Source organism: Halopseudomonas phragmitis (assembly GCF_002056295.1).
Lineage (GTDB): Bacteria > Pseudomonadota > Gammaproteobacteria > Pseudomonadales > Pseudomonadaceae > Halopseudomonas > Halopseudomonas phragmitis.
In genome coordinates, this window is record NZ_CP020100.1 from 825172 (window position 1) to 882842 (window position 57671).

The 57671-nt window shown below is 62.4% G+C and carries 53 protein-coding genes (2 of these 53 only partly in view); 20 read left to right on the forward strand and 33 right to left on the reverse strand.

From position 1 onward, the window contains the following. Both typA and thiI read right to left on the reverse strand, forming a co-directional pair. Nucleotides 1–41 carry the 5' end (the start) of a translational GTPase TypA gene (gene typA / locus BVH74_RS03820; protein ID WP_080048786.1) on the reverse strand. The gene continues 1771 nt to the left of window position 1, outside the view, so only the first 41 of its 1812 coding nucleotides appear in the window; its start codon is at nt 39–41; its stop codon lies beyond the left edge, outside the window. A gap of 193 nt (nt 42–234) precedes the next feature. Continuing rightward, entirely contained in the window at nt 235–1692 is a 1458-nt protein-coding gene (gene thiI, locus BVH74_RS03825; protein WP_080048787.1) for a tRNA uracil 4-sulfurtransferase ThiI, read from the reverse strand. 313 nt (nt 1693–2005) lie between these two features. Between thiI and glnA the strand changes: the two genes are divergently transcribed. The 4 genes from glnA (at nt 2006) to ntrC (ending at nt 7028) form a co-directional block, all read left to right on the forward strand. Further along, nucleotides 2006–3409 carry a glutamate--ammonia ligase gene (gene glnA, locus BVH74_RS03830; protein WP_080051609.1) on the forward strand — a complete coding sequence of 468 codons (1404 nt, stop codon included), beginning with the start codon at nt 2006–2008 and terminating at the stop codon, nt 3407–3409. A 140-nt stretch (nt 3410–3549) separates the two neighbouring features. Further along, nucleotides 3550–4179 (forward strand): DUF4124 domain-containing protein, encoded by a 630-nt coding sequence (locus tag BVH74_RS03835; protein WP_080048788.1) that lies wholly within the window; start codon nt 3550–3552, stop codon nt 4177–4179. A 334-nt stretch (nt 4180–4513) separates the two neighbouring features. Next, complete coding sequence (gene glnL / locus BVH74_RS03840) at nt 4514–5611, forward strand: nitrogen regulation protein NR(II) (protein ID WP_080048789.1); 1098 nt, start codon at nt 4514–4516, stop codon at nt 5609–5611. Further along, nucleotides 5598–7028, forward strand: a complete 1431-nt coding sequence (gene ntrC, locus BVH74_RS03845; RefSeq protein ID WP_080048790.1) for a nitrogen regulation protein NR(I) — start codon at nt 5598–5600, stop codon at nt 7026–7028. Before glnL ends, ntrC begins: the two co-directional genes overlap by 14 nt. 113 nt (nt 7029–7141) lie before the next feature. Here the strand turns inward: ntrC and BVH74_RS03850 are convergent, their stop codons facing one another. After that, on the reverse strand, nt 7142–7609 hold the full coding sequence (locus BVH74_RS03850) for a MarR family winged helix-turn-helix transcriptional regulator (protein WP_080048791.1): 468 nt from the start codon (nt 7607–7609) through the stop codon (nt 7142–7144). A 268-nt stretch (nt 7610–7877) separates the two neighbouring features. Here BVH74_RS03850 and BVH74_RS03855 point away from each other — a divergent pair, with 268 nt between their 5' ends. After that, nucleotides 7878–9941 carry a TonB-dependent receptor family protein gene (locus BVH74_RS03855; protein ID WP_080048792.1) on the forward strand — a complete coding sequence of 688 codons (2064 nt, stop codon included), beginning with the start codon at nt 7878–7880 and terminating at the stop codon, nt 9939–9941. Here the strand turns inward: BVH74_RS03855 and fhuF are convergent. From fhuF to BVH74_RS03895, 8 genes are all read right to left on the reverse strand, one after another. Continuing rightward, nucleotides 9938–10699 (reverse strand): siderophore-iron reductase FhuF, encoded by a 762-nt coding sequence (gene fhuF / locus BVH74_RS03860; RefSeq protein WP_177344510.1) that lies wholly within the window; start codon nt 10697–10699, stop codon nt 9938–9940. The genes BVH74_RS03855 and fhuF overlap by 4 nt on opposite strands. Nucleotides 10700–10704: 5 nt before the next feature. Then, nucleotides 10705–12882 carry a TonB-dependent siderophore receptor gene (locus BVH74_RS03865; protein ID WP_080048794.1) on the reverse strand — a complete coding sequence of 726 codons (2178 nt, stop codon included), beginning with the start codon at nt 12880–12882 and terminating at the stop codon, nt 10705–10707. Nucleotides 12883–13049: 167 nt separating this feature from the next. Continuing rightward, a complete protein-coding gene (locus BVH74_RS03870) occupies nt 13050–14180 on the reverse strand; it encodes a response regulator (protein ID WP_165443823.1) in 1131 nt (376 codons plus the stop codon). Further along, nucleotides 14177–15823: a diguanylate cyclase gene (locus BVH74_RS03875; RefSeq protein ID WP_080048796.1), complete on the reverse strand. Its 1647-nt coding sequence runs from the start codon at nt 15821–15823 to the stop codon at nt 14177–14179. Before BVH74_RS03875 ends, BVH74_RS03870 begins: the two co-directional genes overlap by 4 nt. Then, nucleotides 15810–16202, reverse strand: a complete 393-nt coding sequence (locus BVH74_RS03880; protein WP_080048797.1) for a response regulator — start codon at nt 16200–16202, stop codon at nt 15810–15812. The genes BVH74_RS03875 and BVH74_RS03880 overlap by 14 nt, the downstream gene beginning before the upstream one ends. Nucleotides 16203–16235: 33 nt before the next feature. Further along, nucleotides 16236–17840 (reverse strand): sensor histidine kinase, encoded by a 1605-nt coding sequence (locus BVH74_RS03885; RefSeq protein WP_080048798.1) that lies wholly within the window; start codon nt 17838–17840, stop codon nt 16236–16238. Further along, entirely contained in the window at nt 17837–20956 is a 3120-nt protein-coding gene (locus BVH74_RS03890; protein WP_080048799.1) for a PAS domain-containing protein, read from the reverse strand. The genes BVH74_RS03885 and BVH74_RS03890 overlap by 4 nt, the downstream gene beginning before the upstream one ends. Nucleotides 20957–21051: 95 nt before the next feature. Then, complete coding sequence (locus tag BVH74_RS03895) at nt 21052–21825, reverse strand: SDR family NAD(P)-dependent oxidoreductase (protein WP_080048800.1); 774 nt, start codon at nt 21823–21825, stop codon at nt 21052–21054. A gap of 155 nt (nt 21826–21980) precedes the next feature. On the opposite strand from BVH74_RS03895, the gene gltS reads away from it, so the two are divergent. Next, nucleotides 21981–23195 (forward strand): sodium/glutamate symporter, encoded by a 1215-nt coding sequence (gene gltS, locus BVH74_RS03900; RefSeq protein WP_080048801.1) that lies wholly within the window; start codon nt 21981–21983, stop codon nt 23193–23195. Here the strand turns inward: gltS and BVH74_RS03905 are convergent. Next, nucleotides 23185–23634 (reverse strand): OsmC family protein, encoded by a 450-nt coding sequence (locus BVH74_RS03905; RefSeq protein ID WP_080048802.1) that lies wholly within the window; start codon nt 23632–23634, stop codon nt 23185–23187. The genes gltS and BVH74_RS03905 overlap by 11 nt on opposite strands. Nucleotides 23635–23723: 89 nt before the next feature. Here BVH74_RS03905 and BVH74_RS03910 point away from each other — a divergent pair, with 89 nt between their 5' ends. Genes BVH74_RS03910 through BVH74_RS03935 form a run of 6 tightly spaced genes read left to right on the forward strand, consistent with a single transcriptional unit; the run spans nt 23724 to nt 27333 of the window. Continuing rightward, nucleotides 23724–24053, forward strand: a complete 330-nt coding sequence (locus BVH74_RS03910; protein ID WP_080048803.1) for an ArsR/SmtB family transcription factor — start codon at nt 23724–23726, stop codon at nt 24051–24053. After that, complete coding sequence (locus BVH74_RS03915; RefSeq protein WP_080048804.1) at nt 24043–24477, forward strand: YeeE/YedE family protein; 435 nt, start codon at nt 24043–24045, stop codon at nt 24475–24477. The genes BVH74_RS03910 and BVH74_RS03915 overlap by 11 nt, the downstream gene beginning before the upstream one ends. 3 nt (nt 24478–24480) lie before the next feature. Continuing rightward, nucleotides 24481–24903, forward strand: a complete 423-nt coding sequence (locus tag BVH74_RS03920; protein ID WP_080048805.1) for a YeeE/YedE family protein — start codon at nt 24481–24483, stop codon at nt 24901–24903. Continuing rightward, nucleotides 24900–26645, forward strand: coding sequence for a SulP family inorganic anion transporter (locus tag BVH74_RS03925; protein ID WP_205890214.1), 1746 nt, complete (start codon nt 24900–24902; stop codon nt 26643–26645). The genes BVH74_RS03920 and BVH74_RS03925 overlap by 4 nt, the downstream gene beginning before the upstream one ends. 2 nt (nt 26646–26647) lie before the next feature. After that, entirely contained in the window at nt 26648–26836 is a 189-nt protein-coding gene (locus BVH74_RS03930) for a YgaP family membrane protein (RefSeq protein ID WP_080048806.1), read from the forward strand. Nucleotides 26837–26865: 29 nt separating this feature from the next. After that, nucleotides 26866–27333 carry a c-type cytochrome gene (locus BVH74_RS03935; protein ID WP_080048807.1) on the forward strand — a complete coding sequence of 156 codons (468 nt, stop codon included), beginning with the start codon at nt 26866–26868 and terminating at the stop codon, nt 27331–27333. 78 nt (nt 27334–27411) lie between these two features. Here BVH74_RS03935 and BVH74_RS03940 read toward each other — a convergent pair whose 3' ends face one another. The 7 genes from BVH74_RS03940 to BVH74_RS03970 form a co-directional block, all read right to left on the reverse strand. Continuing rightward, a complete protein-coding gene (locus BVH74_RS03940; RefSeq protein ID WP_080048808.1) occupies nt 27412–28089 on the reverse strand; it encodes a cytochrome b/b6 domain-containing protein in 678 nt (225 codons plus the stop codon). Between the two features lie 235 nt (nt 28090–28324). Further along, nucleotides 28325–29104 carry an SDR family oxidoreductase gene (locus tag BVH74_RS03945; protein ID WP_080048809.1) on the reverse strand — a complete coding sequence of 260 codons (780 nt, stop codon included), beginning with the start codon at nt 29102–29104 and terminating at the stop codon, nt 28325–28327. A 169-nt stretch (nt 29105–29273) separates the two neighbouring features. Then, nucleotides 29274–30014 (reverse strand): sulfite exporter TauE/SafE family protein, encoded by a 741-nt coding sequence (locus BVH74_RS03950; RefSeq protein WP_080048810.1) that lies wholly within the window; start codon nt 30012–30014, stop codon nt 29274–29276. A 49-nt stretch (nt 30015–30063) separates the two neighbouring features. Next, nucleotides 30064–30849, reverse strand: coding sequence for an SDR family oxidoreductase (locus BVH74_RS03955; RefSeq protein ID WP_080048811.1), 786 nt, complete (start codon nt 30847–30849; stop codon nt 30064–30066). 372 nt (nt 30850–31221) lie between these two features. Then, nucleotides 31222–32154 carry an SDR family oxidoreductase gene (locus BVH74_RS03960; protein ID WP_080048812.1) on the reverse strand — a complete coding sequence of 311 codons (933 nt, stop codon included), beginning with the start codon at nt 32152–32154 and terminating at the stop codon, nt 31222–31224. Continuing rightward, nucleotides 32151–33092, reverse strand: a complete 942-nt coding sequence (locus BVH74_RS03965; protein WP_080048813.1) for a bile acid:sodium symporter family protein — start codon at nt 33090–33092, stop codon at nt 32151–32153. Before BVH74_RS03965 ends, BVH74_RS03960 begins: the two co-directional genes overlap by 4 nt. Beyond that, on the reverse strand, nt 33089–34414 hold the full coding sequence (locus tag BVH74_RS03970; RefSeq protein ID WP_080048814.1) for a flavin-containing monooxygenase: 1326 nt from the start codon (nt 34412–34414) through the stop codon (nt 33089–33091). Before BVH74_RS03970 ends, BVH74_RS03965 begins: the two co-directional genes overlap by 4 nt. 241 nt (nt 34415–34655) lie before the next feature. Between BVH74_RS03970 and BVH74_RS03975 the strand changes: the two genes are divergently transcribed. Beyond that, a complete protein-coding gene (locus BVH74_RS03975; RefSeq protein ID WP_080048815.1) occupies nt 34656–35627 on the forward strand; it encodes an AraC family transcriptional regulator in 972 nt (323 codons plus the stop codon). Nucleotides 35628–35630: 3 nt separating this feature from the next. On the opposite strand, the gene BVH74_RS03980 is transcribed toward BVH74_RS03975, so the two are convergent. Continuing rightward, on the reverse strand, nt 35631–36674 hold the full coding sequence (locus BVH74_RS03980) for an MBL fold metallo-hydrolase (RefSeq protein WP_080048816.1): 1044 nt from the start codon (nt 36672–36674) through the stop codon (nt 35631–35633). 286 nt (nt 36675–36960) lie between these two features. On the opposite strand from BVH74_RS03980, the gene BVH74_RS03985 reads away from it, so the two are divergent. Beyond that, nucleotides 36961–38067, forward strand: a complete 1107-nt coding sequence (locus tag BVH74_RS03985; RefSeq protein WP_231705565.1) for an efflux RND transporter periplasmic adaptor subunit — start codon at nt 36961–36963, stop codon at nt 38065–38067. Continuing rightward, nucleotides 38067–41126, forward strand: coding sequence for an efflux RND transporter permease subunit (locus BVH74_RS03990; protein WP_080048817.1), 3060 nt, complete (start codon nt 38067–38069; stop codon nt 41124–41126). The genes BVH74_RS03985 and BVH74_RS03990 overlap by 1 nt, the downstream gene beginning before the upstream one ends. Nucleotides 41127–41138: 12 nt before the next feature. Here BVH74_RS03990 and BVH74_RS03995 read toward each other — a convergent pair whose 3' ends face one another. The 3 genes from BVH74_RS03995 to BVH74_RS04005 form a co-directional block, all read right to left on the reverse strand. Beyond that, nucleotides 41139–41471 (reverse strand): DUF190 domain-containing protein, encoded by a 333-nt coding sequence (locus BVH74_RS03995; RefSeq protein WP_080048818.1) that lies wholly within the window; start codon nt 41469–41471, stop codon nt 41139–41141. Further along, nucleotides 41471–41869 (reverse strand): fluoride efflux transporter CrcB, encoded by a 399-nt coding sequence (gene crcB, locus BVH74_RS04000; RefSeq protein WP_080048819.1) that lies wholly within the window; start codon nt 41867–41869, stop codon nt 41471–41473. The genes BVH74_RS03995 and crcB overlap by 1 nt, the downstream gene beginning before the upstream one ends. Nucleotides 41870–41932: 63 nt before the next feature. Then, a complete protein-coding gene (locus tag BVH74_RS04005) occupies nt 41933–42853 on the reverse strand; it encodes a LysR substrate-binding domain-containing protein (protein WP_080048820.1) in 921 nt (306 codons plus the stop codon). 132 nt (nt 42854–42985) lie between these two features. Between BVH74_RS04005 and ycaC the strand changes: the two genes are divergently transcribed. Next, nucleotides 42986–43606: an isochorismate family cysteine hydrolase YcaC gene (ycaC, locus tag BVH74_RS04010; RefSeq protein ID WP_080048821.1), complete on the forward strand. Its 621-nt coding sequence runs from the start codon at nt 42986–42988 to the stop codon at nt 43604–43606. Between the two features lie 56 nt (nt 43607–43662). Beyond that, nucleotides 43663–44616, forward strand: coding sequence for a pirin family protein (locus BVH74_RS04015; RefSeq protein WP_080048822.1), 954 nt, complete (start codon nt 43663–43665; stop codon nt 44614–44616). On the opposite strand, the gene BVH74_RS04020 is transcribed toward BVH74_RS04015, so the two are convergent. The 4 genes from BVH74_RS04020 to BVH74_RS04035 form a co-directional block, all read right to left on the reverse strand. Then, complete coding sequence (locus tag BVH74_RS04020) at nt 44617–45567, reverse strand: 5-oxoprolinase subunit C family protein (protein WP_080048823.1); 951 nt, start codon at nt 45565–45567, stop codon at nt 44617–44619. Next, a complete protein-coding gene (gene pxpB / locus BVH74_RS04025; RefSeq protein WP_080048824.1) occupies nt 45564–46268 on the reverse strand; it encodes a 5-oxoprolinase subunit PxpB in 705 nt (234 codons plus the stop codon). The genes BVH74_RS04020 and pxpB overlap by 4 nt, the downstream gene beginning before the upstream one ends. Beyond that, nucleotides 46265–47017 (reverse strand): 5-oxoprolinase subunit PxpA, encoded by a 753-nt coding sequence (locus tag BVH74_RS04030; RefSeq protein WP_080048825.1) that lies wholly within the window; start codon nt 47015–47017, stop codon nt 46265–46267. The genes pxpB and BVH74_RS04030 overlap by 4 nt, the downstream gene beginning before the upstream one ends. Nucleotides 47018–47105: 88 nt before the next feature. Next, nucleotides 47106–48005 carry a hypothetical protein gene (locus BVH74_RS04035; RefSeq protein WP_080048826.1) on the reverse strand — a complete coding sequence of 300 codons (900 nt, stop codon included), beginning with the start codon at nt 48003–48005 and terminating at the stop codon, nt 47106–47108. A 130-nt stretch (nt 48006–48135) separates the two neighbouring features. On the opposite strand from BVH74_RS04035, the gene BVH74_RS04040 reads away from it, so the two are divergent. The 3 genes from BVH74_RS04040 (at nt 48136) to BVH74_RS04050 (ending at nt 52292) form a co-directional block, all read left to right on the forward strand. After that, nucleotides 48136–48516, forward strand: coding sequence for a DUF2946 family protein (locus BVH74_RS04040; protein WP_080048827.1), 381 nt, complete (start codon nt 48136–48138; stop codon nt 48514–48516). A gap of 77 nt (nt 48517–48593) precedes the next feature. Next, a complete protein-coding gene (locus BVH74_RS04045; protein ID WP_080048828.1) occupies nt 48594–50756 on the forward strand; it encodes a TonB-dependent receptor in 2163 nt (720 codons plus the stop codon). A 63-nt stretch (nt 50757–50819) separates the two neighbouring features. Continuing rightward, nucleotides 50820–52292 carry a PepSY-associated transmembrane domain-containing protein gene (locus tag BVH74_RS04050; RefSeq protein ID WP_080048829.1) on the forward strand — a complete coding sequence of 491 codons (1473 nt, stop codon included), beginning with the start codon at nt 50820–50822 and terminating at the stop codon, nt 52290–52292. Between the two features lie 95 nt (nt 52293–52387). Here BVH74_RS04050 and BVH74_RS04055 read toward each other — a convergent pair whose 3' ends face one another. The 6 genes from BVH74_RS04055 to BVH74_RS04080 all read right to left on the reverse strand — a co-directional run. Continuing rightward, on the reverse strand, nt 52388–52759 hold the full coding sequence (locus BVH74_RS04055) for a carboxymuconolactone decarboxylase family protein (protein WP_080048830.1): 372 nt from the start codon (nt 52757–52759) through the stop codon (nt 52388–52390). Nucleotides 52760–52796: 37 nt separating this feature from the next. Further along, nucleotides 52797–53858, reverse strand: coding sequence for an AbrB family transcriptional regulator (locus BVH74_RS04060; protein ID WP_080048831.1), 1062 nt, complete (start codon nt 53856–53858; stop codon nt 52797–52799). Continuing rightward, nucleotides 53851–55371, reverse strand: coding sequence for a tripartite tricarboxylate transporter permease (locus BVH74_RS04065; protein ID WP_080048832.1), 1521 nt, complete (start codon nt 55369–55371; stop codon nt 53851–53853). The genes BVH74_RS04060 and BVH74_RS04065 overlap by 8 nt, the downstream gene beginning before the upstream one ends. Before the next feature lie 2 nt (nt 55372–55373). Next, complete coding sequence (locus BVH74_RS04070) at nt 55374–55829, reverse strand: tripartite tricarboxylate transporter TctB family protein (RefSeq protein ID WP_080048833.1); 456 nt, start codon at nt 55827–55829, stop codon at nt 55374–55376. Nucleotides 55830–55890: 61 nt separating this feature from the next. After that, on the reverse strand, nt 55891–56871 hold the full coding sequence (locus BVH74_RS04075) for a Bug family tripartite tricarboxylate transporter substrate binding protein (RefSeq protein WP_080048834.1): 981 nt from the start codon (nt 56869–56871) through the stop codon (nt 55891–55893). Nucleotides 56872–56898: 27 nt separating this feature from the next. Beyond that, nucleotides 56899–57671 carry the 3' portion of an OprD family porin gene (locus BVH74_RS04080; protein WP_080048835.1) on the reverse strand. It continues 487 nt past the right edge of the window, so the window shows 773 of its 1260 coding nt (coding positions 488–1260); its start codon lies beyond the right edge, outside the window; its stop codon occupies nt 56899–56901.

Below are 57671 nucleotides of genomic sequence, written 5' to 3' on the forward strand. Positions count from 1 at the left end.
ACGTGGGCGATGATGGCGATGTTGCGGAGATTCTCGATCACTGTGAACGTCCTGATGGCGCGGCCGATGGCCCGCGGAAAGAAAAAAGAGGCGGGCATTATACAGACCTGGACATGACAGTGTATGTTTTTTGTGCAGCGACCGGATGGATTGCCACGCCGCTATGCGGCTCGCAATGGCGAAGTGCAGTACAGCGGCGCTCCGCTGCGCGCTCGCAATGACGACTGGCGAGCCTCAGCTCTTGGCTGGCCGCAGCACCCGTACATGGCCGTGCCCGGAGTCGAGCAGATTCTGCGCGTGCATCTGGCTCATCACGCCCTTGTCGCAGTACAGCAGATAGATTCGCGCCGGGTCGAGCCTGGGGAACTGGCTGCTCAGTTCAAAGAACGGAATGGCCTTGACCTCGACATCGGGCAACACCAGCGGGCTGAGTTCCTGCTCGTCGGGGTGACGGATGTCGATCACCACCTGACCAGCCAGCGCCTGACTGACGACCTCGACATCGGCGATGCCTTCCATCGGCTCGCCAAGCTGGTCGCAATCGGTAGAGCGTGCCTGGGCAACCGCCGCATCGAGCACACTGAAGTCGAACTTGGCTTCGGCCTCTTCAACCCGGGCCCGGGTGGTATAGATGGCCGGGCTGACCGAGATCACCCCGCAGTACTCGGGAATGCTGCTGCTCAGCGCGTCAGTCCCGATTCGCCGGGCGGTGTTGATGATCTCGACCTTGCTGGTCGCGATCAGCGGCCGCAGTACCAGCCGTTCAATCGCCCGGTCGATCACCGCCAGATTCGGCAGAGTCTGGCTGGCCACCTGGGCGATCGCCTCGCCGGTCACCAGCGCATGGAAACCCAGTTGGCTGGCGACCTGATCGGCGGCGCGCAGCATCATTCGCTTGAGCACCACGCCCATCTGACTGTCATCGACATTCTTGAGGATTTCCGCCACTACGCCCTCGAACGGCACGCTGATGAAGCGCAACCGGTGGCTGGAAGCATAACGCTGCCAGAGGTGATGGGCGATCTGCCGCACGCCCAGCTCGTGGGCCCGTCCGCCCATGTTGAAGAAGATGAAGTGCGGCAACAGTCCGCGCTGCAACATCTGGTAGCTGGCCACGGTGGAGTCAAAGCCGCCGGACATCAGGCTCAACACCGGCTCCATGGTCCCCAGCGGGAAACCGCCCATGCCTTCATGCCGGGCCTGAATCAGGAACACCCGATCATGGCGAATCTCGACCCGCACCCAGACATCCGGCGATTTGAGCGATACCCCGGCCGCACCACAGCGCTCGAACAGCTCGCCGCCGAGATAGGCCGCAACATCCTGGGAACTGAACCCATGGTGCCCCACACGCTTGCAACGCACCCCGAACACCTTGCCGCGCAATTGCTCGGCGTGCACCAGAACGCAGCGCTCGGCCAACTCTTCCAGGCTGGTCAGCGGGTAATCGTGAACCTCGAGGATATGCGAGATGCCCGGCGTGTGCTGCAGACAGTCGATCACCCGCGCTTGCAGTTGCGGATTCTGACCGGTGCTGACCTCCAGGCTGTCCCAGGTGCCGTTGACCCGGGCCTCGGGATCGATGCGCGGTAGCAACACCCGCAGATTGCCCTTGAGCTGGCGCACGAAGCGCTTGCGCACCGGCTTGGTCTTGATGGTGATCTCGGAGAAAAATTTGATGATCAATTTCATGGGAAAGATGCAGGCTGCGCAAAAGCGGCGCATTATACCCCGGCCCGGCGCCGGCTGCAGGATAACCGACGACGAGCATTCGCACCATTTTGGTGCCTATACTAGACTCGATGCACCGTATCCGTGCACCTTTCAAGTGCACTTTTTCGTTGCGCCAGACAAAAGCCGCTTGGCACGGGGCTTTGCGCCAATGCTCCGAAATGGCACACCTTTTGCTCTCTTGTAACGCAAGCGGATTCGCGGACGTTTTCCGCTCTGATTGAAAGGCGCCTGACCCAAAGGGTCCGGCAAATGATTCCCCGTGGAGGAAACCATGTCGAAAGCGATTCAACTGATCAAAGAATTCGAAGTGAAGTGGGTTGACCTGCGCTTCACCGATAGCAAAGGCAAGCAGCAGCACGTCACCATCCCGGCCCGCGATGTCAACGATGACTTCTTCGAAGACGGCAAGATGTTTGACGGCTCCTCCATTGCCGGCTGGAAAGGCATCGAAGCCTCCGACATGATCCTCATGCCCGATGACGAGACCTCGGTTCTGGACCCGTTCACCGAAGAGCCGACCCTGATCATCGTCTGCGACATCATCGAGCCCTCCACCATGCAGGGCTACGAGCGCGACCCGCGCGGCATCGCCAAGCGCGCCGAAGAGTACCTGAAGTCCACCGGTATCGGTGACACTGTATTCGTTGGTCCAGAGCCTGAGTTCTTCATCTTCGACGAAGTCAAATACAAGTCCGACATCTCCGGCTCGATGTTCAAGATCATCTCCGAGCAGGGTTCCTGGAACACCGATGCCGACTTCGAAACCGGTAACAAGGGCCACCGTCCGGGCGTCAAGGGCGGCTATTTCCCGGTGCCGCCGGTCGATCACGACCACGAAATCCGTACCGCCATGTGTAATGCCATGGAAGAAATGGGCCTGACCATCGAAGTGCACCACCACGAAGTGGCCACTGCCGGTCAGAACGAAATCGGCGTGCTGTTCAACACCCTGGTGAAGAAAGCCGACGAAGTACAGACCCTGAAGTACTGCGTACACAATGTAGCCGACGCCTACGGCAAGACCGCTACCTTCATGCCCAAGCCGCTGTACGGTGACAACGGTTCCGGTATGCACGTACACATGTCTATCGCCAAAGACGGCAAGAACACCTTCGCCGGCGAAGGCTACTCCGGCCTGTCCGACACCGCCCTGTACTTCATCGGCGGTATCATCAAGCACGGCAAGGCCCTGAACGCCTTCACCAACCCGTCGACCAACTCCTACAAGCGCCTGGTTCCGGGCTTCGAAGCTCCGGTCATGCTGGCCTACTCGGCCCGCAACCGTTCAGCCTCGATCCGTATTCCGTATGTATCCAGCCCGAAAGCCCGCCGCATCGAAGCTCGCTTCCCGGATCCGGCTGCCAACCCCTACCTGGCCTTCGCTGCGCTGCTGATGGCTGGCCTGGACGGCATCCAGAACAAGATCCACCCTGGCGATGCCGCTGACAAGAACCTGTACGACCTGCCGCCGGAAGAGGCCAAGCAGATCCCGCAGGTCTGCGGCAGCCTGAAGGAAGCTCTGGAAGCGCTGGACGCTGACCGCGAGTTCCTGACCAAGGGCGACGTGTTCACCAACGAGTTCATCGACGCCTACATGGAGCTGAAGGCCGCCGAGGAAATCAAGGTTCGCACCTTCGTTCACCCGCTGGAATACGACCTGTACTACAGCGTCTGAACCCGGCTGCGATACCGTGGTCCAAAAAGGGGCACCCATCCGGGTGCCCCTTTTTTGCGTCCGTCCGTTACCAGCGGCGACCGACTTGCCAAGCAGGGAAATGACTGCAAGTCTTACGCAAGCCCCAAGGAGAGATCACCATGCCTCGCATTTTGCCCCTGACAGCCCTGCCCCTGCTGCTGGCCTTGCCCCTCGCTGCTGCCGCACAGATCTACACCTGGACTGACGCCGACGGCAACAAGGTGTTTTCCGACCAGCCTGGCCCCGGCGCCAGCACGCTGGAGGTCGGGCCGACCAACACAGTCGAGCCTCCGCGTCGCACTGAAATCCGCAGCCCCGGCACCAGCGACCAGCCGGCTGCCGGCCCTGCCTATCAACGCCTGGAAATCACCAGCCCCAGCAATGATGAGGCGATCCGCAGCAATGAGGGCAATCTGGTTCTGAGTGTCACTACCGACCCCGGCCTGAGCGGCAGCCATCTGTTGAGGGTCGAGCTCGACGGCGAACTGACCGATGTTTCCAGCCCCGGCCGCGGCCAGCGCAACCACCTGCTCAGCCTGACCAATATTGATCGCGGCAGCCACCAACTGGCAGTGGTGGTAGTCGATGCGCGTGGTAACGTCCTGCAACGCAGCAGCGCAATCACCGTACACCTGCAACGCACTTCATTGCTGCAGCCGGGCCGTGCCGGCAGCAATCAGGCGCCCCAGGCTCCCAATGCTCCGCGTGCGCCCAACGTGCCAGCCCCCGGTCGCAGTGGCGGTAGTTGAGCCCCATCACCGCCCACCCCACTCCCGTTGCGCACCATTTCGGTGCATACTCAATACGCAAGCGCCTAACTCTGTGCACGCAGCAGTTTGCCCAAAGCGCCAAAAGCACCTGACTGGCTGACAGCCTGCCCCCGAGCAGGCTCCAGCCAGACCGCCGGAAACCCGTGCAAACCCTGTTGCAGCGCGCCGTGCGCCGCTTTTGTGCAAGCGCCACCCAGGACCCAAACCGGACCTGCCTGGCAACTGTGCAAATGCTTTGCAAGCCAATAGCGCAAACGCCCCTTATTGGTTCGCTTCTTGCATTTCTCTGCACAAACCGTGGATACCCTTAGCTATGCTGCCTGATCGCTTTTTACGCCAGATTCTCGACAACCTGACCACAGCAGTGATCCTGCTGGATGCCCGCCTGTGCGTCAGCTACATGAACCCGGCCGCCGAAATGCTGCTGGCCGTCAGCGGCCAACGAGTTCAGCAGCAACCAATCAGCGAACTGTTCACCGACAGCGTCAGCGCCCAGGACTCGATGCAGAACGCGGTCGACAACGCCCACCCGTTCACCAAGCGCGAAGCCCAGCTGCTGCTGAGCAATGGCAGCAGCCTGATGGTCGACTATTCGGTAACGCCGATCATGGCCTCCGAGCGCAACTGGGTCTTGATGGAGTTGCAGCCGCGTGATCGCCTGCTGCGGATCACCAAGGAAGAAGCGCAACTATCCAAGCAGGAGGTCACCAAGGTGCTGGTGCGCGGCCTGGCCCACGAGATCAAGAATCCGCTCGGCGGTATTCGCGGCGCCGCCCAGCTACTGGCCCGCGAACTGCCCGAAGACAATCTCAAGGATTACACCGACGTGATCATTGAGGAGGCAGACCGGCTGCGCAATCTGGTCGACCGCATGCTCGGCCCCTACCGCCCGCCGAACCTGCGACCGATCAACATCCACGAAATCACCGAACGGGTCTGCAGCCTGATTGAGGCCGAAACCCAAGGCATCCTGCGCCTGCGCCGCGACTACGATCCGAGCATTCCGGAACTGATGGCCGACCGCGAGCAACTGATTCAGGCGGTGCTCAATATCGTGCGCAACGCCATGCAGGCCATCGCCGGATACAGCGGCCTGGAAGCCGGGCGCATCACCCTGCGCACCCGCACTCTGCGCCAGTTCACCATTGGCCAGACCCGACACCGGCTGGTCTGCAAACTGCAAGTCATCGACAACGGCCCGGGTATCCCGACCGAGATCGTCGACAGCATCTTCTACCCCATGGTCAGTGGCCGGGCCGATGGCACCGGTCTGGGCCTGTCGATCACTCAGAACATCATCAGCCAGCATCATGGCCTGATCGAGTGCGACAGCGAGCCTGGCCATACCGTATTCACTCTATTCCTGCCGCTGGAACAACACCCCGGAGATCAAACCCATGAGCCGAGCTGAAAATGTCTGGATTGTCGATGACGACCGTTCCATCCGCTGGGTGCTGGAAAAGGCCCTGCAGCAGGAAGGCATGGAGCCGGTCTGCTTCGACAATGCCGACAGCGCTCTTGCTCGCCTGCAACGCCAACACCCGGATGTGCTGATCAGCGACATCCGCATGCCCGGCACCAGTGGCCTGGAACTACTCAGCAGCATCCGCGAACAGCACCCCAAGCTGCCGGTCATTATCATGACCGCCCATTCGGATCTGGACAGCGCCGTGGCTTCCTACCAGGGAGGAGCCTTCGAATACCTGCCCAAGCCCTTTGATGTTGACGAAGCGGTCGCCCTGGTACGCCGTGCCCTGGCCCATACTCGCGAGCAGGAAGGACTGGAGCCGGAACAGGGGCAAACCCGTACCCCGGAAATCATTGGTGAAGCCCCGGCCATGCAGGAGGTATTCCGCGCCATCGGCCGGCTCTCGCACTCCAATATCACGGTACTGATCAACGGCGAGTCAGGAACCGGCAAAGAGCTGGTGGCCCACGCCCTGCATCGCCACAGCCCACGCGCACGCAACCCGTTCATCGCCCTGAACATGGCGGCGATCCCCAAGGACCTGATGGAATCGGAACTGTTCGGCCACGAGAAGGGGGCATTCACTGGCGCCGCCGTCCAGCGACGCGGCCGCTTCGAACAGGCCGATGGCGGCACCCTGTTTCTCGACGAGATCGGCGATATGCCGGCCGAAACCCAGACCCGACTGCTGCGGGTTCTGGCTGATGGTGAGTTCTATCGGGTGGGCGGCCACACACCAATCAAGGTCGATGTGCGCATCATCGCCGCCACCCACCAGAATCTTGAAGGCTTGGTGCAGGCCGGCAAGTTCCGCGAAGACCTGTTCCACCGCCTCAATGTGATCCGCATTCACATTCCCAAGCTGGCCGAGCGCCGTGAAGACATTCCGGCGTTGGCCCAACATTTTCTGACCAAAGCCGCCCAAGAACTGACGGTCGAGCCCAAAGTGCTCAAGCCGCAGACCCAAGACTACCTGCGCAACCTGCCCTGGCCGGGCAACGTGCGTCAACTGGAGAACACCTGTCGCTGGATCACGGTCATGGCCTCCAGCCGTGAAGTACTGATCGAGGACTTGCCACCAGAACTGCTCACTCAGCACCAGGACAGTGCACCTGACGGCCACTGGGAGCACAGTTTGCGCACTTGGGCCGACCAGGAACTGGCTCGCGGCGTCACCAACCTGCTGGATGTCGCCGTACCGGCGTTCGAGCGCATCATGATCGAGACCGCGCTCAAGCACACCGCCGGCAGACGCCGGGATGCCGCGCAATTACTGGGCTGGGGCCGCAATACCCTGACCCGCAAGATCAAGGAACTGGGCATGAACGTAGACGGCCACGACGATGACGAGGCGGAATAATCAGCCCCTGTAATCAAATTGGCACAGTTGATGCTTTAAATAACCTTGGGTGTATTTGAGGTGACTCAGGTTCAGGCAGGCTTGAGTCACCTTTTTTTATGCGCGGAAAAAACTCAGGCCTCGAGCTTCACATCGAACAGCTCCGCCGGCCCCTGCTGACCTTCCTCCAACAACCCAGCCACCCGCTGCAGGCTGGCCAGCAACATCAACTGCTCCCAGTCGGGCAACTGCGCGTAGCGCTCAAGAAAGTCGCCGGGCAACAAGGCCGGCTCGGCCTGAATCGCTGCCAGGCCGCTTTCGGTCAGGGCCAGATGGACCTTGCGCTTGTCACTCTGACTGCGGATACGCTGCAGCAGCTCGCGCTTTTCCAGTCGGTCGATGATGGTGCTCAGGGTAGCCTGGGAGACACTGACTCGCCGGGCAAGATCGCCCAAGGTTCCCTCGCCCATGGCCTGAATACTGTGCAGGATCAGTAGCTGGATAGGGGTCAACCCGCTATGCCGACCCAGGCGCTTGGCGTGAATTTCGCTGGCCCGCTGCAGACGGCGCAGCGCCAGATACAAATCGTGCATCATGTGCATATTCAACTCCAGACGGCACACGGAATTATCCGTTATATTTTGCCACAAAGACTAAATATTTTAGCCGTAAATTTATTTTGACGAATAAAAATAAAAACCCCGGCAAAAATAGCGAAAATAGTAGAGTTTGCGCTCAAATGTTAGCTCAAATTTATTTATATATCAAAGAACATGCACAAAGTCACTCAATTACCCACCCGCCCGGGCCGGTCCTGGGCGCAAACCTTCGTATACTGCCTGCCGGAACCGCCAAACCTGACACCAGCCCATGCGCCTATTGACCTTACCGACTCTGAGCCTGCTGATCGCCTTGCCGGTCCAAGCCGTAGAACGCCCGCTCAGCCTGCCAGCCCAGGTGATCCTGGGCAGCCAGAGTGACGATCAGAATCAGCAGCCTCTGACCCGTAGCGTGCTGAGCGACGCAGAGCTTTCGCGCCAGCAACTGGGTGCCAATGTTTCCGAACCACTGCAACGGCTACCGGGCATACTCGCGCTCAATCGCCAGAACTACGCCCAGGACCTGCAGATTTCCTCACGCGGCTTCGGCGCCCGGGCCGCCTTCGGGGTGCGCGGCGTGCGCCTGGTGCAGGACGGTATTCCGCTGACCATGCCTGACGGTCAGGGCCAGCCAGCGCTGTTCGACCTTGACGCGCTGCAGCGCCTGGAAGTACTGCGCGGTCCGCTGACCACCCTGTACGGCAATGCCTCGGGCGGGATTATCCAGGGCTTCAGCAGCGAGGCTCCATTCCATCCCACCCTGAACAGCCGCAGTGCGGTTGGCAGCGACGGGCTCTGGCGCTCGCGGCTGCGCTACGGTGCTCAACACGGCGACCTGAACATCAACGCCAACATTGCCCGCCTGCACACCGACGGCTACCGCGACCACAGCCAGACCCGCCGTGACAGCGCCAACCTGCGTCTGGGCTGGGATATCGATGACGTCTCCAGCCTGACGCTGCTGCTCAACAGCCTCGACCAACCGAACACCCGTGACCCGCTCGGGCTGAGCGCCGAACAGCTCAGGCAGGACCGGCGCCAGGCTGTCAGTCAGAGCCAGACATTCAACACCCGCAAAAGCGTGCGTCATCAGCAGGCCGGGCTGAACTACCAACGGCGTCTGGGCAACGATGATCAGTTGACTCTGATGGCCTACGGCGGCGAGCGCTTCGTCCAGCAGTATCTGGGCTTTGCCGGCGCAGGCGAATTTGCCGGTGGCGGCGTGGTCGAGCTGGATCGCCGGTTTGGCGGTGTCGAACTGGGCTGGCAGCGCAGCAGCCAAGTATTCGGTCGCCCGGTCGAGCTGGCCGCCGGGCTGACCTACGACTACCAGGGTGAGCAACGCGACGGCTTCGTCAACGACAACGGCCATAAGGGCCAGCGCAAGCGCGACGAGTTCAACCGGGTCGACAGCCAGGAAGCCTATCTGATCAGTACCTGGCAACTGGCACCGCGCTGGCAACTGACCGCCGGCCTGCGCCACAGCCGGATCCAGTTCGACTCCGATGATGACTTCTTCGCCGACGGTCAGGACGACAGTGGCAAGGTGCGCTATCAGCGCAGTAATCCGGCGGCCGGGCTGAGCTGGCAATGGACCCCGCAACTGAGCTTGTACGGTGCCTTGGGCCAAGGGTTTGAAACCCCGACCTTTCAGGAGCTGGCTTACCGCCCCAGCGGTAGCGGGCTGAACTTCGCGCTCAAGCCAAGCTTGTCACGCAATGCCGAGCTGGGCATGAAATGGCGCCACGCTAGCGGCTATCTGGACCTGGCCCTGTTCGAAAGCCGTGTGCGCGACGAGATCGTCCCGGGTGAGAATCAGGTCGGAACCGAGCGCAGCACCTTCACCAACGCCGGACGCTCGACCCGCCGCGGCCTGGAACTGGCGCTCGAGCAGCAGTTCGAGCATGGCTTGCGCGGCTATTTGGCTTACACCTGGCTGCAAGCCCGGTTCGATCGTTACCGGCGGACTGACGGCAGTGACCTGTCCGGTCGTGACCTGCCGGGCACCGCGCGCCAGAGCCTGTATGCCGAACTGGCCTGGCAACCGGCCGCGCAAGGCTTCTCCACAGCCGTGGAGCTGCAGGCACTGAGTCAGCGCTATGCCAGCGACGACAATCAGGCCAAGGCCCCAGGCTATGCAGTGTTCAACTGGCGCGCAGGCTATCGGCAGGCACTGGGTGGCTGGCTTCTGGAGCCGTTCCTGCGGATCGACAACCTCGCGGACCGCGACTATATCGGCTCATTGATCATCAATGCCGCCGGCGCCCGTTACTACGAACCGGCACCGGGACGCCAGTGGCTGGCGGGGGTAGGGCTGGAGTATCAGTGGCGCTAGGGAACGCTGGCCAAACTCACATCATAGCCTGCCGGCGGCTTATCAATATGCGGGCAGTTGCCGCACAGCGCCTTGCCCGGCAGCCGGTAGCGAATACAGCAATGCCGGCGTTGGCGATGCACCCCCTCCAGGCCCGGCCGGGCAACATAGCGAATGCTGTCATGCAGCGGGTTGCGAAAACCATCCGGACGGCAGGACTGTTCCAGCCATTCGCGAGCCTGGGCCACACGCTGTACTGGCAAGTGCTGGCTGGCCAACTCGCCGACAATCCATTCGTAGTAGTGGCCAACGCTGCTCCACAACACCTTGGGCGCCAGCTTGACCTGTGCGCACAGCGCCCGAATCAGCGGATCAATATGGCCGTCGAACAGTTCCTCGAAACGCTCGAAACCGTGCCGAGGCGCGTGCGCCCAAGGCTTGCCAGCGTCTGCCAGGCGGAAGGCCGCCGGCAGTCCGTCGTCCCCCAGAATCACCGCCACCTCACTGGCACGCACCGGCAAACGCCAATCACTGCTCAGGCTGGCAGCGACCACCGCAGGCACCAGGCGCAGAAAGTGATACTTGGCCCACAGCGATACCCGCGCGCGCGGATCGCCCTCACCATGCTCGGGCAGAAACCGCAGCAGGTTGGCCTGTAGCCGCTCAGGCTCCAGATACTCATCCCAGCTTAGCGCCGGGCGCGGGTCATCGGCCAGCACCAGGGCTTGCCCCAAAGGTGCCAGCGGCCCCGGAAACAACACGGCCAACGGCGAGTTCACCGGCCCTACCAGCGGTAGCTAAGGCTGGCAACCAGATTGCGGCGGTTGCCATACCAGCAGTAATAGTCACAGGTCGCGACATATTTCTTGTCGCTCAGGTTGTTGCCATTGAGCTGCAAGCGCAGATTCTGCCAGTCGTAACTGAGCATGGCGTCGTAGAGCGTGTAGGAGGGCACCTTCAGGTCTTCGACATTATCACCGTAGCTGGCCCCGACATAGCGTGCCCCAGCACCAAAGCCCAGGCCGTCGAGCACCCCGCCACGGACCTGATAATGCGCCCACAGCGAAGCCAGCTTGTCCGACACCTGCGAGGGCGTCTTGCCCTTTTCCGCCACGGCATTGCCCGTCTTGGTGGTTTCGGCATCGAGCAGCGTCAGGGCACCGACCAGACTCAGTGCCGGGGTGACATTGGCGGTGGCTTCCAGCTCCAGGCCACGCACCCGAACCTCACCAACCTGTTGGGTCACTGCCGGTGCACCAGCCGCCTTGCGCACGTTCTCCTGGGTCAACTCGAACAGCGCGGCATTGAAGCTGCCATTAAATCCGGGCGGCTGATATTTCAGGCCCAGTTCATACTGCTGGCCGGTTTCCGGCTTGAACGCCCGACCATCGGGGGCAACATCGGTGACTGGCAGAAAGAACTGCGAATAGCTGGCGTAGGGTGTCAGGCCATTGTTGAACAGATAGGCGACCCCGCCGTTCCAGGTGATCTCGTCGTCCTTGGCCTGATTGCCAGCACCGGTGGTGCGATTATCGAAGTCGAACTTGGCCCGGTCGTGCCGAGCCCCCAGCAGGAACACCCAGCGCTGATCGTACTTGAGCTGATTCTGGGCATAGACCCCGACCTGATCGACCTTGCTGCGCTTGTCTTCCAGAGCAAAATCGAATGGTACCTGGGTATAACTGGGGTTGAAGATATTCAGCGTGGCCGGATACAGCGGCCAGCCGTTGGGACTGCTGTCCTTGACCTTGAGCCGCTGGTAGTCTGCTCCCAGCAGCAGCGTGCTTTCCCAGGCGCCGGACTGCCACTGACCAATCAGGCGATTGTCGACCGACAGATTGTCGGCCTCACCATCGGCATAACTCAAACCACGTACCAGCTCGCCGGCCGGCAAATCGGCCCAGAAGAAAAAGAACAGCTGGCGCAGATCAACATCGATATGCCCGTAACGCAGGTTCTGCTGAGCACTCCAAGTGTCGTTGAAGCGGTGATTGAACTCATAACCCAGGGTGTATTGGCTGCGCTCGAACTTTTCATAGTCGGGCAGGCCGACTGCGGTATCGGTATCGATCTTGCCCAGCGGATGACGCCGCACCGTGCCCTCGGTCGGTAGAAACTGCAGCATAGGGTCACCGCTGTCCTTCTGGAAACTGGCCAGCAGGGTCAGTTCGGTGGCCTCGCTCGGCTTGAGGGTCAACGACGGCGCGATCAGCAAGCGATCGTTGTCGACGTCGTCAACCTGGGTGCCGCTTTCGCGCGCCAGCGCGGTGACCCGATACAACACCTGCGGGTTGTCGTTGAGCGGGCCGGTGACGTCCAGATTGAGCTGGCGCCGATCGAAGCTGCCGACCTGCATACCAACCTCGCCAAAAGCGCTCTCGCTCGGGCGCTTGCTGACCAGATTGATTACCCCGCCCGGCGGCGTCTGGCCGTACAGCACCGAGGAAGCTCCGCGTAGCACCTCAACCCGCTCAAGCTGGTAGGGGTCGATCTGCCAGCTGTAGAAACCGCTGGAGTAAACCCGGGTACTGTCATGGAACAGGCCGAAGTTGGCCTGCTTGAAACCGCGAATGATGAACCAGTCCTGCTTGTTGTCCTCACCGAAGTAACCAGCCTGTACGCCGGGGGTGTACTTGAGCGCATCGCTGATACTGAGGACGTTGCGATCCTCCATCTGCTGGCGAGTCACCACCGAGATCGAACGCGGAATCTCGTTCAGCGGAGTATCGGTTTTGGTGCCGACCAGGGTATTGCTGGCGACATACCCGGTATCCGGACCGTGCGGATCGGCCTGTTCACCGATGACTGTCGTTGGCGCCAGGACCGCGCTGTCCTGAGCATTGGCGTTAAGCGCCAGACAGGCCAGCCCAACACCCAGCGCGATGGCCAGAGGGGACAACAGGTTGTTTTCAGCGACGACAGCAGCCGGCACAACAGGCCGGCACAGAACGGAACGGGACATGAAAGGCGACCTCAGGGAGCTATTGCCGCCAATCTAAACCATTATCATTTAGATAATCAAATCAATCTGCGACATTGGACAGCTTCTTCAGGGTTTCCGCCAGTTGATTGATCCGTGCCACTGTATCGGACAGCAGCCCATCGACAACCTACATTCACCCGGCGCACTCAGTCCGGCTCTATCCCAATCCATTGGCGCAACTGGCGTAATTGACCGGGATCCTGGGCCAAACCAGCCTCCAGAGCTGCAATGCGCATGATGACCCGATCCTTGCGCAGGCTGCCAGCCGGTAGTTTGAACAGAGCACCGATAAGCTCACGCAACGGAAACGGCAAGCGCAGCCGGGTTTTCAGGGCATTGCCAAACCCTGGCCCGAAGCGCGTCAGCAAGGTTTCCAGACTGACACGGTCACAGACCATACCACCGTAGTTGAAGTAGTTCTGGATCGCGCACAGGACCGCCAGCTCACCCAGGCGACTGAGCTCCACTGCCGTGTGCATCTGCTCGGTAGCCAGCCCCTGCGGGCGGGCCAATGAATTCAGAATTTCACCGAGCCCACTTTGCTGCGCCAGCAACTGTCCGGCCAACTGCTGCAGATCGACGTGAGTCAGACCCGGCTGGGTATGTGCCAGTTGGTGGGCCAGCCGGACGCACTCGGCCGGGCCCAGGCGCTTGATCGCGGCCTCCAGACTCAGGCAGTCGAAGCCGCCGTCGGCGTGCTCATGGCGATTGGCCCGGCTCAACCACTCAGCAGCCAGCAGCGGCTCCTGACGCGCCATGCGCCAAAGCTCCGAGGGCTCACAGCGCGCCGTCCAGTGCAGCACACTCTGGCGGTGAGCCGGCTCGCACCAGGGGATGAACAGCGCCTGCTCCGGTCGCTGGGTGAGAAAGTGCTCCAGGCTGTCGAGCTGAATGGGCGCAGCCGTAGGCTGCCCGTGCCCCTGCATAACCTTGCCCAGGCGCTCGATCAGCACCTCGACGCTGAAGGGCTTGGCAATGAAGTCGGTAATCCCGGCATCCCGAGCGGCCAGAACGGTAGCGCGGTCAATGCTGGCGGTCAGTAACACCCGGCTGCTGGCCGGGCTGCGCTGGCGAGCCACCCGTATCGCCTCGAGCCCACTGGCATCGGGCAGGTGCAGGTCGGCCAGCAGCAGATCGACTGGCCGGGCCTTGAGCTGATTGAGGCAGTCGCGCACGTTGCCAAAGCGCAATACCCGCGCATCACTGGCAACATGTCCAATTACCTGCGCCAGCAATTCGGCAATCCACTCATCGTCCTCGACGATAATGACGTTCAAGATAGCGACACTCCAATCACCCGGTTGCGGCCTTGCTGCTTGGCCTGATACAGATGCTGATCAGCCAGCTCCAGCGGCTCGTCCAGACACCAGTCCGGCGCCTCGCAGGCGCTGATACCGGCACTGAAGGTACATTGAAACAGCTTCGAGCCACTACTGAACTGCAACGCCGAGAAAGCCTCGCGGATGCTGTCCAGGATCGCTTTGGCATCAGCCGCTGCGCAGTTGGGCAGCACTGCGACAAACTCTTCACCGCCGTAGCGACCGATCCGGTCAATCCGCCGCAGGCGCTGGCGCAGCAGGTTGGCCAGCGCCCGAATCACGGTATCGCCCACCGCATGCCCATGGTTGTCGTTGACCGACTTGAAGTGGTCGATATCGATCATTGCGATACTCACCGGCTGCTGAGTGCGCAAGGCACGCTCGACCTCCAGTTCGACCTGTTCCTTGATGTCGGCATGCTTGAGCAGACCAGTCATGCTGTCGCGCGCCAGCGCCTGGCTCACCAGGCGGGCACGCTGGGCCCGGGCATAAACCGTGGTCAACAGTGCCGCATCACTGATCGGCTTGCTGACAAAGTCGTCGCCAGCCTTGAGCAGAGCTGCCATCTGCGCCACGGTATCGGTTTCCGCCGACAGATAAATGATCGGCACCCGCAGCCAGTTGTCGTTCAGCCGGATCATCTGCGCCAGCTCAATACCGCTGTAGTGGGGCATATTGATATCCATCAACACCACGTCCGGCTGAAAGGCGTTCATTCGCTTGATCAGTTGTGCCGGGTCGAGCACGGTCTCCACGCGCATCCCGGCGTTGTCGAGAATGGCCTTGAAGCGTTCCGCCAGTTCCTGATCGTCATCCACCACCAGAACCCGGAACGGGTCGTCCTGCTGGACCTCAAAACTGCGCCGCAGGCGGTTTTCCAGCACGGTCAGGTCTACCGGTTTGGTGAAGAACCCGCGCGCACCGGCCCGCACCGCCTCGAGCCTGGCGGCAAATGCCGAGTCGGTACTAATGGCGATCACCGGCAGGGGGGGGACGCGGCCAGCCTGCCAGCGCTGCAGCGCGCCCAGGGCCTGATGGCCGGCCACCTCGGGGCTGATGTCGATGATCAATGCCGCGTATTGACCGCTGTCCAGCTGGGTAATCAGGCTGTCGGCCTGCTCCAGGATGGTGACCTGATAGCCGAAATTGCTCAGGGTCTGACTGGTCTGACGCGCCAGCTCGGGATCGTGTTCCAGCATGAGGATATGCTGCTGCCCCTGCTCATCAGGGAGCGCCGATTCCAGCGGCTGGCTGTCCTGCGGTTCGGGCCGGCTCTGATTGAGCAACAGTGGTAACTGGCACAACCCCTCGCGCAGGCGCTTGCGGGCCTCATCGGCAGCCGCGGGGTCCGCCAGGCAGTGCTTGGCCAACTGCTCCAGCTCCCGGGCCCGCTCGCCCAGGGCTGTATGGCCGAAGGTGCCTGCCGAGCCCGCCAGCTTGTGCAACTGGCCCTGCAACTGCTGCAGGGCGGGCTCGACCTGCTCGGTATTCTGTAGTTGTTCGGCCTGGCGCACCAGTTCCGGCAGTTCCTGCTCCAGCCGCTTGCGAAAAGCCTGGCCCAGCTCGGCCAGTTGAGCTTTCAACTGTTCAGTCTTCGGCATTCCATTGCTCCCAAAGGGCCCGAATCTCGGTAGCCAGTTGCATAGGGTCAAAGGGTTTAGTGATAACCCCGGCCGCCCCCAGGGCACGGTAGCCTTCAACTTCCTGGCTCTGGACCTTGGCGGTCATGAACACCACCGGGGTATACTGCAACCCGGGCAACTCCCGCAGCCGCTGCAGCGTTTGCGGTCCATCCATGCCCGGCATCATCACATCCAGCAATACAAGATCGGGGGCGAAGGCTTCAGCGGCGGCCAGGCCGGCCGCGCCGCCATCACAGGTCTTGACCTCGAAACCACCCACCACTTCCAGGGCAATCCGGGCAATTTCCTGGATCGAAGGGTCGTCCTCGATATGCAAGATGCGCTGTAGCTGACTCATAGTTCTGATAATCCCCCCAATCAGTGAGACTCATTATGGCATGCTCCTGTCCGGGGAGCCGGCCAATGGCAGGCGGAACCAGAAACAGGCACCCTGACCAGCTTGGGAGTCGACGCCAATGCTGCCGCCCATCCGCTCGACCAGTTCCTTGCTGATAGCCAGCCCCAACCCTGTGCCGCCACGCTTGCGGCTGGTGCTGTCGTCAACCTGGAAGAAGCGCTGGAACAGCCGGCTCTGCTGTTCGATGGCGATGCCAACCCCCTGATCGGTGACCTGCACCTGGACCTGATCATCGATCACCCGACAATCAACCACGATGCTATCCCCGGCATGGGAAAACTTGGCAGCATTGGACAACAGGTTGTCCATCACCTGGAGCAAGCGCTCGGCGTCGCAGATCAGGTGCAACTCGGCTGACAGCGGCTGTAGCACCAGGCTGACATTGAACCGTTCGGCATACGGCTGATTGGACTCAATGGCCCGCTGCAGCAACGGCAGCAGGGGTTGGACACCCAGTTTGAGCGGCAAAAGCCCGGACTCCAGGCGCTCGATATCCAGCAGGTCATTGATCAGCGCCTGCAAACGCTGGGTGTTGTCCTGGGCAATGCCCAGCATGCGCCGTCCAGCCTCGGGCATGTCACCGCCAGCACCACCCAGCAGCAAGGCGATGGCGCCGCTGATCGAGGTCAGCGGGGTGCGCAACTCATGACTGACGGTGGCGATGAACCGGCCTTTCATCTGCTCGATCTGACGCCGCTCGGTGATATCGAGCATCGCAATCATGGCCCCCTTGAAGCGGCCTTCGGCATCGTACAGCGGCCCGCCGCTGGTCAGCAGATGGCGAACTGGCTGGCCGCGGGCAGCGATGCAAAAACTGACATTGCTCACCTGCTCGCCACTCAGGGCACGCCACAGTGGCACCTGATCGGCGGCCAGCGGGGTCACTTCATCACTGTGGTACAGATCGTAATAACGCCACCAGTGCTCGGGCGGTATATCTAGGATATCAACGCCATGCCAATCCCGCGCCGTACGATTGATCAGCGTTAGCTGGCCCTTGGCATCGCAGGCGACCACTCCGACCATCATAGACTCAAGCAGACTGGCGTTCAGGGCCTTCTGCTCACTCAAGGCCATCTCGCGTTCCTGGGCCTCGAGCAGTTGCAAACGCAGACGCAACTGTTGCTCAACCAGTCCGGCCAGGCGGCTCAGCGTGTCGCGTTGCTGGACATCCAGCGTGCGTGGCTGGCGGTCGATCACGCAGAGCGTGCCCAGCGGATAGCCTTCGGCCGAGTGAACCGGCATACCGGCGTAGAAACGAATGTGCGGCTCACCGGTCACCAATGGGTTGTCACGGAACCTCGGATCTTCACTGGCATTTTCGACTACCAGCAGTTGGTCGGCCCGGATCGCATGGGCACAGAACGCCATATCGCGCGGCGTCTCGCAGACGTCCAGGCCCACCCGGCTTTTGAACCACTGACGCCGATCATCCAGCAGCGAAACCAGCGCTATCGGCGTTTGCAAATATCGTGTCGCCAGAGTGGCGATATCGTCAAACGCCGCCTCGCCCGGGCTGTCCATGATCTGGTAACGAGCCAGGGCCGCAAGTCGGCGCTGTTCGGCGCTCGCGTTCATGAGGGTTCTCCTGAATGATGTGCAGGCACACTACTGACCTCACTGACGGGCAGACGGAACCAGAAACACGAGCCCTGGCCTTCTTGCGACTCAAAACCAACCTGGCCGCCCATGTGCTGTACCAGTTCCCGACTGATGGCCAGCCCCAGCCCTGTACCACCTCGCTGGCGCGCATCGCTGCCATCGGCCTGGCTGAATTTCTGGAAGATCTGCTCCTGAAAGTCGACAGGAATCCCGATACCCTGATCCGTCACGCTGACCGTCACCTGCCCTGCTTCGATGCAAGCCTCGAGCAGAACGTCACCTCCCGGATGGGAAAACTTGGCAGCATTGGACAGATAATTGGCCAGCACCTGTCCAATGCGTTTGGCGTCCACGATCACCCAGGCATCATCGATCCTGCCCGCCTGCAAACGCACCTGATACTGCTCGGCATAGCCCTGATTCAGACTCAAGGCCTGTTCCAGCAGAGGCTTGAGCCGCTGACGCTCAAGCTCAAAATGCATCTTGCCTTCGCTGAGCTTGTCCATGTCGAGCAGGTCATTGATCAGCGCATGCAGGTTGTCGCTGTTCTGCTGGGCAATCCCCAGCAGCTTTGCCATCGGTTCCGGCACTTCGCCCATGGCCCCGCCCAGCACCAACCCCAGCGCGCCGGCAATTGCGGTCAGCGGCGTGCGCAGCTCATGGCTGACCGCCGAGACGAACTGGGTTTTGAGCTGCTCGACCCGATGCTGCTCGGTGATATCCCAGATAAAACCGTCGAGCCAGAGCAGTTGGTCCTGGCTGTCGTATTCGCCACGGCCCTTTTCCCGAACCCAGACATGGTGGCCATCGGCATGCACTATCCGGTAGGTCAGCTCAAAGCTCTCCCGACGCTCGATATGGACGATGGTGGCATAGGTCAGGTGCAGGTCATCAGGATGCACGATGCTAGCGTAGCTGCGAACCCGATTGTCGATGAAGTCGCTGGCCGGATAGCCCGTGAGCCGGGCGATACCGTCACTCATGTAGGACATGGTCCAGTCGGCGTCGCTTCGACAGCGATACACCACACCCGGTAGGTTGCTGACCATGCTGCGGAACCGCGACTCGCTTTTTTGCAGTGCCCGGGTCGCACGAACCTGTTCGCTGATATCTGTAATTACCCCGTGCCAGATAATGTCGCCGTTCTCCAGTGGCTCGGGGGAGGAGCGCCCGGCAACCCAGATCAAACCACGCTGAGGATGATGGATGCGATATTCGCAACGCCATTCGTTGAGCCCGGCTGCGGACTCTCGGATGCTGATCGCCACCCTTTGTCGGTCTTCCGGGTAAATTGCCTCGAAAGCCGCCATATCACTGGCCGCTGCCTGTTCCGGCGTGATGCCGTAGATATCGACAATTCCTTGACTACTGTAGGGAAACCAGCCGCGGCCACTACAGTTGTACTGATATTGATAGACCATGCCGGGAAGATGCCGGGCCAGCTTGCTGAAACGGCTGAGCAGTGCTTCACGCTCCTGCTCGAACTTGCCCCGGGTCAGCACGGCCGCAATCCAGCGGCCGCACAGACGCATGAATTCCAGGTCGGTGTCCTCGAACGACTCGTGACGCGCCTGCGCACTGGAAAAATTCAGTGTGCCAAAACGCTCGCCAGCCACCGTCAGCGGCATTCCGATATAGCTCTCCAGGCCAAAATGCTGATAGCACGGATGGCCGCGGTGAATTGACTGGCCCATATTGTCAATCGCCAGCACGTCATCCTGGGCCAGAGTCAGGCTGCAGTAGGTCTGCCCCAGCGGGAAGTGCGTACCGTCCTCCAGGCCATCGTCCTTGGCATGATGGCTGAGTACCTGATAATCGTCATCCTTGATCCGACTGACAATCCCCATGTCCAGACGCAGATAGCCACAGCCCAGCTCCAGCACCCGACGCAACCGCTCGTGCTGGCCCAGATGCTGCAAACTGGCGATTTCGTTGAGCGCCCGCAGCGCCTGACGCTGACGCTCCAGCCCTTGCCGGGTCTGCTCACGGGCCAGACTTTCCTGGATGATTGCCTGTTGGTGCTGCTCAGCCTGGCGCCGTACCGTGACCCGGGTCGCCAGCAGCAGCGCACTGAACAGGCCGGCCGCCGCCAGCAAAGCAATCAGCCAGCGGCCCAGCAGTTGCCGCTGCTCGGCGTTATGGCGCAGCAGTTCCGCGCCGATTTCACGCCAGGCCAACACCGCCGCCAACGGCCGGCCAACTTCCTCGTATAGCGGAATGAAGGTCACTAAATAGCGCTGGTCGGAGGCTTCAACCAGGCGATAACCGGCACTGTACTCTGGCTGTGGGAGCCTACCAGCTTCACGCCAGTCGAGAATTTCCGCTCGCGAGTACTGGGCTAACAGCCAATCCCCACTGTCGAGCCGGCTCAGTTCGTTCTGCTCCTGCTCGAGCATCACCCCCTCAAGGCTCGGCCGATAGAGCATCAGCGCCAGGCCGGCATCCAGTTCCAGATCAAGCTGACGCAGCTCCGGCAGCATCCCGTAGCCGACCTCGACACTGGCAATTACCGCGCTATCGGAATCTTCGCTAGCACGAATCGGCACAACCCCGCGAATACCCGAACCATGCCGGCCCACTTCCATACCTTTGACGGACTGTCCCGTGCGTTGCACCCGGTCAACCAGATGACGAATGCCATCCAGCCGATCACCCCATTTATCCGGCTGGTGCATACGCAACAGACTGATCACCCCCGGTGCCAGGTGAATGTGCAGTTGACTGGCCCCGGACTCGGCCAGCACCATCCACAACCCCTGCAGATCGGCCTGGAGCTGAGCGCGCAACAACAGCACGCCATCGGAGTCCAGGCCATCACGCTCGGCCAGCACGGCGATGCGTCGTACCAGACGCAGCAGATCCGGGTTCTGGCTGACCTGGTTGGCAGCCAGCAGCACCTGGCGCTCCAGGCCGGCCCGGGCCTGCAGTACGGCCAGACGCTGAACCTCGGAGTGCATATCGAGCTCCTGCTGCCATTGCTGTTCACGTTGCTGCCAGCCCCACCAGGCCAGGAAGCTGAAGAACAGCGCCAGAGCCAGGGTACCCAGGCACAGGATCACATGTCCGGCGATGACGGTGCGGGATTTGGCCATAATTCTCACTAACAAACAGACAATGGCCAGACAATAGACACTATCCCGGCACAGCGCCAGCCGCTGTCCGGGATAGGTCTGCTACCTCTAACGGATTACAAGCTGTTGTTCAGGTGTCCACCGTCAACGTTGATAATGGTGCCGGTCATGAACGAGCCGGCCTCGCTGGCCAACAGCAGCAACGGACCATCCAATTCCTGCAACTGCCCCAGACGGCGCATCGGCACCTTGCTGCGGATGTACTCTTGGCCTTTATCGGTGTCGAAGTAATCACTGTTCATTTCGGTGCGGAAGTAGCCCGGTGCGATCGCATTGACCCGGATGTTGTCACGCGCGAGCTCCAGCGCCATGGCCTTGCTCAACTGCACCACGCCGGCCTTGGCGACTGCATAGTGACTGAGTGCAGTGCCAACCCGCAGGCCAAGAATCGAGGCGATATTGATGATGCTGCCGCCATTGCCGCTTCTGGCCATGGCCTGGCTGGCCCGGTGGGCCACCCGCCAGGCACCATCCAGGTTGGTATCCAGGGTACTGCGCCAGTTGCCTTCGGTCATTTCCAGAAAGGCTGCCGGATCAGCAATGCCGGCATTGTTGACCAGAATGTCGACCACGCCCCAGTTGGCTTCTGCCTGAGCAAAGCCGGCATCGACGCTGTCCGAATCGGTCACATCCATGGTGACCGCCAGCGCTTGGCTACCCTGTTGTTGGAGCTCGTTAACCAGTGCCTGCAGCCGCTCGGCACGCCGGGCAGCGAGCACCACCCGAGCCCCAGCGCTGGCCAATACCCGGGCGAAATGTGCGCCCAGGCCACTGGATGCGCCGGTGATCAGCGCGGTTTTGCCGGTCAGGTCAAAGCGTTGGGTGGTCATCGAAACTCTCCTCGGTCTGCAGGTGTTTGCGCCAGTATCAGACAAACCTCTGGCCGACTCCAGCATGCTCGATCCGGCTGATGATGCACCATGTCGGCAACCCTAGCCGGCGCTATGCGGCTAAACTTGCAGACTGGATTCTGTCAGGACTCGTCATGGACGCAACTGCCGTTTTTCACATCAGTACCCCGACCACCCTGGCCCTGGCGATTATTGCCCTGTGGCTAGGCTACCGAATTAATCACTGGTTGCCGTTGCTGCACCGCTACAACATCCCCCCGGCAGTCAGCGGCGGTATTCCGATCAGCGCACTGGTGGCGCTGACCGAACTGCTTTCAGGCTGGGAGTTGCGCTTCGAACTGGCCTTGCGCGATCTGCTGCTGATTGCTTTCTTCAGTACTATCGGGCTGTCTTCTCGGCTGCGGCAGATGCTCGAAGGCGGTCGGGCGCTGGCAATCATGCTGGGGCTGGCCGTGATCTTTCTGGTCTTTCAGAACCTGCTTGGCACTACGCTGGCACTGCTGGTCGGGGAAAGTCCGTTATATGGGCTGATTGGCGGCAGTATCTCGCTGGCCGGCGGGCATGGCACGGCACTGACCTGGGGACAGTTGTTCGAAGAACATTTCGGCCTGGACAACGCCAGCACCCTGGGCCTGACCTTCGCCACGGCCGGGCTGATCACCGGCGGGCTGGTGGGCGGGCCGGTGGCGGCCTTCCTGATCCGCCGGCACAAGCTCTCGCCCGAGACCACCGAGCATGAACTGCCGCACATGGAGGCCAGCGGTAAAACCATCTATCAGATCGAGCTCAACAGTCTGTTGACCGCGGTACTGCTGATCGCTCTGTGCTTTGCCCTGGGCTCCAGTGTCTATGACTGGCTCTCGGATCTGGGCATGCGTCTGCCAGCGTTTCTGACCGCCATGTTTCTCGGCATTGTGCTGGCCAATCTGCTGGATCTGGCCAAGGTCTGGGTCGACCCACGGCCTATTCAGCTGATCGGTGATCTGAGTCTGCAGCTGTTCCTGGGCATGAGTCTGATCAGCCTGCCACTGCTGTCGCTGCAGGGGGCGCTGGGGGCCATCAGCCTGGTGATGCTGATGCAGGCTCTGCTGATCGCCCTGTTCACGGTCTGGCTGGTATTCCCTTTACTGGGGCGCAATTACGACGCCGCCTGCATCGGGGCCGGGTTCATCGGCATGGGGCTGGGCGCTACACCAGTCGGCATCGCCAACATGAACGCCCTGACCAGCCGGTTCGGCCCTAGCCCCAAAGCCTACCTGGTGATTCCGCTGCTGGGCGCATTCTTCATCGACATCGCCAACGCCACCCTGGTGCAACTGTTGCTGGGCTTTGAAATGTTCAACCCTTGACCACCTCCCCGTCACTGTCGAGCACCTGCAAGCTGATCGGCAGACAGGCAGCGATACTCTGGGACACGGTACAGAACTGCTCGAATTGGCCGAGGATGCGCTCAAGCTTGTCATAGGCCGCCTGGGGATAGCCCAGATGCAGGGTGACCCTGGCCCCAACGATACGCAAACGGTTTTCGGCATTGCGCCCCAGCTCAGCGATGCCTTCGGCGCGCAGCCCATCGGCGGGCTGACGGAATTTGCTCAGGGCGAAGTACAAACTGTCGCTCAGGCAGTTGGTCACTGCAGTGATCAGCAACTGGCTCGGGCTCGGACCAGCCGAACCACCCAGCGGGGCCGGTTCATCGACCACCAGTTCCGGGGTATCACCATCGTAACGGGCCAGAAACCGGAAGTTCTGTTGCTGTTCCAGGGTGACGCGAACGAAGTCATCACTCATGAGATGCTGCTCCTGCCATTAGTTAGCTTGAAGATAATCTATTTTTATATATATTGTTAGTCAGTGATCAGTCAATTATCAGAATAGCCATGCATACCACACCCATAGATCTGGAACGTTTACGCGGCGCTGCCGACCGTGCCCAGCAGTTGCTCAAGGCCCTGAGTAACCGCGACCGACTGATGCTGCTGTGCCAGCTGGCCGAAGGCGAGCTGAATGTCAGCGAGCTGGAGCAGCGTCTGGGCATCACCCAGCCGACCCTGTCACAACAGCTTGGGGTGCTGCGCCGTGAAGGGCTGGTGGAAACCCGCCGCGAGGGCAAACAGATTTTTTACCGGATCGCCAGCGCCGAGGCGCTGGCGCTGATCAACACGCTGTATCAACTGTACTGTGCTGAGGAGCCCACCGATGAGCATTGACTGGGCCAACTTTACCCCCTGGTCGGCCCTGGCCGGCGGTGTGATGATCGGGCTGGCCGCGTCTCTGCTGATGCTGTTCAACGGCCGTATCGCCGGCATCAGCGGGATTGTCGGCGCCTTGCTGAGCCCACGACAGGCCGGTAATGGCGAGCGCTGCCTGTTCGTGCTCGGCATCCTGCTGGCGCCGCTGCTTTATACCTTGCTGGTGGCACGCCCGACAATCGTGGTCGAGGCCGGGCCGCTGGCGCTGATCAGCGCCGGGTTGCTGGTCGGTTTTGGCTCGCGGCTAGGCTCGGGCTGCACCAGCGGTCACGGTGTCTGCGGCCTGTCGCGGCTGTCCTGGCGCGGACTGATAGCTACGCTGTCATTCATGGCTAGCGGCTTTCTGGCGGTCTACATCGTGCGCCATCTGTGGGGAGGCTGAAGCATGCGTAACCTGATTGCTCTGCTCAGTGGCCTGCTGTTCGGCCTCGGACTGATCGTTGCCGGAATGGCCAACCCGGCCAAGGTGCTGGGTTTTCTCGACCTGTTCGGTGCCTGGGATCCGTCACTGGCGCTGGTCATGGCCGGCGCCATCGCCACCGCGCTCTTGCCCATGCAATGGGCCAACCGGGCCAGTTGCACGCTGACCGGCGAGCCGCTGCAGTTACCTGACACTCGCCGCATCGACCGGCGTCTGGTGATCGGCAGCCTGATCTTCGGTGCCGGCTGGGGCCTGGCCGGGTTCTGCCCGGGCCCGGCGCTGGTCGGACTGGCGGCGGCGGTACCGCAGGCGGCGCTGTTTGTCGCCGCGATGCTGGCCGGCATGCTGCTGTTCAAGTGGTTTGACCAGCCCAGGGCGCGCCAGTGAGTCGCAACCCGCGCCTGCAACCACCGGGCGGCAGCGGTCCGCTGGCCTGGCTGCGGCACTATCGCCGTGCCTGGCTCGGGGGCGATCTGGCCGCCGGTCTGGTGGTCGGGATCATGGTGATTCCGCAAAGCATGGCCTATGCCATGCTCGCCGGGTTGCCGGTCGAAGTTGGCCTGTATGCCAGCCTGCTGCCGGTGCTCGGCTATGCCCTGTTCGGCAGCAGCATGAACCTGTCGGTCGGGCCGGTGGCGGTCACCGGGTTGATGACTGCGGCGCTGCTGGCTCCGCTGGCGCCCATCGGCAGCGGCCAGTATCTGCAACTGGCGATCTGGCTGGCACTGCTGTCCGGGCTGATGCTGTTCGTCTTCGGTCTGCTGCGGCTCGGTTTTCTGGCCAACTTCCTCAGTCACCCAGTGATCAGCGGCTTCATCACTGGCGCGGCGATTCTGATTCTGCTCAGTCAGTTGCCACACCTGCTGGGCCTAAGTGGCTGGCCGGTCAGCCCGGCGGCGCTGCTGGACAGTTGGCAGGCCAGCAACAGCCTGGTGTTGGGCATGGGGCTACTGGCCCTGCTGTGGCTGCTTTACGCTCGCAGCCTGCTGGCCGCGCATTTGCGCTGGCTGGGCCTGAACGAGTCACTGGCCCTGTTACTGGCCCGACTGGCACCGATCCTGGTGGTGGTGCTGACCGTTCTGGCCTCACTGTACTGGGATCTGGCCGCACGTGGGGTGCCGGTGGTCGGCAGTCTGCCGGCCGGCCTGCCCTCGCTGGTCTGGAGCACGCCGGATCTGGCCAGTCTGCATAGTTTGCTGCTGCCGGCGGTGCTGGTCAGCCTGGTCGGCTTTGTCGAAAGCGTATCAATTGCTCAGTCACTGGCCCGGCGCAAGCGCCAGAGCATCGATGCCAATCAGGAACTGCTCGGCTTGGGCGCCGCCAATATCGGTTCGGGGCTGACCGGCGGTTTCGCCGTCTGTGGCGGCTTCTCGCGCTCGATGGTGAATATCGAGGCCGGGGCCAATACCCCGCTGGCTGGCGTGGTGGCGGTCGGCGTGATCGGCCTGATTCTGCTCACCATCGCCCCCTGGTTCGCCCATCTGCCTTTGGTGGTGTTGGCGGTAGTGATTCTGGTCGCGGTTACCCCGCTGATCGACCTGCTCAGCCTCAAACGGGCCTGGCGCTATGACCGGGCCGAAGGCCTGACTCTGCTGGCCACCGCCGCCGGGGTACTGCTGCTGGGGATCGAAGGCGGCATCTTGCTCGGTATCAGCCTGGCGATTGCCGCACAGTTGTGGCGCGGCAGCCGCCCGCACGTGGCGGTGGTCGGCCGGGTGCCGGACACCCAGTACTTTCGCAACACCAAACGCCATCTGGTGGAAATCACTCCGCACCTGCTGGCACTGCGCATCGACGAAAACATCTTCTTCGCCAATACCAAGGCCATCGAGCAAGCGATCCATCAGGCCCTGAGCGACTATCCGGATACCCAAGAAGTGTTACTGATCTTGTCGGCAGTCAATCACATCGACAGTACCGGGCTGGACATGCTTAGCGAGCTGACCGAAGGCCTGGCCGAGCGTGACATCCGCCTGCACCTCGCGGAAGTTAAGGGCCCGGTCATGGATCAACTGGCCGAGACCGACTGGCTCAACCAGCAAGTGGGTGAAGTCTTTCCCAGCACCCACATTGCCTTCAACACCCTCGGCAGCCTGAAACGGCCGAGACAGAGCGACGCAGGAGAGTAATCATGCAAGCAAATGTAGGTAGTATTGATCGTGTTGTGCGTATCGTGGTCGGCCTGGTCCTGATTGCCCTGGCCGCAACCGGCACCATTGGCCTGTGGGGCTGGATTGGCCTGCTGCCACTGGCCACCGGTATTTTCCGGTTTTGCCCGGCCTATCCGTTGCTGGGCATCAACACCTGCAAGAAGAAGTGAAATAGCCTGAACCAAAAAAGGAGTTTTGTATGAAATCCGTGATTGTCACCCTGCTGGGCGGCGCTGTGCTGGCCGCCAGCCTGTCGGCTGTTGCCCAGGTTGCGCCTGAAGATCAGATCAAGTTCCGCAAGGCTGGTTACAGCTACATGTCCTGGAACATGGGCAAGATCAAGGCCCAGGTGATCGACGGCGCCGTCGAGTACAACCAGCAGCAGGTTCTGGCCGCCGCCACTACCATCGACGCCATTGCCAACTCTGGCATGGGCGCCCTGTATGGCCCCGGCACCGAGCAGAATGTCGGCAACCAGACCACCCGCGCCAACCCGGAGCTGTTCAACAACTTTCCGGATGTGGCCGAGCTGTCAGGCAATCTGAACCAGGCCACGGCCAATCTGGTCGCTGCCGCCCAGGCTGATGACCAAGGCCAGATCCGTGCGGCCTTCGGCCAGGTCGGTCAGGCCTGCAAGGCCTGTCACGACAAGTACCGGATGGACTGAACGACGCTCCGAGTAGGACGCTTGATGCAATCAGGGGAGCCGAAGCTCCCCTGATTGTTTGCCTTCTCATTCGGCGCGTTACCAGGCCGGTACCGCCGGGGCCGGGGCGGGTGCCGGAATCCAGCTGCCGTTAGCAGCCCAGACCGCCAGCCCAGCCAATGCCAGAGCAATGATCAACGCCGGCCAGCGCCCACCATTGGCCTGTTCGGTCGCTGGATGCGGAGCCTTTTTATAGCCATGAATCATCGGCCCCAGCAGGTTATGCCCACGCACCCGATAGATCACGATGGCCAGCACATGCAGACCCACCAGCAGATACAACAGCTCCTCGGTACGCCGATGCCAGCCACTCATCAGGCTGCTGAAATCCGATGACACCACCCGGGTCAGCGGCCCGCTGAAGGCGATATCGTCAGTTGCCACCAAGCCGCTCAGCGCCTGAAAACCAAAGAGCCCGATCAGCGCGAACACCGACAGCGCTCCCAGCGGGTTATGGCCCAGACCTTCCCATTGGCCACGCAGATAACGGATTACCCGGCGTGGGGTCGGAAAGAAGCTGACGAACCGGGCATGGGTAGAGCCGGCGATCCCCCATACCAGACGAAAGCTGAGCAGACCGATGATCGCCAGGCCAAAACGTCCGTGCCAGATCATCCAGGTGCCACCGAGCTTGATAGTGACCAGCGCCCCGATCACACAAATGACCAGCAACCAGTGAAACAGACGAAGGGGTAAGTCCCAGACTTTGACCGGCATGGCGTGAAGCTCCCTGATAGACAGGCCACAAAGGCTAACCGCAGTACTCAAAAGCGGCAATAAACCTACACATTAAGTGGCAATTACCGCGCAGTAAATGCGGCAAATGGTAGCCTGAGCCACCCCGCGGGAATCGTACCCCTGGGAGCCTTGAGCATCTGCTCAAGGCAGGGGGATGCACCACGCTCCGCTGCGGAACTCCGCACACGGCCCGCGATGCTCCCGCCTCTCAGCTTTATCCCAAATTCCGCGCCAACTTGTCGCGCAGCCGCTCGGGGTCCAGGCCCGAGGCCTTGTCCAGCTCCGCCAACTCCTCGGGCACATACCAGTGCAGCTTGTCACTGTGATAGGCCTGCCACACCGCCTTGGCCACCTCCACCGCCTCGATCAGCCGGAACGGCCCGGTATCGGGCGCCGCATCCATCAGCGTCTGATCCGGCATGCCGGTCCGGATCAGCCCCGGCAGCACATCCGCCACGCGAATATCATGCCGACGAAACTCGTTGGCCAACGCCTCGGTCAGCCCCTTCACCGCATGCTTGGTGGCCGAATACACCGCAATCAGCGGCATGCCCATGGTCGCCGACGACGACGAGGTACTGAAGCACAGCGCATTGGGCGTGGCCTTGAGCAGCGGCAGCGCGGTGTGAATGCCGTTGAGCACCCCGACCAGATTGACATTGATCAGATTCAGTTGCTGCTCGAACGGCATCTCATCAAAGAATCCGCGCATGGCGATCCCGGCATTGTTGAACAGCACATCCATACGCCCGCCGGTCGCCTCAGCGAAGGCCGCTACCGCCGCCTCGAACTGCGCCCGATCACTGACATCCAGCAACCCGGTCAGGCAATTGTCCGCCCCCAGCTCGGCGCGCAGACTCTCCAGTCCCGCCCCGTTCAGATCAAAAGCGCCAACAAACCAGCCCTGCTGCTGAAACAACCGCGCAGTTTCCCGGCCCATGCCAGACGCGGCCCCGGTAATGAAAATCGACTGACGACCTGCGGCCTGTGCCATTAACGCTGCCCTCCTGTGGGTATGAATGCAGCGACGTTAGCACTGCTGGGCAAGGCTGGGAGCCAAAGCCCAGTCAGCGTGATTGAGCAGCAATCAGGGGGTTTATGGCTTGCACCCTCGGACCGGTCTGCTGACCAACGTATCCATGCGTGGAGCTCGGCTCAGGGCCCTACAACCCGGCCTTGACCACCAGCAATCCCCCGGTCACCACCAACAGGCTGTACACCAATTGCCGAAAACGTTGCTCGTTGAGCCGGTGATGCAGGAATTCACCGAGCAGTACACCGATCACCAGCAGCGGCAGCAGGCTGGCGATACGCGGCAGGTTGGGCAGCAGGTGGCCGTCGAACAGGAACAGGGCGGTGAGGCTGGCGTTGAGGGTGAACCAGACGGTCAGCAGGGTCGCGCGCAACTGGCTTTTGTCCAGCGTGGTGCCGGCCAGGGCGTAGACCAGCAGCGGGCCGCCGGAAGCAAACAGGCCGTGGGTCAGGCCAGCGCCCAGAGTCAGGCCGCGGCTGAGCCAGCCCGGATGACGGACACTCAGGTGATTGCGAGCCAGACGCCAGAGTTCACGGGCGGCGAACCACAGCACCAGCAGGCCGAACATCAGCATCAACAGGTTGTCGCCCAACCAGGGCCGCAGCACATAGCCAAGCAGGGTGCCGGCCAGCATCAGCGGCAGGATCAGTCTGAGCAGGGTGGGGGCGTGGATGTGTCGGCGGTGGCGCCAGGCGAGAAAGCCACTCATGCAGATGTTCAGTGGCACCAGCACGTGCATCAGGTCCGGGATTGGCAGCAGCAGGGCGCCAAGCGACAGGGCAATGACGATACTGCCGAAACCGGTGATCGCTTCGATGGTGTAGGCGATCAGGATGAACAGCGCGATCCAGAGCCAGGGGTCGATAAGCATGTGGGTCCTTGGTGGAAGAGGGTGCCTGCTGGTCAGGTTCGGTAGATGATCAACGCAGTTCGCCGGCAAAGCGTTTGCGCACGCTGCGCAAGTATAATGCTGGGGCCAGGCGCCAGAGCAGGCTGCCGAACCTGGAGATGGGCTCTGGCAACAACCAGCGCTTGCGCTGTTGCAGGCTGCGGTCGATCAGGATGGCCATCCATTCCGGGCTTTTCATGCTGCCGATCATTGAGCGTGGGTGTCGGGCGGTGCTGCCGTCCTTGCCCAGGGCGTGGTGTTCGATCGGCGTATCGAGAAAACTCGGGTAGGCCATGAGGATATGGATGCCGTCGGTTTCCAGCTCCAGGCGTAGCACCTCGAAAAACTGGGTCAGGGCGCTTTTCGCTGCACAGTAGGCGGCACGCCCGGGCACCGGCATCCAGCCGGCCATGGAGCCGATGCAGATGATGCTGCCGCGACTTTGGCGCAGTAGTGGCAGCGCCGCCAGGGTCAGCTCGACCGGGCCCTGCCAGTCCACCGCCATGACCTTGCGGAACACCGCCGGGTCGGTCTGGTGGGCCGGCGAGCGGTGGGTGATGCCGGCGTTGTTAACCAGCAGATCGAGGCGGCCGAAACGTTGCTCTGTGGCGTTGATCAGGCGCTGGATATCCTCGGCTCGGGCAATGTCGGCGCTGACCGTCAGCACCCGCTCGGGGCAGTTCAACTGGTCGGCGCGCTCGCTGAGCTGGGCGGCGTTGATGTCGGCCAGGACCAGCCGGTGACCGGCGGCATGCCAATGCTGGGCCATGGCCCAACCGAGGCCGGAGGCGGCACCAGTGATCAGGGTTACGCTCATTGTGGGGCATCCTTGTGGGGTTGATGGAGTGTGCTGTGGATTGCCACGTTGCTGCGCTCCTCGCAATGACGGTGCGAGTATGGGCTTTGAGGCTTGTGGATTACCACGTCGGCGGATGGCCGCCCCCTGCTCCTCGCAATGACGGCGAGCAGGTGCATTGGCTCAGCCGTCATTGCGAGGGCCACAGACCCGTGGCAATCCAGGTGTCGGGGGCCGCGGCGGCGAGGGTGTGAGCTCGGGGAGGTGCGTTGCCACGGCGCGGCGCTCCTTTTCATGACGGCGAGCGAATGCATTGACCCGGCCGTCATTGCGAGGGCCAAAGGCCCGTGGCAATCCAGGTGTCGGGATCCGCTTGGCACTGGGGGCCGGGGCTCAAGGTTGGCGCAGGTTGTTGTGCGTGGCAAACAGCTCGAACACTTCGGCCGAGGTCTTTGCCAGCGGGTAGCCGAACTCCTCCTTGAGCCGGCGGTTGCTGAGGACCGGGCGGTAGCGCAGGAAGTTGACCTGCTCCGGGCCGGTGGGTTTGCCGCGCCATTTGGCGACTTGCAGTCCGGCCTTGACCAGCCACACCGGCAGGGTCAGCAGCGGTTTGTTCAGCCGCCGGGCGATCTCGGCCATGCTCAAGGCGCCGTCACCAGCCATGTTGTAGATGCCGGTCTTGCTCTGGCGGATGCCCATCTCCATGGCGCCGATCACATCCTGGTCCCAGATGAACACGAACGGCGAGTCGCTGCCCTTGAGGGCAAGAATCTTCGGCGCCATAAACAGCTCGGTGATCTGGTTTCGGGTGCTTTCACCCAGCACTGTGCCGGGACGGAAGATCAACTGCTGCAGCACCGGATGCCGGGCGCGGTAATCAGCTAACAGTTCCTCGATCTGGCGCTTGTGGTCGGAGTAGGCAAATTCCGGGTTGCCGCGCAGGGCGTCGGTCTCATCGATCCAGGCCGGGTTGTCCGGATGGTAGCCATAAGCGGCCCCGGAGCTGGTGACGGTCAGGTGCTGTACGCCAGCCTTGAGGCAGCAGTCGAGCACATTGCGGGTGCCGTTGACGTCGATGTCATAATCGCGGGCGCGGTCTTTCGAGGCCTGCAGCACCGAGGCCAGGTGCACCACATGGGTAATACCTTCTGCGCTCAGCAAGTCGGCCAGGGCCGGGGCGCGGATATCCAGCTGGCGCACCGGGAAGGCCAGATCGTCGCGGGCCCGGATGTCGGTCCCGATGACATGATGGTCGACGGCCAGGCGGTTGCCAAGCTGGTGACCGATATAGCCAGCAGCGCCGGTAATCAGAATGCGTGGGCTCATGATTGTTGTACTTGTGTGGAATGAACTTTGGCCATGGGGTCGTTGGCCGGGATCGGCAACCGGGCCCAGATCTGCGACAGGGTCAGCCCGCTGACCAGATGCCAGACGCCCCAGAAAGCGGTGATCAGCATCATGCCGCCAGCTTCAGGGAAGAAGGTGAACAGGATCACCAGCCCCAGGCCGGAGTTCTGGATGCCGACTTCCATGGTCACCGCGCGGCGGTCGGTGACCGGCAGTTTCAGTAGCCGGCCCATACCATAGCCCAGCGCCAGCGCCAGCAGGTTGTGCAGCACCACCAGCCAGAAGAAGCTGTGAAAGCGCTCGATGAACAGGCCGACATTGTTGAAGAAAGCGATGCCGACAAAGCCGAGAAACACCAGCAGCGAGATGATCCGCAGCGGCTTTTCACTGCGCGCCACCAGGCCCGGCAGCTTGCGCCCGGTGGTCATGCCCAGCACCAGCGGCACGGCCAGCACCAGCAGTACCAACAGCAGGATGCCGCCTGGCTCCAGGCTGATCTGGGTCAGGTAGTCGCGGGTGTGCGGGTTGAGCCAGCCGTAGAAGGCAAAATTCAGCGGCGTCATCACGGTGGCGGCCAGGCTTGAGACCGCAGTCATGCTGACCGATACCGCGACGTTGCCACGCCCCAGCCAGGTCATGATGTTGGAGAAGCTGCCGCCCGGGCAGGCAGCTACCAGCATCATGCCCAGCGCCAGCTCCGGCTCAATGGCAAAGGCCCAGGTGAACAGGCAGGTGGCCAGCGGCAACAGCAGAAACTGCGCCAGCAGCCCGGCCAGCGGCGCGACCGGGGCCAAGGCGATGCGCTTGAAGTCTTCCAGGCGCAGGCTCAACGAGACGCCGAACATCATGCAGGCCATGATCAGGTTGAGGGCGATCAGGCTGGCCGGGTCGAACTGGATCGGCAGCGCGCCGCTCATGCGTTCACCGGCTGCGGCTGTTCGACCGGCAACTGGCGCTCCAGCTCACCGATATGCTGCGCCAGAGTGTCGAGGTAGGCCTGCTTGTTAACGTAGTAAGCCATGCGCGCCAGTTTGATGTAGTTGTACCCACCATCCAGGTTGATACCTGCACGTTCGCGCTTTAACGCATTGAAGCGCTCGGCCGCTGGGGTGCCGGCCAACTGCTGGCGAATATACAGCGCCACCAGCCGCGCCTGCTGGTTGCGGCCTTCCCAGCCGAGCCCGGCGGCCTCGATCATGCCCATCATGAACAGGTTGTGGTGTTCGGGGTGGAATACGTTCATGTACAGCTGCGGGGCATCCAGCCCGGCCGGCCAGTTCAGCTGCTCGCGGGCGATGAACGGGTAGTCAAGCTGGTAACCGGTAGCCATCAGGATCAGGTCGTAGTCGGCGACCTGGCCGTCACTGAAATGCACGCTGTGGCCGTCGACCCGCTGAATGTCGCGGCGCGCGGTAATATCGCCATGGCCCAGGTGGTGCAGGATCAGCGAGTTCATCACCGGGTGCGATTCGTAGATCCGGTAGTCCGGGTCGGGCAGACCGTAGTCCGAGGGTTTGCCCATCAGCAGGCGGATCAGCGCACCATCGAGTTTCTGTTTCAGCGCGCGCGGCAGCTTGAGTTTGCCGCCAAGGGTGTCGGTGGGCCGGCCCTTGATGAATTTGGGGATGAAGTAGTAGCCACGGCGCAGGCTCAGATCGACGCTGGCAGCCTGGTGCACAGCATCCACGGCGATGTCGGCGCCGGAGTTGCCGCAACCGACGATCAGTACGCGTTTGCCCTTGAACAGCTCGGGGCTGCGGTAGGCGGCCGAATGCATCAGCTCACCGGCGAACTTGCCGGGCAACGCCGGCATGTTCGGGGTGTGCAGAGTGCCGTTGGCAATCAGTACCCCACTGAACAGCCTGCTCTGGCGCTGACCGTCGCGCTCGCTGGTCAGGCGCCAGCCGTCGCCTTCGGGGCTTAGATCAAGCACCCGGGTGTTGAATTCGTAGTAGCGCTTGAGGCCGAAATGTTCGGCATAGTCACGAAAATAGCGGCGCATTTCACTGTGGTGGGGGTAGGCCGCAACGTCATCACGCATGGGGAATTCGGCAAATTCGGTCATGCGCTTGGAGGAGATCAGGTGGGCGCTGTCGTACATGGTGCTGTGCGGGTTGTCGATGTCCCACAGGCCGCCGACGTCGCTGTGCAGCTCCAGCCCGATGAAGGGGATGCCGAGCTTCTGCAGATTGCGCGCTGCGGCCAGACCCATGGGGCCGGCGCCGATCACTGCGTACATGGGTGTTTCCTCTTTCTTGTTATCGGTATTCATCGTTGCTAGCTGTGTGCCTGAGGGCTTGGTGCTGGTGGCGCGATGCCGAAACTGGCCAGAGCAGTGCGATCTTCCAGGGCAGCTCACAACCTTCAGCTGCATCGGCTGGCGTTACAGCAGCACGGGTGCAAGGTTATGATCCCAGTCTAGCCAACCGTCTGCGCGCGGTATCGGGTCAAACAGGACACAAGGACCAGCAATTCAGGCCATGCACGATTGCTCCGAACACAGCGTCACCCCGCGTTACAGCCAGGCCATCGTGCAGATGGCCGAACGCTTGGGTATTGCCCTGCCGGCGGCGCTGCTGGCGCGTCTGCGCGATGCCGAGCGGGTGCCAATCGGCTGGCAGGACCAGCTCTGGGAGGCGTTCTGTAGCGCCAGTGGCGATCCGTTGATCGGACTCAGATTGGGACTGGCGATCCAGGTCGGGCATCTGGACAGTGTCGGCATGCTGCTGGTGACCTGCGACACCTTTGGCGAAGCGCTGGAGGAGCTGATCGAATACGCCCCGGTGATTGGTGATGGCGGCGAGTTTCAACTGCACCGCGAAGCCGGGCAGGTGTTCATCGATTACCAGCCGCACCTGCAAGTGCGCAGTGCCGAGCGGGTCGAGGCGGTGCTGGCGAGCATGCTCAGCCTGACCCGTTGGGCCACTGGCGGGCAGTTTCGGCCCAGCGGCATCTGGCTGGCACATGCGCCGCTGGCCCCCTTGGCCGATTACCAGGCACTGCTCGGTTGCCCGGTGCAGTTTGAGGCCGGCTGCAACCATCTGGGGTTCAGTGCCGAGCAACTGGCACTGGCGCAGATCCAGGCCAACAGTGCCTTGCGCGATCACCTGCGGCAGTTGGCCGATCACACCCTGGCCGAACTTGGCCAGCATAGCCTGAGCGCCGAGGTGCAACGACTGGTGCGCGCCAACCCGCGCTGGGGCAAGGAGCGTATTGCCGAGCAGTTGAATCTTAGTGGCCGACATCTGAACCGTCGGCTGGCTGAGGACGGGCTGTCATTCAAGAGCCTGCGCGAGAGTGTGCTGCAGCAAATGGCTAACCAGGCACTGCGCGGCGATCAGCGCATCAGCGAGATCGCCGAACAGTTGGGTTTTTCCGACGAAAATGCCTTTGTGCGCGCCTTCCGCCGCTGGCAGGGGCTGACGCCGGCGCGGTTTCGCGCTGGCGACTGAAGCTCAGCCCTTGAGCCTGAGCAACCCACCGCGCAGGCTGGCGACCCGCTCAAAGCCCTGCTCCTTGAGAATGCTGACCGCCAGCGCCGAACGCCGGCCGGAGCGACACAGGGTAACCACCGGTTTGTCTCTGGGCACCTCGGCGACTCGCTGATGCAGTTGATCAAGCGGAATGTGCAACGCCAGATCGAGCCCGGCCGGCCGCTCGCCGTCGACAATTTCATCGTCATGGCGCACATCCAGCACAGTCACCGATGGCTGGTTGTGAATCAGCCATTCCGGTTCAACCTCCGGCACCCCGGCATAGGTGATACGCAGGTCAGCCCAGCGCGGCTCGTCCGGCAGCCTGCCGTCTTCCGGGCAACCGCTGCGCAGGTTGGCTGGCACGGCGGCATCAATCAGCTTGGGATGCGGCAAACGCATGGCTTGCATGTAGCCAACGAAGTCGGTTTCGTTGGCATCACCGCCAACCCGGGCGTTGAACTGTCGCTCTTCACCAATGGTGCTCTGGGTACGGCCATGGTAGTCGTGGGCCGGATAGACACTGCAGCTGTCTGGCAGGCTAAACAGCTGCTCGGTGATCGAACGGTACAGGGTGTGAGCGTTGCCTTGCTGAAAATCGCTACGGCCGCAGCCACGGATCAGTAGCGCATCACCGGTGAACACCATCGACTGGTCGGCCAGCACATAGCTCATGCAGCCGTCGGTATGGCCGGGCGTAGCGCGGGCCTCAAGCTCGATACCGGCCACCCCAAAGCGTTGGCCGTGTTCCAGCGCCAGGTCGACATGCGCGGCATTGATCACCTTGGCCGAGGCAATCGCGCACCCGGTTTTCTGCTTGAGCAGCCAGGCAGCGGTAATGTGGTCGGCATGCGCATGGGTATCGACCACCAGCTTAAGGTGCAGACCCAGTTCATCGAGCAGCGCCAGGTCGCGCTGGACCTGCTCGAATACCGGGTCGATCAGCAATGCCTCACGGCTGTGCTCATCGCCCAGCAGGTAAGTATACGTTGATGAGGTGGAGTCATAGAGCTGGCGAAAGATCATGCGAATTTCCTCGCAAATACGGGCCATATAGTGAGTGTAGCTGGCCCTGAAAGCCAACCTTACATACCCCTTGGGGTATTATGTGAACACCAGCATAATATACTCCAAAGATCTATGCATAGATCAATAATGCATATAAAACTAAAGCACCCTGTATCCGCTGCAGTTGCCTGTACAAGGCCGGAACGAACCCTGCATTTGGCGACAAACTGTTGCCAGTTCAGCTCATGTTCATTTTTCACGCCTATAATCGCGGCATTAGTTTTCTGTTACTGAAGTCAGGTCCATGATGCCTCTAGCCCGCCTTGTCCCGTCCCTTGCCCTGTTGTTGGCAACCTTACCGTTGCTGTCTGCCTGTTCCGGCAACGACGCTCCTGCTGCCGATACCGTCCGCCCGGTCAAGCTTTTTACCGTGCTTGATCCACTGGCCCAGCACCTGCGTGAATTTCCGGGCCGGCTCAAGGCGCCGGAAGAAGCCGAGCTGTCCTTCAGGTTGGGGGGCGAGTTGAAGGAGCTGCGGGTGCGCGAAGGGCAGTTGCTGCAACCGGGCGAGACGATCGCCGAACTGGACGATACCGACGTCAGGCTGCGCCTGAATGACCGTCAGGCCAGCTACGACCTGACTCGCAGCCAGCTTGAACGGATGCAGCAGTTGATTGAACGGCAAATGGTCTCGCAGGCCGAGCTGGACGAACGACGGGCTCAATTCAATCAGGCCGAGGCCGCACTTAATCTGGCACGCCAGGAGTTGGCCTACACCCGTCTGAGCGCGCCATTCGCCGGACGGGTAGCACGTACCCATGTCGAACGGTTCCAGATCGTGCAACCCAATCAGCCAATCGTGACCCTGTATGCCGGCGACAGCATGGATGTGGTGTTTCAGGTTCCGGAAAGCCTGCTGTCGGGCCTGCGGGCCGATATCGACCCGGGTGATATCCGCCCAAGAGTGCGCATCGACAGCCTGCCGGGAATCGAGATCGAGGCGCTCTACAAGGAGCATGCCAGCCAGCCAGACCCCAAAAGCCTGACCTATCAGGTAACCCTGGCCATGCAACCGCCCCAGGGACTGGTACTGCTGCCCGGCATGAGCGCCACGGTGTTGCTGGATGTCGCCCAGGTCAGCCAGCAGGCCGGCATGCCGTTACTGGTGCCGGTCGAGGCGGTGTTCAGTCCCGATGCGGCGGGACCGGAAGTACGCCAGGTCTGGGTTGTCAGCAAGCATGAGGGCGGCCTCCAGGTACACGCCCGGGAAGTACAGGTCGGGCAACTGACCCAGAACGCGATTGAAATCCTTGCCGGGCTGGAGCCGGGTGAGCAGATCGTCGCCGCGGGCGGCGCGGAACTGGCCGAGGGCCAGCGCGTGAGGGAGTGGACTCGCGAGCGGGGGCTGTAATGGACATCGCCGGTTATTTCATCCAGCGTCGGGTCACCAGCTGGCTGGTGGCACTGATTCTCGGGTTTGGCGGGCTGGTCGCCTTTCTTGGGCTGGGGCGCCTGGAGGACCCGGCTTTTACCCTGAAGATGGCCATGGTGGTCACACCCTATCCCGGCGCCTCGCCGCAGCAGGTCGAGGAAGAAGTTACCTACCCGCTGGAAAACGCCATCCAGCAACTGCCCTACATTGACAAGATCACCTCGATCAGCAGCGCCGGGCTGTCGCAGATCACCATCGAGGTACAGAGCCAGTACGGCCCGAATGATCTGCCGCAGATCTGGGACGAGATGCGCCGGCGTATCAACGATCTGCGTCCGTTCCTGCCACCAGGGGTCGATGAGCCGCGTATTCGCGATGATTTCGGCGATGTTTATGGCATTTTCCTGATGCTCAGTGGTGACGGCTACAGCTACCGCGAACTGCGCGACTTTGCCGACTACCTGCGCCGCGAACTGGTGCTGGTCAAGGGCGTGGGTAAGGTCAGCCTGGCCGGTCTGCCGCAGGAGGAAGTCTATGTGGAAATTTCCCGGGCGCGCATGACCAGCCTGGGTATTTCCCCGCTGCGCCTGCAACAGGTGCTGAGCAACCAGAACGTGGTATCCGATGCCGGGCGCATGCTGGTCGGCAGCGAGTCGATCCGCCTGCACCCGACCGGTGAATTCGAGGATATCAGCGAGTTGGAACGCCTGATCATCAGCGAGCCGGGCAGCGCCCAGCGTGTCTACCTGGGTGATATCGCCACCCTGCGCCGGGGCTTCAGCGAGCAGCCGGACAACCTCTACCGGGCCCAGGGTGAGCGCGCACTGGGGCTGGGCGTATCGTTCGCCGCCCATGTCAATGTGGTCGATGTCGGCCAGGCGGTCAGCCAGCGGCTGGCCGAACTGGATAGCCAACGCCCAGCCGGGATGCGCATCGAGCAGTTCTACAATCAGGCCGATGAAGTTCAGGGTTCGGTCCGCGGTTTCGTACTCAACTTCGTCATGGCGGTGGTCATCGTTATCGGTGTACTGCTGCTGTTCATGGGCCTGCGCAGCGGCCTGCTGATCGGTCTGGTACTGGCTCTGACGGTACTGGGCACCTTCATTTTCATGAAGCTGCTGGGGATCGAGTTGCAACGCATCTCGCTCGGGGCGCTGGTGATCGCCCTGGGGATGCTGGTGGACAATGCCATCGTCATTGTCGAGGGCATCCTGGTCGGCCGTCAGCGCGGTCAGAGCACGCTGGAGGCGGCCCGCTCGATCGTGCGCCAGACCAAGCTGCCGCTGCTCGGCGCTACCGCCATCGCAATCATCGCCTTCGCCCCCATCGGGCTGTCAGAAGACGCCACCGGCGAATACTGTCTGTCGCTGTTTCAAGTGTTGCTGATTTCCCTGCTGCTGAGCTGGGTCACCGCCATCACCCTGACGCCGTTCTTTGCCAGCCTGTTCTTCAAGGATGGCCAGCCCCTGAGCGGCGGCGATAGCCAGGAGCCGTATCAGGGCATCATTTTCAGCAGCTATCGACGGCTGCTCGGCTTTGCCCTGCACCATCGGGTCGCGGTCAGTGCCCTGCTGGTGGTGTTGCTGGTGGTCTCTGTGGCCGGCTTTGGCAAGGTACGCCAGAGCTTTTTCCCGCCGTCCAACACGCCGATGTTCTTTATCGATCTGTGGCTGCCCAAGGGCAGCGACATCCGCTACACCGAGGAAGTCGTCAGTGAAATTGACCGCCATGTACTGGCTCAGGAGGGCGTGACCTCAGTCACCTCTACCATTGGCCAGGGCGCACTGCGTTTCATCCTGACCTATTTCCCCCAGCGCCAGTACTCCAACTTCGCCCAGATTCTGGTGCGCACCGAGGACCGTGAACAGATCGAACCGCTGATCGCCAAGCTGGATCAACACCTGCGCGAGCACTACCCGGACGTTCAGGCCAAGCTCAAGCAGTTGATGCTCGGCCCCGGCTCAGACAGTAAGATCGAGGCTCGTTTCACCGGTGCCGATCCGCAAGTGCTGCGCCGGATCGGTGCCGAGGCGGCGGCGATCATCCGCGCCGATGCGGTCTCCAGCGCAGTGATGCATGACTGGCGCGAACGCACCAAGTTGGTCCGGCCACAATTTGCCGAGGCCCGGGCCCGTGAAATCGGAGTCGACAAGAGCGATCTGGATGCACTGTTGAAGATGAACTTCAGCGGCATGACCGTTGGCCTGTACCGCGACGGCACCCGGCTGCTGCCGATCGTTGCCCGCACCCCGGATGACGAACGACTGAACGCCGCTACCCTCAATGACCTGCAGGTCTGGAGCAGCGCCCGCGCCACCTATGTGCCGATCGAGCAGGTGGTAAGCGGCTTTGTCACCAGTTGGGAAGACCCACTGATCATGCGTCTGGATCGCAAGCGCACCCTGACCGTACAGGCCGACCCGAGCATTCTCAGCGGCCAGACCGCCGCCCAATTGTTCCAGCGCCTGCGCCCGCAGATCGAGGCCATCGAGCTGCCGCCGGGGTACAGCCTGGAATGGGGTGGTGAATACGAAAGCTCGCGCGACGCCCGCCGGGCGGTATTCGGCAGTCTGCCGCTGGGTTATCTGGTGATGTTCCTGATCACCATCCTGTTGTTTGACTCGTTCAAACGAGCTACGGTGATCTGGCTGACCGTGCCGCTGGCAATCATCGGCGTGACCTTTGGCTTCCTGCTGACCGGCATACCGTTCGGTTTCATGGCTCTGCTCGGCTTTCTCAGCCTCAGCGGCATGCTGGTCAAGAACGGTATCGTGCTGGTCGATGAGATCCGGCTGCAGCTGGATAGCGGCAAGGCCGCCTATGAGGCGCTGGTCGATGCCTCGATCAGCCGGGTCCGACCGGTATCGATGGCAGCTCTGACCACCATTCTCGGCATGGCCCCGCTGCTGACCGATGCGTTCTTCCAGAGCATGGCGGTAGTGATCATGTTTGGTCTGGGCTTCGCCACCGTGTTGACCCTGGTGGTATTGCCGATGCTCTACAGCCTGTTCTTGCGTATTGCCATTCCCCGGGCCTGAGCCCGGGGCGGTTCAGGCGTCACGGGCCACGCGCTTGCCAACATGCCCTAGCTCAGCCGGGGTCTTGACGTAGAACAGGTCAAAATCCTCCTGATCCAGCCGCTGAAACAGCCGCGCGCACTCGTCTTCGGTCGCAGCGATACGCACCACCAGCGGCTGCTGGGCGTGCTCGAAGAAACGCGCCGAGCGCAGCTCACCACTGTGCCCGAAACCTTCCAGCGCGGCTGACAGCGTTGCGCCACGCAGCTCCAGCTCCCGAGCCAGGCCAATCAGCCAGTGGCCCAATGGCTGGCCGCGGTGCTGACGATCCTGTTGGGTATAGAAACTGATCAGATAACCGTTCATTACAGACCTCCTCCCATTTGCCCCTGAAGAAGCTGCATGCTGTAGAACCCGACCGCCAGCATCAGCAGCGAGCCCGTGACATGCAGGGCAATCGCTCCCAGCGCCATCAGCCCCCGACCATCCTGCAACAGCGCAAAGGTTTCGGCGGAGAAGGTCGAAAAGGTGGTCAGCCCGCCACAGAAACCGGTAATCAGCAGCAGCCGCCACTCCGGGCTGAGAGAGGGCATGTTGGCCAGCAGCGCAATGCCCAGTCCGGCGATATAGCTACCAATAAGATTAGCAGTCAGGGTGCCCAGTGGAATGGCTGGAAACAATGTATTGAGCTTGAGCCCCAGCCACCAGCGGAAACTGGCACCGACCGAGGCGCCCAGGGCGATAGCCAGCAAGGATTTCAACATGGGGCACCCTCCCTAGGTTAGTTGCGGGCTACGTTAACAGCCTGGTTGCTATTGGCAAAGCCGTCACTGTGTGCAGGCCGGGATGAAGTCACTGTCACCGAAACGCTCCCCGAGAAAGTCCAGCAGCGTGCGGACCGAGGGCAGCAAGCCACGGCGACTGGGAAATACGGCATGAATGATGCCACCCCGTGGACGCCAGTCCGGCAGCACCGCCTGCAAACGCCCGGCCTGTAAATCATGCCCGGCAACCAGCAGCGGCAATTGCACAATCCCCACGCCATCCAGCGCCGCCTGGCGCAGCAGGCCCATGTCGTCGCTGACCAGTCTGGGCCGGTGGGTTATCTGGCAATCATGGCCGCTGACATGTTCCAGGCACCAGAGATGCTCCTTGTAGGGCCGCTCCCAGTCCAGGCTGGGTAGCCGCTGCAAATGCTCGGGGCTCTCCAGAATGCCGGTTTCGGCCAGCAGGCCCGGTGCAGCCACCAGTTGCTGCGGACTTTGGGCCAGCACTTTCATCGTCAGATCGCTGTCTTCCAAGGGAGGAAAACGGACCCGCAGGGCGATGTCCAGCCCTTCATGCACAACATCAACCCGCCGGTTGCTGGCCTCTATCTGCAACTCGATCTGCGGGTAGAGACGCATGAACTCGGACAGCATGGGCGCCACCCGAAACTGCAGCAACGCCGTTGGACAGCTCAGGCGCACCAACCCCCGCGGCTCGGCATGGGCCCGGTCGATCAACTCCTGGGCCGCCTCGGCCTCGGTCAACATGGCCTTGCAATGGCGGTAGTACTCCTGTCCCAGCTCAGTCACGCTGAAACGTCGACTGGAGCGGTTGATCAGCCGGGCATTGAGCCGTTCTTCCAGTTGCGCGATACGCCGGCTCAGCCGGGATTTGGGCATGCCCAGCGCCCGCCCGGCGGCAGAGAAGCCCGAGTATTCGACTACCTGAACATAGAAATAGAGGTCGTTGAGATCCTGCATAGCATCGTCCTGCGAGTAGAACGATGAGTATCGTTTATAGAGGCTATTTCTTCCACCGTTCCATGTCTAGGCTTGAACAACCCGTTGCCTGCGCGCGATGGGCAAACTCAGCAAACTCGACAGGAGAATCCCATGGCCTTCACCTACAACCGCCTGGACAAGAACAACGCCGCTGTCCTGCTGGTCGACCATCAGGCCGGCCTGCTGTCTCTGGTCCGCGATTTCAGCCCGGATGATTTCAAAAACAATGTACTGGCCCTGGCCGATATCGCCAAGTTCTTCGGTCTGCCAACCATTCTGACCACCAGTTTCGAAGACGGGCCGAACGGCCCCATGGTGCCCGAGCTCAAGGCCATGTTCCCGGACGCCCCGTACTTCGCTCGGCCAGGCCAGATCAATGCCTGGGACAACGAAGAGTTTCTGGCCGCGGTCAAGGCCACCGGCAAGAAGCAGTTGATCATTGCCGGGGTAGTGACCGAGGTATGTGTGGCATTTCCGGTACTGTCCGCGCTGGAAGCGGGCTACGAGGTGTTCGTCTGTACCGATGCCTCCGGCACCTTCAATCAGACTACTCGTGAGGCATCCTGGAGCCGTATGGAGCAGGCTGGCGCGCAACTGATGACCTGGTTTGCCATCGGCTGCGAGCTGCATCGTGACTGGCGCAATGATGTCGAAGGATTTGGCGGCCTGCTGGCCGGACATTTGCCGCAATACGCCAATCTGATCCAGAGCTACAGCGTGCAGAAAGGCTGACCAACTCACTACATGCTTTAATAGAGTTAGTGAGAGCCTGAAAAAAGGGGGTAGTTGTGAGCAATCACGAATCCGACTGCCAGTTATCCGATTCACGCGACTGCCCGTCTGCCGCCGAGATTCCGGAGGTTGAACTGATCAGTGCGCGCACCGCCGAAATTGGCGGCAGCCTGCCGGTCAGCCGGGTACTGCCGACGCGCCAGCGCCGGCTGATCGGGGCCTGGTGCTTTCTCGATCATGCCGGGCCGGCGCACTTTGGCCCGGATGAGGGCATGCACGTTGGTGCCCATCCGCATACCTGCCTGCAGACCTTTACCTGGATGATCGAAGGTGAGGTGCTGCACCGTGACAGCCTGGGCAATGAACAGGTGATCCGGCCGGGGCAGGTCAATCTGATGAGTGCCGGGCGCGGTATCGTGCATACCGAAGACTCCCTGCCTGACAGCGGGGTATTACATGCTGCGCAGTTGTGGATCGCCCTGCCCGAGGCGCTGGCCGACAGTGACCCGGCCTTTGAGCACTATCCGAACCTGCCATGCTGGGAGGAGCAAGGCTGTGAGCTGACCCTGCTGGTGGGCGAACTGCTGGGCCGGCAATCACCGGTGCGGGTACACACCCCGCTGTTTGCCGCCGACCTGGCCAGCGTCAGCGCCTGCCAGGTGATTCTGCCGATCCGCGAGGATTTCGAGTATGGTCTGCTGGTACTCGAAGGCGAGGCCTGGATTGGCCATGAAAACGTGGAGGTCAATGAGCTGGCCTATCTGGGGCCCGGTCACAGTGGCATGCAACTGCATCTGTCGATGCATAGCCGGGCGCTGCTGGTCGGCGGCGCGCCCTTTGGCGAAGACATCCTGATGTGGTGGAACTTCGTAGGTCACAGCAAGGACTACATCATCCAGGCTCAGCATGATTGGGAAAGCGGACAAGCTCGCTTTGGCGAGGTGCCGGGCAGCGACGGCCAGCACCTGACTGCCCCCAAACTGCCATGGAAGAACAACGGTCCGGACTGATCAGCCGCGGTGAACCGGCGGGTAGTGATCGTTGCGCCCGTCGATCAGTTCCAGCCAGTGCAGATAGCGTTCGCGGGCCTGACTGTGACTGCTGATGCGCAGCCTGACCGGTTCGCCAACGCCACACTGGGCCAGCCGGGCGACCGCTACCGGGCTCAGGGCGCCCAGCCGTGGGTAGCCGCCGATGGTCTGCCGGTCGTTGAGCAGGATGATCGGCTGGCCATCGGGCGGCACCTGGATCGCACCCAGCGCAATCCCTTCGGACACCAACGCCTCACCCTGGTAATGCAGCACCGGGCCCTGCAAGCGCACCCCCATGCGATCAGCCCGGGCATCCACCCGCCACACCTGATTGAACGCCTGGAACAAACTGACTCCGCTGAACCGGGCAATCTGGGCACCCGGCACCAGCTCCAGCTGGGCCGGGCGGCGAAGATCCGGACGCAGTTGCTCCGGCAGACTCACCGGCTTCGGTCTTCGGGCCGCAGCATCCAGTTGATCACCTGTCTGCAGAGCGGCACCGTTACCCTGCAGGCCACCCAACCGGTCCCGTACCACGGTCGCGCAGGAGCCCAGAACCTGCGGCGCACGGAAGCCATCGGGGGCCGCCAGATAGGCGCGCACACCATACAGCGGAGTGTTGAAGACCAGCCGCTGGCCGGCCTTGACGGCAAAGCTGCACCAAGGGGCCAGTGGCTGATCGTCCAGCCGGGCTTGCAGATCGGCTCCGGTCAGCGCCAGGGTGGTATCCTGCTCACAGCGCAGCGTCAGTCCGCCAAGCGGGATTTCCAGAACCGGGCAGTCGGCGCTGTTGCCCAGCAGGTGATTGGCCAGTCCGGCACTGATCCAGTCCAGTGCTCCGCCCTGGGTCACCCCCAGATGGCGCACACCGAAGCGGCCGTGATCCTGAAGCTGGGCCAGGCCCAGGGTCTGCTCCACCCGCAGGCTCATGGGCATTCCTCCAGCGGGCTGTCATCGCCACCCAGACGCAGAAACTCGCCATGACTGATCGCCACGAAGCGCACCCGGTCGCCAGGTTGCAGCAGGCTGTAACCCTGATATTTGGGATCGAACAGCGCCACCGGGGTACGCCCGAGCAGGTTCCAGCCGCCGGGCGACTCCAGCGGATAGATCGCGGTCTGGCGTTCGGCAATCCCGACGCTGCCGGCAGCCACCCGCCGGCGCGGGGTGGCCAGCCGCGGCGCCATCAGTTGTGGCTCGACCAGACCCAAATAGGCAAAGCCGGGAGCAAAACCCAGGGCGAACACGCTGTAGTCACGGCTGCAGTGGCGCAGAATCAGCTCATTCGGGCTCAGGCCACTGTGCCGGGCCAGCGGCTCCAGGTCAGGGCCAACACTGGGGTGATACCAGACCGGCAGTTCATGGCGTTGGCCGCCCAGATGTTCCAGCGGCTGCAGATCGGTCAGCGCCTGCTCGATCAACTCGCGGGCCTGCCACTCGTCCAAGGCCCGCACATCATAGTGCAGCATCAGGGTGGTGTAGGACGGTACCAGATCGACCAATAGCGCACCAAAGCTGTCGCGCAGCCGCTGAGCGGCGGCCAACAACCAGGGCATGTTGTGCTCGTCGATACGCTCGAACAATCGGATTATCAGACTGTCGAGGCTGGCGGTCTCGACCTGCGGGTTCATGACGGGTCCAGCGCCTCTAGCGCCTCACGGATGCGGCGGACCACTGCGACCGATTCGGGGTTGTCGCCGTGCACGCACAGCGAGTCGATCCGCAGGTGCAGGGCGCTGCCATCGCTGGCGATCAGCGGCTCGCCGCGGGCCAATGTCAGGGCCTGATCAAGGATCCGCTGCGGGTCATGGTGCACAGCACCTGGAAGTGTGCGGGGCAGCAGTTGGCCATTGGCATCGTAACCCCGGTCAGCGAACCCCTCCAGCCACAGCACGATGCCATACTCCTGGGCCAGGGCCTCGGTCTGACGGTTGTCGGCCTGGCCCAGCAGCATCAGTGGCAGGCTGCGGTCATAGCGGGCAATGGTGCGGATCACCGTGGCCAGCAAGTCGGGCTGGCGCATCATGTCGTTGTACAGTGCGCCGTGCGGCTTGATGTAGCTGACCCAGGTACCCTCGGCACGGCAGATCGCTTCCAGCGCGCCGATCTGGTACAGCAGCAGGTCTTCGACTTCCTGGGCACTGCAGGCCATTGAGCGGCGGCCAAAACCGACCAGATCCGGATAGGCCGGATGAGCCCCGATACGCACCTCGTGTTCGACCGCCAGACGCACGGTGCGGCGCATGGTGCCAGGGTCGGAGGCATGGAAGCCACAGGCGATATTAGCGCAATCGACCCAGGGCATGACCTGCTCGTCCAGGCCCATGCGCCAGGCACCGAAGCTTTCACCCATATCGCAATTGAGTAACGGGGTAGCCATGGTGGACCTCGGAGTACAGCATGTGTGCCCGACATTATCGCACGTCGGACGGACAACACGAACAGCCCTGCTGCGCAGGCGCGACCAATCAAGGTAGAGCGGTAGGCTCACCGGCGCGCTGCAGATAGTAGGCGCGCAGTTCATCGGCGAACGCCTGGTAGGTTTCCTCCGGAACCCAGCGCTCATAAAGCGCCAGCAACGCATCAGGTTCGGCGGCAATCTGGCGCACGGCCAGGTCCAGCCGGGTGGCTATCGCCCGGCCCCAGTCGCTGCGGGTACAGTAGATGCCGGTTTCCACCAGTTCGCGATGCTCCTGAATCGGCAGGCTCAACAGCGGGGCCTGAACAGCCAGGCGTCGGGTAATAGCCCGGGTAACGGTGGCAAACTCGAAGGTGAAGTCCAGCCGCCCGTGACTGACCATCAGCAACAGATTTTCACCGCTCAGGGCGCCGGTTACAGACTCCAGCCGCCCGACGGCCTGGGCTTCGCCGAACCAAGCGACAAGTGCTGGTGGGTAGGTGCGAAAACCTGATAGGCCACCGCGCAGATCGGTGTCGGCCAATAACCGGCTCAGCGACAGGCTGCCGTTCTCGAGCGGGAAGCGCTCGCGGTCGTCCTGGCGGATCACCGCCTGGATCGGCGTGCTGGCCATGAACGGGATGAAATAACCGATTTGATCGCTGTCAGCACGGCGCAGCAGCGGCATCGAGCAGAACGCCAGGCCCTGTTCCATGTCGTACTGCTGGCGCGGGCGGTTGGCCAGACGGTAACGTGGCTGCAGTTCCGGCAGCCGGGCCATCAGCAATTCCAGGGCTTCCATGGCAATACCGTCGCGCGGCTGGCCATCGACCAGATTGACCGCCCCGGGAATAGGCCAGAGGGCCCAGTCGAGTACCGCATCGGCCTCCTCGGCCTGGGTGCCGGCAACCACCCACATCAGCAGTGCCAAGATGATGGTCTTGTAAACAGGGAGCTTGAGACGCGGCATCGTCATTCCGACTACTGGATAGCTGCATACAACGGGTGCACCTGACATTATCGCACGCCGGGCGGGCCGCAATGTACAAACCGTGACACGCTGATTGGCGAACCGGCGTTGGCTTGCTAAATTTGCCAACATGCCCCTGAGCAAACAACAGCGCACCCATATCGCCCTGCTACTGTATCTGAGCATTCTGCTCAGCGGCTTTTCCTGTGCGCTCACCCACAGCGCCCATCTGGCACTGGGGTTGGCTCTGGGGCAGGTAGCGTTCTGTTCGCTGGGCGAGGGCCTGTCTGACGGCAGCCTGGTCGCCGATCCCATGCTCAAGGAGCACTCCGGCTCACCGAGCCTGCCCTTCAATTGCCCGCTATGCCAGCTCACGACCCTGAGCCTGACCCTGGTTCTGGCCTTGATCTGCCTGCTACGGCGGCGCCCGGCGCTGGTTCCGGCCTGGCCGCCGCTGCAGCCTCTGTCACCCCGCCAGGCCTGGCCGCCGGCCAATCCCCGAGCCCCCTAGTTTCGCCTGTTCCAACACCTTGATTGGCACCCGCAATGCGCGGGCGCCGCTCCGTGTCTGATACAGGATAACCATCAATGAAGCCCGAGTATTTCGCCATACTGCTGGCCAGCGCCAGCGGCCTCGCCCTGGCCGACCATGCCCCGCTGGAGCTACCCAGCAGCACCATCACCGGCACCGAAGCACAGTCTTCGGGGCTTAATCTGGACCAGCCGATCAGCACCGGCTCGCGGCTGGGGTTAACCCCACGGGAAAACCCGGCCTCGGTCAGCGTGGCCGACAGCGTCAAGATCGAGCGCATCGGCGCCCGTGACTTTCAGGAAATCGCCAACAGCCTGCCCGGCGTGAATGCCGCCGCACCGCCCGGGCATGGCGGCAACGTCGCCTATCGCGGCTTCAATGGCTCGCAGGTCAACCAGTTGTTCAACGGCATCAGCCTGCAGTACAACAGCGCCAATCGCCCGGTCGACAGCTGGATTTATGATCGCGCCGAACTGATCGGCGGACCCTCGTCCTTCGCCCACGGCAGCGGTTCGGTCGGCGGCACTCTGAACTACGTGACCAAGCTGGCCAACCGCGGCGCCAACACCAGCGAAACGCGCCTGCGCTATGCCCGCTTCGACCGCCACGAACTGGCCGTGGGTAGTAACCAGGCGCTCAATGACGACCCCGGCGCGCGGCACTACCTGCGCCTGGATGCCAGCCGTAGCGCCAGCAATGGCTATATCGACCGCCAGGAACGCGAGGCCAACAGCCTGGCGTTCTCGTTGCTCAGCGACCTGACCCCGCAGCTTTCGCACACCCTGGCTCTCGAGTATCTGGAGGAATGGGAGGACAGCCCCTACTGGGGCACCCCGACGCTCAACCCGCGCCAGGGCAAGCTGCGCATCGACCGCCGCACCCGGTTCAACAACTACAACGTCGCCGATGGCCGCTACGAGCAGCGCGTGCGCTGGCTACGCTCAATCACCGAGTATCAGCTGGCCCCCGGCAGCAGCCTGCGCAACACCTTTTACCACTACCGTGGCCAGCGTGATTACCGCAACCTCGAGGTCTACCGCTATACCCCCGACAACAGCGCGGTAGAGCGCTCGGCCGCCTACATGCAGCGGCACAGCCAGGAACTCACCGGCAACCGCCTGGAATGGCTGACCCATAGCCATCTGGGCCCGCTACCGAGTGACTGGGCACTGGGTGCCGACTTCAGCCGCAATCGCCAGACCCGTTTCCCGCTGTCGGTCAACGCACTGCTCGATAGCGTCGACCCCAACGGCTTTGATCCCGGCTCCTTCGATGATATTCCCGGCATCAGTCGTGGCTGGAACAAGGACCGCAGCAACCGGGTCGAGACCCGCGCGCTGTTCGCCGAAAACCGCCTGCAACTGCGCCCCGACCTGGCCCTGGTCAGCGGCCTGCGCTACGACCACATCGACCTGCGGGTGATCAACCACCGCACCGTCAGCGCCACCGACCCGGCTCGCTTCAACCGTCGCTGGGACGCCTTCACCGGGCGCCTGGGCCTGGTCTGGGACCTGACCGATCAGGCTATGCTCTACGTCCAGTACAGCACCTCGGCCGAACCACCCGGCGGCACCCTGACCAGTGCCAGCTTCACCCAGGTAAGCGATTTCGATCTGAGCACCGGTGAACAATGGGAAGTCGGCAGCAAGCTGGACTTTCTTGATGGTCGCGCCAGCGCCACCGTCGCGCTGTACCGGATCGTGCGTCGGGACTTCCCGGTCGCCGACCCGAACAACCCTGGCAGCACTGTACCGGTCGGCCAGCAGACCTCCGAGGGGATAGAGCTCGGCGCCTCGTTCAAACTGACCGAGCGCCTGCTGCTCGAAGGCAATCTGGGCTGGGTCGATGCGCGCTTCGATGATTTCAACGAGCGCAGCGGCAGCGACATCATCTCGCGCAAGGGCAAGACCCCCAGCAACATTCCCAAACAGGTCGCCAACCTGTGGCTGACCCAGGACTTCAACCGCCATTGGCAGGGCGGCCTGGATGCCCGCTACGTCTCCTCGGTTTACGCCAACCATGCCAATACCCAGTGGGTACCCTCCTATACCTTGTACGGCGCCTTCCTGCGCTACCGCTTCGACAGCGGCAGCGATCTGACCCTGCGCGCCCGCAACCTGACCGACGAGCAGTACGCCCGCTTCATTCACCAGAGCAACGGCCAGTACTACCTGGGCGAGCCACGCGACCTGGAGCTGACAGCGCATGTACGGTTCTGAATCAAGGCTGCACGGCCCGATCAGCACGGGAGAAGGATTGGGACGAAGGGGGAATAGCTGCCCATGAAACGCTATCTGTATCTCTGGCATCGCTGGCTGGGTATTGGCCTGTGCCTGCTACTGGCGCTGTGGTTCGGCTCCGGGCTGGTGATGCTGTATGTCGGCTACCCCAAGCTGACCCCAACCGAGCACTGGGCGCGCCTGCCGGTACTGGCGCTGGACGACTGCTGCGTGGAGCCGGGCCGGCTGATCAACGGGCTGGCCGGACCGGTCAACAACCTGCGCCTGACCAGTATCGCCGGCAAACCGCACTACCTGCTGAGCCAGGCTACCCGGGTCCGCGCCTTCGACGCCCGAACCGGCCAGCCGGTCGCGGCGCTCGACGCCGAACTGGCACTGGCCAGTGCCGCCCAGTTCGCCCCGGGCGTGGCCTTGCACTACCACGGGCTGATCGACGAAGACCCCTGGACCCATACCCGCAGCCTCGATCCGGACCGGCCGTTGCATCGGGTGCAGATCGCCGACGAACAGCGTCGCTGGTTATACATCTCCAGTGCCAGCGGCGCCGTGGTGCGCGATGTCACCGCGCTGGAGCGCGGCTGGAACTGGGTCGGCGCCTGGCTGCACTGGATCTACCCGCTGCGCGGCAACTGGCTGCAGCCGCTGTGGCACGACGCGGTGGTGTATCTGTCCGTGGCCGCCACTCTGCTGGCCGTGCTGGGTATGGTTGTCGGCCTGCTGCGCTGGCGGTTCAGCAAGCCCTACCGTAGCGGCTCGCGTTCGCCTTACCCCGGCGGCTTTGCCCGTTGGCATCATATCGGCGGACTGCTGTTCGGGCTGGTGCTGGTGGCCTGGATCTTCAGCGGGCTCATGTCGATGCGGCCATGGAACCTGCTGGCCAGCCAGACGGCCTGGTCGCAGGGCGGCTATCAGGCTGGCAACCTGCAGCAGGCCGTGTTCGACCTGCCTCTGCCCACGGCGCTGGCACGGCTGAACGCCAATGGCCCGCCAGTGGTCGAGCTGGAATGGCGCATGCTCGGTGGCCAGAGCTGGCTGATCGGCTACGCCGCCAATGGCCAGAGCCGGATCATCGCCCTTGAGCCTGAGGCCCAGGCCCGCACGCAACTGGATAGCAACGAATTGCTGGTCGCGGCTCAGGCCGGCCTGCCGGGGGTGGGCTGGCAGAGTGAATGGGTTGAGCGCTACGACCTCTACTATGTGGCTCGCGCCGAGCAAAGCATGTACGGCCACCGGCTGCGACCGCTGCCGATGCTGCGCATCCGCTTTGACGATGCGCCCGCCACTTGGCTGCAGCTCGACCCACACACCGGCGCGGTGCTGGATGTGCTGGACCGCAACCGCCGTCTGGCCCGCTGGCTGTTCAACCTGCTGCACAGCTGGGATCTGCCCTGGCTGCTGGAGCGCCCGCGCCTGCGCGAGGCAGTGCTGATCGGCTTCAGCCTCGGCGGGTTGCTGATCAGCCTCAGCGGTATAGTGCTCGGCTGGCGCCGGATCAGGCGCATAGCGCGGGCATGACCTCGGGCTTTCCTGGGAGCCTTGAGCATCTGCTCAAGACCAGGGATGCACCAGCTGCGCTGCGGGAGCAGATGCTCCCGCCTCCCAGGCTCGCCTCAAGCCTGGGCGTCGATTACTTCCTGCGCGGCGCGGAAGGCGTCGATGGCCGCTGGCACACCGGCATAAACCGCGCAATGCAGCAATGCCTCACGGATTTCCTCGACCGTGCAGCCGTTATTCAGCGCACCACGCACATGGCCCTTGAGTTCCTGCGGGCATTTCAACGCAGTCAGCGCCGCCAGGGTGATCAGACTGCGGGTCTTGCGGTCCAGCCCTTCACGAGTCCAGACCCCGCCCCAGGCATGCTCATTGACAAACTCCTGCAGCGGCTGGCTGAACTCGGTGGCGTTGCCCAGGGCGCGGTCAACGAAGGCGTCGCCCATGACTTCGCGGCGAACCTTGAGTCCGGGATTATCAGTATTGCTCATGCTGTCTCCTTGGCGTGATCACACAAATCAGCACAGCTTAACCGCTTTTGTCCCGCGCTTTCTCTGCCCCCGGTGGCACCCAGCAGCGATACAGCGGCTCGGCCAGGAACATCACCAGAAACAGTCGCAACACCTGTAGCGCGGTGACTAAGGCTACCGACAGGTGCAGGGCTTCGGCGGTCAGGCACAGTTCGGTGATACCACCAGGCATCATGCCAAGCATCAGGCTCAGGTCGTCGACCTCGGCAAACCAGCTCAACCCCTCAGCGGCGCCAGCAGCCACCAGCATCGCCAGCAGAGTGAACAGCATGACCCGCAGCAAAAACCCCGGCGCCTTGCCAAAGAAGGATCGATCAAAGTGACAGCCCAGGGCGCAGCCAATCAGCCACTGGCCCAGCTCTCCGGCACCGGGCGGCAAGGCCAAATCCAGCTCGAAGACAATGCTGGCACTGGCGCATACCATTAGCGGCCCAAGCATCCAGGGATTGGGTTGTTGAAGGCGGCGCCAGAGCAGGGCGGCCAGCGCTCCCAGCGGCAGCAGCACAGCCAGCCAGGCCCAGTCGACCCGGCCCGGCGGCGGCGGCGCGGGACTGGGCAGCCCCCAGGTGAACAACGCCGGAATGATCAGCACGACCAACAACAGGCGCAGACTGTGGGCGGCGGCGACCCGGGCTGGATTGGCCTGATGCCGAAGCCCCAGCACCACCATTTCACTGGCGCCGCCGGGCATGCTGGCGAACCAGGCGGTGGGCCGGTCGACCCCGGCGCGCAGCAGGATGGCGATACCGATCAGGCTGAGCAGGAAGGTGCCCATGGCGCCGAGCACAATCACCGGCCAATGCGCCAACATCTGGGCGAATACCGGGGCAGTGAAATGCAGGCCAATGGCGCTGGCAACGATCCATTGCCCGGCCTGCCGACCACCCGGCAACGGTGTGGCCAGCCAACCACAGCAACGCACGGCAATCACCGCCAGTAACGAGCCGACCATCCATGGCAACGGCCAGTCGGCGACACTGGCCAACCAGCCGCCGAGCAGACCGATCAGCGGCGTGGACCCGCGCTTGAGCAGGTCCACGCCGCTGATCGGATCAGGCATTGGCTGCGTCAGCCAGCACCTGGCGGGCCTTGCGTGCCCGATAACCGCGCCAGAACGGCAACGCCACCATCAGCGCCACCAGCGCCCACAGGGCCAGGGTGATCGGGCTGCTCCAGAGAATCGCCAGATCGCCGTTGGAGATCGACAGTGCCCGGCGCAGGTTGCTCTCCATCATGCCGCCAAGGATAAAGCCAAGCAGCAGCGCCGACAGCGGGAAGTCGAGCTTGCGCAGTACATAGCCAAACACCCCGATGGCGACCATCAGGAACAGGTCAAAGGTGGTGGCATGCACGGCGTAGACGCCGATCGAGGTGATGATCGCAATTGCCGGCACCAGTGCCCAGTTCGGCACCGCAAGGATGCGGGTGAACACCTTGATCATCGGCACATTCATGATGATCAGGATGACGTTGGCGACGAACAGCGAGGCGATCAGGCCCCAGACGATATCCGGCTGGTTCTGGAACAGCAGCGGACCGGGAGTGATGTTGTACAGGGTCAGGGCGCCGAGCATCACCGCGGTGGTGCCGGAACCGGGGATACCCAGGGTCAGCATCGGTACCATCGAACCGCAGGCCGAGGCACTGTTGGCGGTTTCCGGAGCAGCCAGGCCGCGCAGGTCGCCATTGCCAAAGTTGCCCTTGGGTCCAGCCAGGCGTTTTTCCGACATATAGCTGACCGCACTGGCCAGGGTCGCGCCGGCGCCAGGCAGAATGCCGAAGATGAAACCGGTCAGACCGCTGCGGATATTGGTGGCAAATACCGAGGCGCCTTCCTTGAAGTTGAACAGCATCCGCCCGCTGGCCTTGACCGCCGCCTGGCCGTGATGGGTACGCTCCAGCAACATGAGGATTTCACTGACACTGAACAGCCCCAGCACCAGCACCACGAACTGAATGCCGTCGGCCAGCCCCAGACTGCCGAAGGTGAAGCGGTAGACGCCGCTGTTGGCGTCGATGCCGATACACGACAGCAGTAGACCGATCACCACCGCCACGGCGGTCTTGACCGGCTTGTTGCCGGCCATCCCGGCCAGGCAGACGATGGCGAACACCATCAGCATGAAATATTCGGCCGGGCCAAAGGACACCGCCCACTGGGCCAGCAGCGGAGCAAAGGCAACTACCCCGAGGGTAGCGATCAGGCCACCGATAAATGAACTCCAGGCCGAGATCGACAGGGCGATACCGCCCTTGCCCTGACGCGCCAGCGGGTAACCGTCCAGGGTAGTCATCACCGCCGAAGCTTCGCCGGGAATATTGAGCAGGATTGAGGAAATCCGCCCGCCGTACTCGCAACCCAGATACACCGAGGCGAGCAGGATCAGCGCGGTTTCCGGTGGCAGACCGAGGGCAAAGGCCACCGGAATCAGCAGCGCCACCCCATTGATCGGGCCCAGACCCGGCAACAGACCGACCACGGTTCCGATCAGGGTGCCGGACAGGGCAGTGATCAGGTTGTTCGGGCTCAGGGCCACACCAAAGCCCTGGCTGAGATAACTGAGGGTATCCATGATCAGAACTCCAGCCCGGCCAGCACGCCGAGCGGCAAGGGAACATCGAGAATGCGGTCGAACAGCAAATACAGACCAATGCCGAGCACCACCGCGAGAATTGCCCCATGCAGCCAGCGACCGCCGAACAACCGGCACATGGCCAGGGCAAACAAGCTGCTGGTGACGATGAAGCCCAGCAGCTCGAACAGGGCCGCCATGGCCAACAGAAGCAGCAGACACAGACCGACCTTGCCAAGCACGGCCGGCGCCGACAGCGTCTCTTCATCCGCGCCACGCTCCAGCGTCGGCTTGCAGACAATCAGCAGAGCACCGGCCGCCAGCAGGCCGAGCAGCAACAACGGATAGGCGCGCGGCCCGACCGGCTCGTAGGAGAACGGGGCATGGTAGCCCCAGGCAATCCAGGCCAGGCAGGCGCTGACCAGCAGCAGGCACGCCGCGAACAGGCGATGGTACATGGCGGTATCCTCGCGGAAGCGGCCGGCGGGCAGCCGGCCTTAAGGGAACGTCAGGAGAGAATTACTGGGTCAGACCGAACTCGGCGGCCAGTTGCTTGAGTTCGGCGACCCGCTGCTTGACGTAGCTATCGAGCTCGTCGCCGGTCAGCGCGAAGGGGAACAGCTCGCGCTGCTCACGCAGTTCGGCGAAGTCTTCGGAGGCCAGCAGGTCATCGAAGGTGTTCTTCCACCAGGCGTAGTCGGCGTCGCTGACCCGCGGGCCCATGTAGAAGCCACGGATTACCGGCCAGGTGACGTCATAGCCCTGCTCTTTGGCGGTCGGAATGTCGGCGACAGACGCGCCCGGCAGACGCTCTTCGGACATGATCGCCAGAATCCGCATGCTACCGCTTTCAATATGCGGCACCGAGTCGGAGATGTCGGTACTGGCGACCTGGATATGACCACCGAGCAGCGCGGTGGCCAGTTCGCCACCACCTTCCATGGCTACATAACGCAGGCGGCTCGGATCAATCCCGGCGGCGCGGGCGATCAGCGCGGTTTGCATCCAGTCCTGGCCACCGACGGTACCACCAGAGCCAATCACTACCTTGCCCGGATCAGCCTTGAGCGCGGCCACCAGATCATCCAGGGTCTGGAATTCGGAGTCGCTACGCACGGCGATGGCGCCATAGCTGGAGCCGATTGCGGCCAGCCACTTCACCGCATTTTCATCGAAACGGCCAAACTTGCCCTGGGCCAGATTGAGCAGCGACCCGGTCGAGAATGCGGTGATGGTGCCGCCCTCGGCTGCACGCTGGGCAACCACGGCATTGTAGGCCACTGCGCCGACGCCGCCGGGCATATAGGTGACGCGCATCGGCCGGCTGATCTTCTGGCTGTCGAGCAGCGCGCTCTGGGCCAGCTTGCAGGTCAGGTCAAAGCCGCCGCCGGGCGAGGCCGGGGCAATACATTCAGGACGTCGCGGCTCGTCGGCCAGGGTGTAGTTGGCCAGACACAGGCAGGCGGCCGCCATCAGGGTGGAACGCAGAACGGATTTCATGGGAGTTCTCCTCTGTTCTTATTCTAGTTACCAGATCGGCAGCGTGTAGCTGACGATCAGGCGGTTCTCATCGGCATTACGGGCAAAGCTGGAACGGTAGCTCGCGTTGCGCCAGCGCAGCCCGACATTCTTCAGCGGACCGTCCTGGATTACGTATTGCAGCTCGCTGTTACGCTCCCATTCACGGCCTCGCTCGCCATTGACCAGACGTGCCTGATCGCCCTTGATGTAGCGGCTCATGAAGCTCAGGCCGGGGATGCCAAGCTGCTTGAAGTCATAGTCGTAACGCAGTTGCCAGGAGCGCTCGCCGGCTTCGGCGAAGTCGTTGATCTGCACGAAGTTGACCAGGTAAGGGTTGCTGCCATCGATATAGGGGAAGGCGCTGTCACCACGCATTTTCTGCAAGGCCAGCATCAGCCGATGGCCATCCTGGGCGTAACCCAGAGTGCCCTGCCAGGCCTGGTTGTCGATCTTGCCGGCACGGGCCGAGCCCTGGTCGTCGGAGACCGCGACCCGCAGCTCGCCGCGCAGTTGGCCGGCAGCCAGCGGGCGCTGGTGGTTGAGCGAGAAAACCTGTTGGCGGTAGATATCATCCAGTTGTGCCAGATGGTAACTGCCCGCCAGGCCGGGCACGAACGTGTAGTTCAGCCCCACCCAATCAAAGTGGTCGGCACTGAAACGGCCACCGAAGCGGCGGTTTTTGTTGTTCAGCGCAATGTCCTGGGCATCGGTCGAGTCACGATCCTTGGCCTTGGTCAGCCGTCCGAGGCTGATACCCAACTGGTCAATTTCATTGACGT

Coding starts and splice junctions, on each gene's coding strand:
- thiI (WP_080048787.1), bottom strand. CDS start 1,692: ATGAAATTGATCATCAAATTTTTCTCCGAGATCACCATCAAGACCAAG.
- glnA (WP_080051609.1), top strand. CDS start 2,006: ATGTCGAAAGCGATTCAACTGATCAAAGAATTCGAAGTGAAGTGGGTT.
- BVH74_RS03835 (WP_080048788.1), top strand. CDS start 3,550: ATGCCTCGCATTTTGCCCCTGACAGCCCTGCCCCTGCTGCTGGCCTTG.
- glnL (WP_080048789.1), top strand. CDS start 4,514: ATGCTGCCTGATCGCTTTTTACGCCAGATTCTCGACAACCTGACCACA.
- ntrC (WP_080048790.1), top strand. CDS start 5,598: ATGAGCCGAGCTGAAAATGTCTGGATTGTCGATGACGACCGTTCCATC.
- BVH74_RS03850 (WP_080048791.1), bottom strand. CDS start 7,609: ATGCACATGATGCACGATTTGTATCTGGCGCTGCGCCGTCTGCAGCGG.
- BVH74_RS03855 (WP_080048792.1), top strand. CDS start 7,878: ATGCGCCTATTGACCTTACCGACTCTGAGCCTGCTGATCGCCTTGCCG.
- BVH74_RS03865 (WP_080048794.1), bottom strand. CDS start 12,882: ATGTCCCGTTCCGTTCTGTGCCGGCCTGTTGTGCCGGCTGCTGTCGTC.
- BVH74_RS03875 (WP_080048796.1), bottom strand. CDS start 15,823: ATGCCGAAGACTGAACAGTTGAAAGCTCAACTGGCCGAGCTGGGCCAG.
- BVH74_RS03880 (WP_080048797.1), bottom strand. CDS start 16,202: ATGAGTCAGCTACAGCGCATCTTGCATATCGAGGACGACCCTTCGATC.
- BVH74_RS03885 (WP_080048798.1), bottom strand. CDS start 17,840: ATGAACGCGAGCGCCGAACAGCGCCGACTTGCGGCCCTGGCTCGTTAC.
- BVH74_RS03890 (WP_080048799.1), bottom strand. CDS start 20,956: ATGGCCAAATCCCGCACCGTCATCGCCGGACATGTGATCCTGTGCCTG.
- BVH74_RS03895 (WP_080048800.1), bottom strand. CDS start 21,825: ATGACCACCCAACGCTTTGACCTGACCGGCAAAACCGCGCTGATCACC.
- gltS (WP_080048801.1), top strand. CDS start 21,981: ATGGACGCAACTGCCGTTTTTCACATCAGTACCCCGACCACCCTGGCC.
- BVH74_RS03905 (WP_080048802.1), bottom strand. CDS start 23,634: ATGAGTGATGACTTCGTTCGCGTCACCCTGGAACAGCAACAGAACTTC.
- BVH74_RS03910 (WP_080048803.1), top strand. CDS start 23,724: ATGCATACCACACCCATAGATCTGGAACGTTTACGCGGCGCTGCCGAC.
- BVH74_RS03915 (WP_080048804.1), top strand. CDS start 24,043: ATGAGCATTGACTGGGCCAACTTTACCCCCTGGTCGGCCCTGGCCGGC.
- BVH74_RS03920 (WP_080048805.1), top strand. CDS start 24,481: ATGCGTAACCTGATTGCTCTGCTCAGTGGCCTGCTGTTCGGCCTCGGA.
- BVH74_RS03930 (WP_080048806.1), top strand. CDS start 26,648: ATGCAAGCAAATGTAGGTAGTATTGATCGTGTTGTGCGTATCGTGGTC.
- BVH74_RS03935 (WP_080048807.1), top strand. CDS start 26,866: ATGAAATCCGTGATTGTCACCCTGCTGGGCGGCGCTGTGCTGGCCGCC.
- BVH74_RS03940 (WP_080048808.1), bottom strand. CDS start 28,089: ATGCCGGTCAAAGTCTGGGACTTACCCCTTCGTCTGTTTCACTGGTTG.
- BVH74_RS03945 (WP_080048809.1), bottom strand. CDS start 29,104: ATGGCACAGGCCGCAGGTCGTCAGTCGATTTTCATTACCGGGGCCGCG.
- BVH74_RS03950 (WP_080048810.1), bottom strand. CDS start 30,014: ATGCTTATCGACCCCTGGCTCTGGATCGCGCTGTTCATCCTGATCGCC.
- BVH74_RS03955 (WP_080048811.1), bottom strand. CDS start 30,849: ATGAGCGTAACCCTGATCACTGGTGCCGCCTCCGGCCTCGGTTGGGCC.
- BVH74_RS03960 (WP_080048812.1), bottom strand. CDS start 32,154: ATGAGCCCACGCATTCTGATTACCGGCGCTGCTGGCTATATCGGTCAC.
- BVH74_RS03965 (WP_080048813.1), bottom strand. CDS start 33,092: ATGAGCGGCGCGCTGCCGATCCAGTTCGACCCGGCCAGCCTGATCGCC.
- BVH74_RS03970 (WP_080048814.1), bottom strand. CDS start 34,414: ATGTACGCAGTGATCGGCGCCGGCCCCATGGGTCTGGCCGCAGCGCGC.
- BVH74_RS03975 (WP_080048815.1), top strand. CDS start 34,656: ATGCACGATTGCTCCGAACACAGCGTCACCCCGCGTTACAGCCAGGCC.
- BVH74_RS03980 (WP_080048816.1), bottom strand. CDS start 36,674: ATGATCTTTCGCCAGCTCTATGACTCCACCTCATCAACGTATACTTAC.
- BVH74_RS03985 (WP_231705565.1), top strand. CDS start 36,961: ATGATGCCTCTAGCCCGCCTTGTCCCGTCCCTTGCCCTGTTGTTGGCA.
- BVH74_RS03990 (WP_080048817.1), top strand. CDS start 38,067: ATGGACATCGCCGGTTATTTCATCCAGCGTCGGGTCACCAGCTGGCTG.
- BVH74_RS03995 (WP_080048818.1), bottom strand. CDS start 41,471: ATGAACGGTTATCTGATCAGTTTCTATACCCAACAGGATCGTCAGCAC.
- crcB (WP_080048819.1), bottom strand. CDS start 41,869: ATGTTGAAATCCTTGCTGGCTATCGCCCTGGGCGCCTCGGTCGGTGCC.
- BVH74_RS04005 (WP_080048820.1), bottom strand. CDS start 42,853: ATGCAGGATCTCAACGACCTCTATTTCTATGTTCAGGTAGTCGAATAC.
- ycaC (WP_080048821.1), top strand. CDS start 42,986: ATGGCCTTCACCTACAACCGCCTGGACAAGAACAACGCCGCTGTCCTG.
- BVH74_RS04020 (WP_080048823.1), bottom strand. CDS start 45,567: ATGAGCCTGCGGGTGGAGCAGACCCTGGGCCTGGCCCAGCTTCAGGAT.
- pxpB (WP_080048824.1), bottom strand. CDS start 46,268: ATGAACCCGCAGGTCGAGACCGCCAGCCTCGACAGTCTGATAATCCGA.
- BVH74_RS04030 (WP_080048825.1), bottom strand. CDS start 47,017: ATGGCTACCCCGTTACTCAATTGCGATATGGGTGAAAGCTTCGGTGCC.
- BVH74_RS04035 (WP_080048826.1), bottom strand. CDS start 48,005: ATGCCGCGTCTCAAGCTCCCTGTTTACAAGACCATCATCTTGGCACTG.
- BVH74_RS04040 (WP_080048827.1), top strand. CDS start 48,136: ATGCCCCTGAGCAAACAACAGCGCACCCATATCGCCCTGCTACTGTAT.
- BVH74_RS04045 (WP_080048828.1), top strand. CDS start 48,594: ATGAAGCCCGAGTATTTCGCCATACTGCTGGCCAGCGCCAGCGGCCTC.
- BVH74_RS04050 (WP_080048829.1), top strand. CDS start 50,820: ATGAAACGCTATCTGTATCTCTGGCATCGCTGGCTGGGTATTGGCCTG.
- BVH74_RS04055 (WP_080048830.1), bottom strand. CDS start 52,759: ATGAGCAATACTGATAATCCCGGACTCAAGGTTCGCCGCGAAGTCATG.
- BVH74_RS04060 (WP_080048831.1), bottom strand. CDS start 53,858: ATGCCTGATCCGATCAGCGGCGTGGACCTGCTCAAGCGCGGGTCCACG.
- BVH74_RS04065 (WP_080048832.1), bottom strand. CDS start 55,371: ATGGATACCCTCAGTTATCTCAGCCAGGGCTTTGGTGTGGCCCTGAGC.
- BVH74_RS04070 (WP_080048833.1), bottom strand. CDS start 55,829: ATGTACCATCGCCTGTTCGCGGCGTGCCTGCTGCTGGTCAGCGCCTGC.
- BVH74_RS04075 (WP_080048834.1), bottom strand. CDS start 56,871: ATGAAATCCGTTCTGCGTTCCACCCTGATGGCGGCCGCCTGCCTGTGT.